General features: G+C 67.7%; 47 protein-coding genes, 1 tRNA gene, 3 pseudogenes and 1 riboswitch (2 of these 52 cut by a window edge). Of the genes and pseudogenes, 25 read left to right on the top strand and 26 right to left on the bottom strand.

The window, feature by feature from the left end:
- Positions 1-30: the 3' end of a Na+/H+ antiporter gene (locus OG405_RS15495; RefSeq protein ID WP_327147207.1), read on the top strand. It extends 1,572 nt beyond the left edge of the window; 30 of the gene's 1,602 nt are visible here — the last part of the coding sequence; its start codon lies off the left edge, out of view; it ends in the stop codon at positions 28-30.
- Positions 31-465: 435 nt separating this feature from the next.
- Here the strand turns inward: OG405_RS15495 and OG405_RS15490 are convergent, their stop codons facing one another.
- Positions 466-978, bottom strand: a complete 513-nt coding sequence (locus tag OG405_RS15490; RefSeq protein ID WP_327147206.1) for a MarR family winged helix-turn-helix transcriptional regulator — start codon at positions 976-978, stop codon at positions 466-468.
- Between the two features lie 94 nt (positions 979-1,072).
- On the opposite strand from OG405_RS15490, the gene OG405_RS15485 reads away from it, so the two are divergent.
- Complete coding sequence (locus tag OG405_RS15485) at positions 1,073-3,154, top strand: MMPL family transporter (protein ID WP_327147205.1); 2,082 nt, start codon at positions 1,073-1,075, stop codon at positions 3,152-3,154.
- 52 nt (positions 3,155-3,206) lie between these two features.
- Here OG405_RS15485 and OG405_RS15480 read toward each other — a convergent pair whose 3' ends face one another.
- Positions 3,207-3,650: a hypothetical protein gene (locus OG405_RS15480; protein ID WP_327147204.1), complete on the bottom strand. Its 444-nt coding sequence runs from the start codon at positions 3,648-3,650 to the stop codon at positions 3,207-3,209.
- 85 nt (positions 3,651-3,735) lie between these two features.
- Between OG405_RS15480 and OG405_RS15475 the strand changes: the two genes are divergently transcribed.
- From OG405_RS15475 to OG405_RS15440, 8 genes are all read left to right on the top strand, one after another.
- On the top strand, positions 3,736-4,524 hold the full coding sequence (locus OG405_RS15475; RefSeq protein ID WP_327147203.1) for a helix-turn-helix domain-containing protein: 789 nt from the start codon (positions 3,736-3,738) through the stop codon (positions 4,522-4,524).
- A gap of 155 nt (positions 4,525-4,679) precedes the next feature.
- The gene (locus tag OG405_RS15470; RefSeq protein WP_327147202.1) at positions 4,680-5,750 is read left to right on the top strand and encodes an ABC transporter substrate-binding protein; all 1,071 of its coding nucleotides are present in this window, start codon (positions 4,680-4,682) and stop codon (positions 5,748-5,750) included.
- Entirely contained in the window at positions 5,731-6,819 is a 1,089-nt protein-coding gene (locus OG405_RS15465; RefSeq protein WP_327147201.1) for a FecCD family ABC transporter permease, read from the top strand. Before OG405_RS15470 ends, OG405_RS15465 begins: the two co-directional genes overlap by 20 nt.
- Positions 6,812-7,567 carry an ABC transporter ATP-binding protein gene (locus OG405_RS15460; RefSeq protein ID WP_327147200.1) on the top strand — a complete coding sequence of 252 codons (756 nt, stop codon included), beginning with the start codon at positions 6,812-6,814 and terminating at the stop codon, positions 7,565-7,567. The genes OG405_RS15465 and OG405_RS15460 overlap by 8 nt, the downstream gene beginning before the upstream one ends.
- Positions 7,564-8,187: a hypothetical protein gene (locus tag OG405_RS15455; protein WP_327147199.1), complete on the top strand. Its 624-nt coding sequence runs from the start codon at positions 7,564-7,566 to the stop codon at positions 8,185-8,187. Before OG405_RS15460 ends, OG405_RS15455 begins: the two co-directional genes overlap by 4 nt.
- Positions 8,180-9,346 (top strand): hypothetical protein, encoded by a 1,167-nt coding sequence (locus OG405_RS15450; protein ID WP_327147198.1) that lies wholly within the window; start codon positions 8,180-8,182, stop codon positions 9,344-9,346. The genes OG405_RS15455 and OG405_RS15450 overlap by 8 nt, the downstream gene beginning before the upstream one ends.
- 117 nt (positions 9,347-9,463) lie before the next feature.
- Complete coding sequence (locus OG405_RS15445) at positions 9,464-9,835, top strand: VOC family protein (RefSeq protein WP_327147197.1); 372 nt, start codon at positions 9,464-9,466, stop codon at positions 9,833-9,835.
- Entirely contained in the window at positions 9,832-11,148 is a 1,317-nt protein-coding gene (locus OG405_RS15440) for a cryptochrome/photolyase family protein (protein ID WP_327147196.1), read from the top strand. Before OG405_RS15445 ends, OG405_RS15440 begins: the two co-directional genes overlap by 4 nt.
- Positions 11,149-11,220: 72 nt before the next feature.
- Here OG405_RS15440 and OG405_RS15435 read toward each other — a convergent pair whose 3' ends face one another.
- Entirely contained in the window at positions 11,221-12,207 is a 987-nt protein-coding gene (locus OG405_RS15435) for a DoxX family membrane protein (protein ID WP_442790757.1), read from the bottom strand.
- A 490-nt stretch (positions 12,208-12,697) separates the two neighbouring features.
- On the opposite strand from OG405_RS15435, the gene OG405_RS15430 reads away from it, so the two are divergent.
- Positions 12,698-13,666: an Acg family FMN-binding oxidoreductase gene (locus tag OG405_RS15430; RefSeq protein WP_327147194.1), complete on the top strand. Its 969-nt coding sequence runs from the start codon at positions 12,698-12,700 to the stop codon at positions 13,664-13,666.
- A gap of 29 nt (positions 13,667-13,695) precedes the next feature.
- Here the strand turns inward: OG405_RS15430 and OG405_RS15425 are convergent, their stop codons facing one another.
- Positions 13,696-14,622, bottom strand: coding sequence for a D-isomer specific 2-hydroxyacid dehydrogenase family protein (locus OG405_RS15425; protein WP_442790560.1), 927 nt, complete (start codon positions 14,620-14,622; stop codon positions 13,696-13,698).
- Between the two features lie 133 nt (positions 14,623-14,755).
- A complete protein-coding gene (locus tag OG405_RS15420; protein ID WP_327147193.1) occupies positions 14,756-15,571 on the bottom strand; it encodes an SDR family oxidoreductase in 816 nt (271 codons plus the stop codon).
- A gap of 164 nt (positions 15,572-15,735) precedes the next feature.
- On the opposite strand from OG405_RS15420, the gene OG405_RS15415 reads away from it, so the two are divergent.
- Positions 15,736-15,820 (top strand) — tRNA-Leu (locus OG405_RS15415).
- Between the two features lie 644 nt (positions 15,821-16,464).
- Here the strand turns inward: OG405_RS15415 and OG405_RS15410 are convergent.
- Positions 16,465-16,686, bottom strand: coding sequence for a hypothetical protein (locus OG405_RS15410; RefSeq protein WP_327147192.1), 222 nt, complete (start codon positions 16,684-16,686; stop codon positions 16,465-16,467).
- A 199-nt stretch (positions 16,687-16,885) separates the two neighbouring features.
- Here OG405_RS15410 and OG405_RS15405 point away from each other — a divergent pair, with 199 nt between their 5' ends.
- Positions 16,886-17,068, top strand: coding sequence for a hypothetical protein (locus OG405_RS15405; RefSeq protein ID WP_327147191.1), 183 nt, complete (start codon positions 16,886-16,888; stop codon positions 17,066-17,068).
- Positions 17,069-17,125: 57 nt separating this feature from the next.
- On the opposite strand, the gene OG405_RS15400 is transcribed toward OG405_RS15405, so the two are convergent.
- The 3 genes from OG405_RS15400 to OG405_RS15390 all read right to left on the bottom strand — a co-directional run bounded on the left by OG405_RS15400 (position 17,126) and on the right by OG405_RS15390 (position 20,827).
- On the bottom strand, positions 17,126-18,133 hold the full coding sequence (locus OG405_RS15400) for a ferric reductase-like transmembrane domain-containing protein (protein WP_327147190.1): 1,008 nt from the start codon (positions 18,131-18,133) through the stop codon (positions 17,126-17,128).
- Positions 18,134-18,800: 667 nt separating this feature from the next.
- Positions 18,801-19,406: a DUF5134 domain-containing protein gene (locus OG405_RS15395; protein ID WP_327147189.1), complete on the bottom strand. Its 606-nt coding sequence runs from the start codon at positions 19,404-19,406 to the stop codon at positions 18,801-18,803.
- Positions 19,403-20,827 carry a PepSY-associated TM helix domain-containing protein gene (locus tag OG405_RS15390; protein WP_327147188.1) on the bottom strand — a complete coding sequence of 475 codons (1,425 nt, stop codon included), beginning with the start codon at positions 20,825-20,827 and terminating at the stop codon, positions 19,403-19,405. Before OG405_RS15390 ends, OG405_RS15395 begins: the two co-directional genes overlap by 4 nt.
- Positions 20,828-21,113: 286 nt before the next feature.
- On the opposite strand from OG405_RS15390, the gene OG405_RS15385 reads away from it, so the two are divergent.
- Positions 21,114-21,635 carry a hypothetical protein gene (locus tag OG405_RS15385; protein WP_327147187.1) on the top strand — a complete coding sequence of 174 codons (522 nt, stop codon included), beginning with the start codon at positions 21,114-21,116 and terminating at the stop codon, positions 21,633-21,635.
- A 44-nt stretch (positions 21,636-21,679) separates the two neighbouring features.
- Here OG405_RS15385 and OG405_RS15380 read toward each other — a convergent pair whose 3' ends face one another.
- From OG405_RS15380 to OG405_RS15360, 5 genes are all read right to left on the bottom strand, one after another.
- Positions 21,680-22,423: a thioredoxin domain-containing protein gene (locus OG405_RS15380; RefSeq protein WP_327147186.1), complete on the bottom strand. Its 744-nt coding sequence runs from the start codon at positions 22,421-22,423 to the stop codon at positions 21,680-21,682.
- Between the two features lie 190 nt (positions 22,424-22,613).
- A complete protein-coding gene (locus OG405_RS15375; protein WP_327147185.1) occupies positions 22,614-23,234 on the bottom strand; it encodes a sigma-70 family RNA polymerase sigma factor in 621 nt (206 codons plus the stop codon).
- Between the two features lie 283 nt (positions 23,235-23,517).
- The gene (locus tag OG405_RS15370; RefSeq protein WP_327147184.1) at positions 23,518-24,129 is read right to left on the bottom strand and encodes a hypothetical protein; all 612 of its coding nucleotides are present in this window, start codon (positions 24,127-24,129) and stop codon (positions 23,518-23,520) included.
- Positions 24,130-24,137: 8 nt separating this feature from the next.
- A complete protein-coding gene (locus OG405_RS15365; RefSeq protein WP_327147183.1) occupies positions 24,138-26,366 on the bottom strand; it encodes a heavy metal translocating P-type ATPase in 2,229 nt (742 codons plus the stop codon).
- A complete protein-coding gene (locus OG405_RS15360) occupies positions 26,363-26,866 on the bottom strand; it encodes a zf-HC2 domain-containing protein (RefSeq protein ID WP_327147182.1) in 504 nt (167 codons plus the stop codon). Before OG405_RS15360 ends, OG405_RS15365 begins: the two co-directional genes overlap by 4 nt.
- A 120-nt stretch (positions 26,867-26,986) precedes the next feature.
- On the opposite strand from OG405_RS15360, the gene OG405_RS15355 reads away from it, so the two are divergent.
- The 5 genes from OG405_RS15355 to OG405_RS15335 all read left to right on the top strand — a co-directional run bounded on the left by OG405_RS15355 (position 26,987) and on the right by OG405_RS15335 (position 31,492).
- Positions 26,987-27,850, top strand: a complete 864-nt coding sequence (locus OG405_RS15355) for a hypothetical protein (protein ID WP_327147181.1) — start codon at positions 26,987-26,989, stop codon at positions 27,848-27,850.
- Positions 27,851-28,059: 209 nt separating this feature from the next.
- Positions 28,060-29,136 (top strand): ABC transporter substrate-binding protein, encoded by a 1,077-nt coding sequence (locus tag OG405_RS15350; protein WP_327147180.1) that lies wholly within the window; start codon positions 28,060-28,062, stop codon positions 29,134-29,136.
- The gene (locus tag OG405_RS15345; RefSeq protein ID WP_327147179.1) at positions 29,060-30,190 is read left to right on the top strand and encodes a FecCD family ABC transporter permease; all 1,131 of its coding nucleotides are present in this window, start codon (positions 29,060-29,062) and stop codon (positions 30,188-30,190) included. The genes OG405_RS15350 and OG405_RS15345 overlap by 77 nt, the downstream gene beginning before the upstream one ends.
- Positions 30,191-30,231: 41 nt before the next feature.
- Positions 30,232-31,035, top strand: coding sequence for an ABC transporter ATP-binding protein (locus OG405_RS15340; protein ID WP_327147178.1), 804 nt, complete (start codon positions 30,232-30,234; stop codon positions 31,033-31,035).
- 109 nt (positions 31,036-31,144) lie between these two features.
- Entirely contained in the window at positions 31,145-31,492 is a 348-nt protein-coding gene (locus OG405_RS15335; RefSeq protein ID WP_327147177.1) for a hypothetical protein, read from the top strand.
- A 57-nt stretch (positions 31,493-31,549) separates the two neighbouring features.
- Here OG405_RS15335 and OG405_RS15330 read toward each other — a convergent pair whose 3' ends face one another.
- A complete protein-coding gene (locus OG405_RS15330) occupies positions 31,550-32,254 on the bottom strand; it encodes a zf-HC2 domain-containing protein (protein ID WP_327147176.1) in 705 nt (234 codons plus the stop codon).
- A 169-nt stretch (positions 32,255-32,423) separates the two neighbouring features.
- Here OG405_RS15330 and OG405_RS15325 point away from each other — a divergent pair, with 169 nt between their 5' ends.
- Entirely contained in the window at positions 32,424-34,685 is a 2,262-nt protein-coding gene (locus OG405_RS15325) for a heavy metal translocating P-type ATPase (protein ID WP_327147175.1), read from the top strand.
- Here OG405_RS15325 and OG405_RS15320 read toward each other — a convergent pair.
- The 4 genes from OG405_RS15320 to OG405_RS15305 all read right to left on the bottom strand — a co-directional run bounded on the left by OG405_RS15320 (position 34,674) and on the right by OG405_RS15305 (position 39,655).
- Positions 34,674-36,623, bottom strand: coding sequence for a cytochrome c oxidase assembly protein (locus tag OG405_RS15320; RefSeq protein WP_327147174.1), 1,950 nt, complete (start codon positions 36,621-36,623; stop codon positions 34,674-34,676). The two genes, OG405_RS15325 and OG405_RS15320, sit on opposite strands and share 12 nt — an antisense overlap.
- Before the next feature lie 198 nt (positions 36,624-36,821).
- Positions 36,822-37,832: an ABC transporter substrate-binding protein gene (locus OG405_RS15315; protein WP_327147173.1), complete on the bottom strand. Its 1,011-nt coding sequence runs from the start codon at positions 37,830-37,832 to the stop codon at positions 36,822-36,824.
- Positions 37,833-38,603 carry an ABC transporter ATP-binding protein gene (locus OG405_RS15310; protein ID WP_327147172.1) on the bottom strand — a complete coding sequence of 257 codons (771 nt, stop codon included), beginning with the start codon at positions 38,601-38,603 and terminating at the stop codon, positions 37,833-37,835.
- A complete protein-coding gene (locus OG405_RS15305; RefSeq protein ID WP_327147171.1) occupies positions 38,603-39,655 on the bottom strand; it encodes a FecCD family ABC transporter permease in 1,053 nt (350 codons plus the stop codon). The genes OG405_RS15310 and OG405_RS15305 overlap by 1 nt, the downstream gene beginning before the upstream one ends.
- 109 nt (positions 39,656-39,764) lie before the next feature.
- Positions 39,765-39,976, bottom strand: a riboswitch (cobalamin riboswitch).
- A 51-nt stretch (positions 39,977-40,027) separates the two neighbouring features.
- Here OG405_RS15305 and OG405_RS15300 point away from each other — a divergent pair.
- The gene (locus tag OG405_RS15300) at positions 40,028-40,393 is read left to right on the top strand and encodes a hypothetical protein (protein ID WP_327147170.1); all 366 of its coding nucleotides are present in this window, start codon (positions 40,028-40,030) and stop codon (positions 40,391-40,393) included.
- Positions 40,394-40,700: 307 nt separating this feature from the next.
- Here OG405_RS15300 and OG405_RS15295 read toward each other — a convergent pair whose 3' ends face one another.
- The 3 genes from OG405_RS15295 to OG405_RS15285 are packed head-to-tail and all read right to left on the bottom strand — an operon-like array spanning position 40,701 to position 50,758.
- Positions 40,701-42,155, bottom strand: coding sequence for an MFS transporter (locus OG405_RS15295; protein WP_327147169.1), 1,455 nt, complete (start codon positions 42,153-42,155; stop codon positions 40,701-40,703).
- A 9-nt stretch (positions 42,156-42,164) separates the two neighbouring features.
- The gene (locus OG405_RS15290; protein ID WP_327147168.1) at positions 42,165-50,216 is read right to left on the bottom strand and encodes a long-chain-fatty-acid--CoA ligase; all 8,052 of its coding nucleotides are present in this window, start codon (positions 50,214-50,216) and stop codon (positions 42,165-42,167) included.
- Positions 50,216-50,758: an FcoT family thioesterase gene (locus OG405_RS15285; RefSeq protein WP_327147167.1), complete on the bottom strand. Its 543-nt coding sequence runs from the start codon at positions 50,756-50,758 to the stop codon at positions 50,216-50,218. Before OG405_RS15285 ends, OG405_RS15290 begins: the two co-directional genes overlap by 1 nt.
- Positions 50,759-50,866: 108 nt before the next feature.
- Here OG405_RS15285 and OG405_RS15280 point away from each other — a divergent pair, with 108 nt between their 5' ends.
- A complete protein-coding gene (locus OG405_RS15280) occupies positions 50,867-51,853 on the top strand; it encodes a TauD/TfdA dioxygenase family protein (protein WP_327147166.1) in 987 nt (328 codons plus the stop codon).
- A gap of 92 nt (positions 51,854-51,945) precedes the next feature.
- Here the strand turns inward: OG405_RS15280 and OG405_RS15275 are convergent, their stop codons facing one another.
- Complete coding sequence (locus tag OG405_RS15275) at positions 51,946-52,155, bottom strand: heavy-metal-associated domain-containing protein (RefSeq protein WP_327147165.1); 210 nt, start codon at positions 52,153-52,155, stop codon at positions 51,946-51,948.
- 278 nt (positions 52,156-52,433) lie between these two features.
- Complete coding sequence (locus OG405_RS29255) at positions 52,434-52,748, bottom strand: zf-HC2 domain-containing protein (RefSeq protein ID WP_442790559.1); 315 nt, start codon at positions 52,746-52,748, stop codon at positions 52,434-52,436.
- A gap of 71 nt (positions 52,749-52,819) precedes the next feature.
- On the opposite strand from OG405_RS29255, the pseudogene OG405_RS29250 reads away from it, so the two are divergent.
- The 3 pseudogenes from OG405_RS29250 to OG405_RS15265 all read left to right on the top strand — a co-directional run.
- Positions 52,820-53,023, top strand: a pseudogene (locus OG405_RS29250) (hypothetical protein); the annotation flags it as partial.
- Positions 53,024-53,117: 94 nt separating this feature from the next.
- Positions 53,118-53,303: pseudogene (locus OG405_RS15270) on the top strand (YnfA family protein); the annotation flags it as partial.
- 259 nt (positions 53,304-53,562) lie between these two features.
- Positions 53,563-54,449, top strand: a pseudogene (locus tag OG405_RS15265) (IS5 family transposase).
- Between the two features lie 368 nt (positions 54,450-54,817).
- On the opposite strand, the gene OG405_RS15260 reads toward OG405_RS15265, so the two are convergent.
- The gene (locus OG405_RS15260) at positions 54,818-56,947 is read right to left on the bottom strand and encodes a DEAD/DEAH box helicase (RefSeq protein ID WP_327147164.1); all 2,130 of its coding nucleotides are present in this window, start codon (positions 56,945-56,947) and stop codon (positions 54,818-54,820) included.
- Positions 56,948-57,014: 67 nt separating this feature from the next.
- On the bottom strand, positions 57,015-57,671 hold the 3' portion of the coding sequence (brxD, locus tag OG405_RS15255; protein WP_327147163.1) for a BREX system ATP-binding protein BrxD. The gene runs 660 nt beyond the window's last position; the window shows 657 of its 1,317 coding nt (coding positions 661-1,317); the start codon falls outside the window, past its right edge; its stop codon occupies positions 57,015-57,017.

Genomic DNA, 57,671 nt, shown 5'->3' with positions numbered 1-57,671 from the left:
CGGCGCCTCGATCTCGGGCCGGGCAGGTGAACGGTGACCCGGAAGTCCGGCCGGGCAACAGCGCCCCTCGGCCTACGACCCGCCCAGCGCCTCGGTCAGCTCTTTCTTGGACATCTTCGAGCGGCCCTTGATGTTGCGGCTCTTCGCTTCGTTGTACAGCTGGTCGCGTGTGCGGCCCTTGGGTTGGTCCGACCGGCCTGGGCGCGGTTCTTGTTGACGGTCCGCGCACCGATTTCCTTCGCTCGCTTCGTACTGGCTCCTCGATCTTTCGCCGAATCCTTGACGTGCTCGTACTGCCGTTCCTGTTTGTCGGTCCATTCCTTCGGCATGACACACCTCCTGTCTGCCCGGCCGTATACCCGCGCGCGGCCGGGGCGATCAGATGCTGGTCGACCACGGGTCGCCGGGCGTGGTACCCGGGGTCCGCGGCAATATGCACGAAAGTTCCGCGGCTCGCCCTGTCGGTTACCCATCGATCGATTGCTGGGTGAGCGCGAGATGGTGGTCGCGCATCGCGGAGACGACGGCGCCGAGCACCCGGTGGGCGGCGGCGAGATCGGTGGTCGGCAACTCGGCCAGCGCCGCGCGGGTCTGCCGGCCCAGCGGGCGGAAGAATTCGCCGGCCACCGACATACCGTGGTCGGAGTAGTGCAGTAGTACCCGCCGGCGGTCGCCGGGATCGGTTTCGCGCCGGATATGGCCGGAGGCGATCATCCGTTCCACCAGATACGTGATGGCCGCCGAGGACAGGCCCATGAGTTCGCGGAGCTGCCCGGCGGTGAGCGGCCGCCGTTCGGCTTCGGCGGTGGCGATATGCATGAGGGCCCGGAAATCGTTGCTGCGCAGGGAATGCGAATGGGCGAACAGGTGCCCGATCTGTTCGGATACCGCGGTGAGCGCGCGGATATCGGTGGCGATCTCGGTTTCGGCGTGGTCTCGGACAGCGGTGCTCTGCTCCTCCGACGGTTCGTTTGTCACCTGCGACGTCCTTTCCCTGATCCCGCTCGCAAGAGTGTAGGTGCCACGGGTGCCGGGATTGCCGATTATTTCAGTTTCTGAAATAGTCTCCGGTGTGAACGCCTGGGAACGCTTTGCCGCCGTGGTCACCGGCCGCCGCTCATGGGTACTGCTCCTCGCCGTCCTCGCCGCCGCCTGCGCGGTGATCGTGGGCGTGGGCGCGAACGACGACGCCGGACAGGCACCGACCTCGCTACCCCAGAACTCCGAAGCCGCGAAGGTCGAAGCCGCGATGGCGGAGTTCCCGGGTGGCCGCGACGCGCCGGCGATCCTGGTGATCACCCGGACCGACGGCGCCGAACTCACCGATGCCGACCGCGCCGCAGCCGAGACAACCGTTCGAGAGGTCTCCGGGACGGATGCGGACACGCTCGTGGTCGCGCCGGACGGTAAGGCGGCGCTCGGCCGCGCGGCGGTCTCGTCCGATCTGAGCGGCGAGGATCTCACCGCCGAGATCGATCGGCTGCGTGCATCGGCGGCGCAGAGCGCGCCGCCCGGGCTGACCGTGCAGATCACCGGTGGTCCGGCCTTCGGCGCCGATATCGCGAACTCATTCGCCGGCGCCGATGTGACTCTGCTCGCCGTCACCGCACTGGTGGTCGCACTGCTGCTGATCATCACCTACCGCTCGCCGGTGCTGTGGCTGGTGCCGCTGCTCGTGATCGGCCTGGCCGACCGGACAGCCACCAGCGTCGGCACGGCACTGGCCCGGATCACCGACCTTTCTTTCGACGGGTCGACCTCGGGTATCACCAGCGTGCTGGTCTTCGGCGCGGGAACCAACTACGCGCTACTGCTCGTCTCGCGCTATCGCGACGAGTTGCACGGGCACAGCGATCACCGCAGTGCCCTGCGCGAGGCTGTGCGACGCGCCGGTCCGGCGATCCTCGCCAGCAATGTGACCGTGGTGCTCGCGCTCTGCACACTGCTGCTCGCGACACTGCCCAACACTCGCTCGCTCGGGCTCATGGCCGCCGCCGGACTGCTGGTCGCGGTGGTGTTCGTTCTGCTGGCGCTCCCGCCCGCGCTGGCACTGTGCGGCCGGAAGATCTTCTGGCCCTTCGTTCCGCAGGCGAGTGCCGACGGCACCGCGGCCCACGGGGTGTGGCATCGGATCGCCACCCGCGTGGTGGCCCGGCCCGCGGTGGTCGCGGGCGCGGCGATCGCACTCCTGTTCGTCTTCGCAGCGGGCCTGACCGGCGCCGATATCGGGCTCTCGCAGACCGAGCAGTTCCGGGTGCGCGCCGAATCGGTCGACGGTCTGGACACTCTGGCCGCCCATTTCCCCTCGGGTGCCTCCGATCCGACCGTCGTACTCACCGAGCACAGCGCCGCGGCGGCGGTCCGGCCCGCGCTGGAGACCGCCCCGGGTGTCTCCGGCGTAGTGCCCAGCGGCAGTCACAACGGGGTGGACCGGTGGATGGTGACCCTCGAGGCGGCCCCCGAATCCGAGAAGGCCTACACCACGATCGAACAGTTGCGTACGACGCTGTCCGGAATTCCCGGCGCCGAGGCCATGGTGGGCGGAAGCGACGCGAAAGCACTCGATACCCGCGACGCCGCCCGCCACGATCAACTGCTGGTGATACCGCTCATCCTGGTGGTGGTGTTCACGGTGCTGCTCATCCTGCTGCGCGCGCTGCCCGCCGCGGTCCTGCTCATCGGTGTCACCGTCCTCAGCGCGCTGGCGGCACTGGGCCTGGGCAGTCTGGTGAGCACCCACCTCTTCGGTTTTCCCGCACTCGATACGACCGTACCGCTGTTCGCCTTCCTGTTCCTGGTGGCGCTGGGGATCGACTACACCATCTTCCTGGTCACCAGAGCACGTGAGGAGACGCCGGGGCACGGCACCGTCGACGGTATGGTCCGCGCGGTCTCGGCGACCGGTGCGGTGATCACCAGCGCCGGTATCGTGCTCGCCGCGGTGTTCTGTGTGCTGGGCGTCCTACCGCTGATCACGCTCACCCAGCTCGGCATCATCGTCGGTATCGGGATCGTGCTCGATACGTTCCTGGTGCGTACCGTCGTCATTCCCGCCCTGTTCGCGCTCGTCGGCCCGAAGGTGTGGTGGCCCAGCGGTCTCACCGGCAGCGCTCCCGGAACACCACCCGCCGAACTCGCGCAGCAGCGGCCGTAGCCCGGCGGGTCGCGTCGGCTGCGCCGCCGGGCCCGGCCGGGCATCCGAGACGCTACGAGACGCCGACGTACTGGTGATCCCAGCGGATCCGGCCGTCGTCGCCGACGAGCACGACATCGTATCCGCCACCTGTCACCGCCCCGTCCTTCGTGGCGACCATGCGCCAGGCGATCCCGATCAGGTTCCCGGCGAGGCGCATCGCGGGTCCGCCCGGTGCGAACTCGTTCTCGCCGGGCGCGACGAACATCTCGTACGCGGCGCGCACCCGTCCCTCCATGGCGGCGCGGCCCCGGATCTCGACGGACGGCAGCGGCACCGCGAGAGTCGCCAGTGCCTCCCGCATCCCCTGGGGCGGATTCACCAGAACCTGTACACCGTCGTCGGACCACAGCTCCCGCAGCCGTTCGCGCCTGATCTCCGGGTCGGCTTCGTTCCACAGGGCGATATAGCTGTCGGTGAGTCGGATCAGTTCGTGCTCGTTCGAGAGGTTGCTCATGGCACCGAGTCTGTGCCGGGACGGGTTCGTACGCGATTCCCTGCAGGGAATGGCAGTGGCCCCGCCGGCGTCCGATACTGCACCGATGACGAGGGCAGGGTCGCGGACCGATTTCGCCGGGCAGTTGAAGCAATGGCGGCTGCGGTGCCGGGTCAGTCAGCTCGATCTGGCGATCCGGGCCGGTACAACGCAGCGGTATCTCAGTTTCCTCGAGCAGGGGCGATCCCGGCCCGGCCGGGCCATGGTGGTGCGCCTGGCCGAATCGCTCGACCTGCCATTGCGCGACCGCAACGGGTTGCTCCTGGCAGCCGGATTCGCGCCGGTGTTCCCCGAATCCTCGTTCGACGCCGTGGAGCTGGCCCCGGCCCGCATCGCGTTGCGCGGAATTCTCGCCGGGCATATGCCCTATCCGGCGGTCGTCGTGCAGCCGTACGGCGTCCTGGTGGCCGCGAACGATGCTTTCGGTCTGCTCACCGACGGCGCGGCGCCGTGGTTGTTGCGGCCGCCGCTCAACGTCCTGCGGCTGGCGCTGCATCCGCAGGGGCTGGCTCCGCGGGTGGTCAATCTCGCGGAATGGGGGCGGCATATCACCGAGGGTCTGCGGAACAGGGCGGTGCGTCGACCGGATCCGGTGGTGGAGGATCTGATCACCGAACTCGAAAGTTATCTGCCACCACCGGATCTCGGTCCTGGTCATCTCGGATTCGCGGTACCGCTGCGCCTGCGCAGCGCGGCGGGCGAGCTGCGTCTGATCACCATGATCTCCTCGTTCGCCACCGCGATCGACGTCACGCTCGCCGAGCTGCACCTGGAAGCCTTCCTTCCCGCCGACGAGGCGACCGCCCGCATCCTGCGCGAGCGAGCCGAGAAGTGAGTCACCCCTGATTCACACCGTCTCGGTAGGTAAGGCTAACCTGAATCCGGTTTGTACGATTCAGAGGTAGGACGGTAAAGCGCATGGCATCGAATCTGCAGCGTGCACGGCGGTGGAAGCGGAGCTCGCCGCCACGGCGATGGATGGTCGCCGGCATGATCGGGGCCCTCGCGCTGACCGCCGGGTGCTCGACCCGGGAAGCGCAGACCGAGGATGCGGCCGCCACCGGCGCGCTGTCCATCGTCGATCAGCGGGGCGAAACCGTCGCACTGGCCGGGCCGGCTTCCAAGGTGGCGTTCACCGTGATGCCGGCGCCGTCGATCTTCGCCGCGGTCGACCGGAGCTACGACCGCATCGTCGGCATCAACCAGTCCACGCTGGTGGCCAACAAAGGCGGCATGTTCGCGACCATGTTCCCCGAATCGGCCGAATCGGCCGTCGTCGCGGGTAACGACTTCGTGCCGAACGTGGAGACCCTGCTGCAACTCGACCCGGACGTCGTAGTGCAGTGGGGCGACCGCGGACCCGACGTCACGGCGCCGATCGAGGCCGCGGGCTTCCCGGTCGTGGGCCTGGAGTACGGCACCCAGGACGATCTCGAACAGTGGATCACCCTGTTCGCGCAGATCGCGGGTAAACCCGAACGCGGCCGGGAGCTCGTCGACTGGCAACGCACCGAACTGTCCGAGATGCGCGCACAGGTGGCGGAGCAGCGGACCCCGCGGCCGAAGGCGATGATCTTGTCCCGGGCCGGTGATACCTACAGCACCACAAGCCCGAAGGGCTACGACGGCTTCCAGTTCGACCTCGTCGGCGCGGACCTGGTTACCGAGGGCTTCGTCTCCGATGCCGGGCAGGTGAGCCCGGAGCAGATCCTGGACTGGAACCCCGAGGTCATCATGCTCAGCGGGTTCGACGAGAGCGTTCCCGCCGATATCTATGCCGATCCGCGGCTCGCCAGTGTCAGCGCGGTACAGAACAAGCGGGTGTACAAGACGCCGCTCGGGGGCTACCGCTGGCAGGTGCCCAGCGCGGAATCGCCGATGATGTGGCAGTGGATGCACCAGATCCTCTACCCGGGTGCGCGCGGCGGGCAATTCCGCGACGAGATCCGGGCCACCTTCGACAATCTGTTCGCCTACCGGATCTCCGATGAGGAGATCGATCAGGTGCTGCGTTTCGACCTGAACAAGGACGCCGCGGGTTATGACCAGTTCCGCCGCTGATTCTGTCGCAGTCGCGGCGCCGGAAGCTCCCGCGCCGCGCCGCGCGCGCTTCGACCGGCGGATGCTGGCGATCCCGGGCTTCTTCCTCTTACTGCTCGTGGTGGCGATCGTCGCGCTCGCGGTGGGCCGTTACACCGTCCCGCCGAACGAGATCGTGCGCATTCTGCTGGGGCAGGTGTTCCCGCTGGAGCGCACCTGGTATCCGCAGGAGAGCACCGTGGTACTCGATGTGCGGTTGCCGCGGGTGCTGCTGTCGATCCTGCTCGGCGCCGGACTGGCGCTCACCGGAGCGGTGATGCAGGCCGTGTTCCGCAATCCACTGGCCAGCGCCCAGGTGCTGGGTGTTTCCTCGGGCGCGTCGTTCGGCGGTGTGCTGATCCTGCTCGCCGGGTTCGGCGGTGCCGCGCTGGTCGGCGGGGCCTTCCTCGGCGGGGTCGTGGCTTTGGTGCTGGTGGTCATGATCGCCCGGGCGGTGCCCGGTGCGCCGCTGCTGATGATCATTCTCGGCGGCACGGTGGTCGGTGCGATGTTCCAGGCGATGGTCTCGTTCATCACCTATATCGCCGACCCCTACAGCGAACTGCCCTCGATCGTCTTCTGGCTCATGGGCTCGCTGGCGACCGCGAGCTACACCAAAGTGCTGATCGCCGCGATCCCCATCGTGACAGCAGGCCTGGTGGTACTGGTACTGCGCTGGCGGCTGAACATTCTCGCCATGGGCGACGAGGACGCCACCGCCCTCGGACTGAAACCGGCACGCCTGCGCAACTTCCTGCTGCTGTGTGTCGCGATGATCACCGCGGGTTCGGTATCGGTCGCCGGGGTCATCGGCTGGGTGGGCCTGGTCGTACCACATCTGGTGCGCATGATGGTCGGCACCGACAACCGGATGGTGCTGCCCGTCAGCGCGCTACTCGGTGCTGCCTACCTCACCGTGATCGATACGCTCTCCCGCACCCTGAGCACCGCCGAGATCCCGATCGGTATCCTCACCGCCATCATCGGGGCACCCTTCTTCGTGGTGCTGTTGATCCGCAACCGTTCCCGCCTGTGGGGTGCCGATGCTTGAGGCCAGTTCGCTCTCGTTCCGCTATACCGCCAAGGGTCCGTGGATATTCCGCGAAGTCTCGGTCCGCGCCCGTGCGGGTGAAGTACTCGCCGTGCTCGGACCGAACGCGCGGGGTAAGACCACCATGCTCAAATGCCTGTCGGGTCTCATCCGGCCGGTCTCCGGATCGGTCGAGGTGTCCGGCGGGGTGGGCTATGTCCCGCAGAGCCATTCGGTCGTGTTCTCGTTCTCGGTGCTCGATATCGTCCTCATGGGCCGGGCTCGCACGGTGAAGATCTACAGCACTCCCACCGTCGCCGATCGGGCGGCGGCCCGGGAAGCGCTGCGTCGGGTGGGTGTGCCACATCTGGCCGACCGGGACTACACCGGCCTCAGCGGCGGGGAACGCCAGCTCGTACTCATCGCTCGTGCCCTGGTCTCCGAATGCGACACCATCGTCCTCGACGAGCCGGCGGCTGCCCTGGATCTGCGCAACCAGGCCCGGGTGCTGACCGTGCTGCGGGCACTGGCCGACGAGGGGATGGCGGTGGTGATGACCACCCATCACCCGGATCACGCCTTGCACGTGGCGGAGCGCTCCATGCTGATGGTCGCCCCGGACGATCAGCGCATCGGTCCGACCCGCGAGTTGCTCACCGGCGCACTGCTGTCGAAGATGTACGGCGTACCGATCGTGACCGCCGATGTCGAGACACCCAGTGCGATAAGGCGTCTGACTGTCCCCGATTTCGGGCGGGGGATCGGATGACGGTGCTGAAAGCGGTGATGGCCCCGCGCAGTGGGGAACTCGCTCACGGTTTCCGCGAGATCGACCTGTACGACCTGCCGCGCGAGTGCACCGCGGAGGTCACCGGTCTCTACCTGACCGGTGATGTGGACCAGGAATACCTGACCGAACAACGGCCGCTGCTGGACGCGTTCGTCATCCGCGGCGGGCGGGTCGTGGTGAACGGTCATGTGCAGCGACTCTTCCTCGAAGGTCTGACGAAGTGGCGCAAACTCGAGTTCCGCGATGCGAGCGATCTCGCGCTGACCCGCGTGACCGAACACCCGGTCTGGGCCGGAACCGATCCCCGATCGTTTCTCTACAACACCGGCACCCGCGGACCGGTCCCGTTCGCGGAACTGGAACGGATCGGTGTCGCCGGGTTCTACGGTCGAGGCTGCTACCCGGCCCTGCCCGCGGGCGCACAGGTCGTGCACACCATCGGCCGCACCCGCGCCCCGATCGATTACGACTATCCACTGGGCGCGGGCCGGGTGTTGGTCCACGGTGGTAACGACCTGTTGCAGTTCGCCGGCGCCGACCGCGGTACCGCCCGGCTGCGTACTCAACTCCTGCGCTGGCTGGAGGCCGACGATGAATGACCCCGCTCCGGGCGCCGGGATCGCTTTCCTGCACGGCGGCAGCCACGCGCAGCTGGCAACCCTCGCCGATCCCGCGCTGGCGCCCTACCGGATCCGCCCCGTCCACGTGCGGACCGGCGCCCTCCAGGAGATCGCGGCGGCGGGGGTGATCGTGGTCGCCGACCGGTTACGGTCGGACCTGTTGCGACGCTGGACCGAAACTGTCCTGGCCGGGCTCGAACGCGGTGCGACGGTACTGGTATTCGGTGAGAACGACTCCGGGAAGTGGCTGCCCGGAGTCCGGGAACAGGCCCGGCCCATCGTGTTCTGGTGGTGGCGCACCGGCGAGGACCACCGGCTGCGCACACTCGCCCCCGATCACCCCGCGTGGGAATTCTTCGCGGACCGGTCGGTGATCTGGCATTACCACGGTGTGCTGGAACCACCGCCGGGCGCGGTGAGTCTGGTCGACCTGCACACCGAGGCAGGCGACCGCGACGGCTCGATCCTCTACCTGGACGAGACATCCACCGCAGGACGGCTGCTCGTGACCACGATGGATCCGGTGTACCACCACGGATCCGGATTCATGCCCGGAGCCACCCAACTGCTCTATTCGGCGCTGCGCTGGGCCACCGGCAACGCTGCACCGGGCCACCATGAACAGAGAGAAGACATGCTGACAGTCCTCGAAGCCGGCACCCCTATCGCATTCTCCTTCGCCGACCTGATGAGGTATCACGGCACCGAGTTCCCCGGCGGTGTCGCGCACGCGTACTGCGCCATGCGACATGCCGTTTCGCTGCTCGGCACGGTCGAACGGCGGGAGATCACCGTCCGCACCGCCTTTCCCGGTCCGGGCGGGCGAGACGCGGTGGAGATGGTGTTGCGCGCGGTCACCGGCGACCGCTTCGTCGTGGATCCCGATCTCGCGGCCACCGCGCGCGGTCCCGTACTCGCCCGGTACGTATGGGAATTCACGCACGGCGAGCGCACCGTCCGGCTGCAATTGCGCGACGCGGGCTTCGTCATCACCGAATTCATCGAGCTGGGTGCGCGCCGCGACCGCGATGCGGCCGAGAACGCCCGGTTGACAGTGCTGAAGCGAGAGATGACCGATCGGCTGCTCGCGGGCGCCGTCGGCGAGGTCTACGAGGAAGTGCCCACACCGACGCGCTGACGTGCCCACCCTCCGGACCCGGGTCACCGCCTACACTCGGCGCGCACAGTTCGAGTTTTCCCGGTGTGCGCCCGGGTACGCGCATACCGTTGTCAGGTTCGGAAGGAGGGCCGATCAATGGTGGCCGACGGGGTAGAGGGATTGCGGACAGTCGTACTGGACTGCCCGGATCCGTGGAAGCTGTCCGAGTTCTATCTGGGATTGCTCGGCGGGGAAGTCGCGCGCGAGGAGAGCGACGACACCTGGGTGGCCATGGTCGACCCGCAGGGTCGCCGGCTCGCGTTCCAGCTGTCGCCGGAATACGAACCACCGCGGTTCCCTGACCCGGCCGGGTCCCAGCAGATCCACCTGGATGTCCTGGTCAGTGATGTGGAGGTCGCCGAACCGGCGGTCCTGGCGTTGGGCGCCACGTTCGTCCACGCGGAAGAGGCATTCCGGGTGTACACCGATCCGGTCGGACACCCCTTCTGCCTGGTCTGGTCCGCGTGACCGCGGCGGCGGTCGCTCTGTTCACCCGCGACCTGCGGGTGCGGGACAATCCGGTGCTCACCGCGGCGCACCGGGACGCCGATACGGTGGCCCCGCTCTTCGTCCTCGACGAGGCCATCCTCTCCGGTGGTACGTGCCCGCCCAATCGCGCGCATTTCCTGGCGGCCGCCCTGCGTGAACTCGACGACGAACTCCGCGAACTCGGCGGTCGTCTCATCGTCCGTGCCGGTGACCTCGCCGAGGAGGTGGCGCGGGTAGCGGCGGCCGCCGACGCGTCCGTCGTCCATATCGCTGCCGACTTCAGTGCCTACAGTCGGCGGCGTGAGCAGCGGTTGCGTGACCGCCTGGCCCGTGACGGCCGGGAACTGCGGGTACACAGTGCCTCGCTGACCGTCGTCGAGCCCGGTGATCTGCTCCCGGCCGGCCGCGACCACTTCGCGGTCTTCACGCCCTATCTACGGCAGTGGACCGGCGCGCAGCGGCGGGCACCGCTGCGCGCCCCACACCACCTCGCGTTACCGCGGATACCGGCCGGATCGCTCCCGGAGCCGGGCGATATCGGCGCCGGGAAACCGTCACCGGAGTTATCCGTCGGCGGCGAGACGACGGGTCGGAAAGTGCTGCGGGACTGGCTTTCCCGTAGCGTGGACGACTATGCGCGCGGCGGTGACGACCTGGCCGCGGACAGCACCTCGCGGCTCTCGCCGTATCTACATTTCGGTTGTCTCTCGCCCGCCGAGGTGGTCCGGCGGGCGGGCAATTCCACCGAAGGGGCCGCGGCGTTCGTGCGGCAGCTGGCATGGCGGGATTTCCACCACCAGGTCCTGGCCGCCCGCCCCGACGCGGCCTGGGCCGACTACCGCGACCGGGAGATCCGGTGGCGCGAGGACGGGCAGGCAGTCGAAGCCTGGTGCGAAGGGCGGACGGGTATCCCGATCGTCGACGCCGGAATGCGGCAGCTGCGCGCCCAGGGGTGGATGCACAACCGCGCCCGCCTGATCACCGCGAGCTTCCTCACCAAATCGCTACGCGTGGACTGGCGAATCGGCGCACGGCACTTCCGGTACTGGCTGGTGGACGCCGATGTGGCGAACAATCAGCTCAACTGGCAGTGGGTCGCCGGAACCGGAAACGACACCCGCCCGAACCGCGTACTCAATCCGCTGCGCCAAGCCGAACGCTACGACCCCGACGGCGACTATGTGCGCCGCTGGGTGCCCGAACTCGCCGGTATCGAGGGCCGGGCGATCCACCGGCCGTGGCGGACGCAGGCGGACTATCCGGCGCCGATGCTCGAATTTCCCGGTATGTGAGGCGAGACGCTGCCCGGGCGCACCGCCCGGGCAGCGTCGAATTCGCTGATCACCGCCGATTTCGCTGAGTGCTCAGCGGAATTTGGCCTTCTTACCCTTTGCCTTTGCCTTGGCGGCCTTGGCCTTGGTCTTCGCCAACTGGGCACGTTGCGCTTTTGCCGAAGCGGAGAGCTCGCCACCGCGGTGTTTGGTGTAGTCGGCGAGTTCGGCTGCCCGGTGTTTGGCTGCTTCGGCCCATTCGGGTCCGCGGTTTTGGGCGGTTCCGGCGAGTTCGCTGCCGCGGTGTTTGGTGTAGTCGGCGAGTTCGGCTGCCCGGTGTTTGGCCGCTTCGGCCCACTCCGGCCCACGGTTCTGGGCGGTCTCGGCCAGCTCCGCACTCCGGTGCTTGGCGATATCGGCCCAGTCGGAACCCCGCTGTTTGGCGGTCTCCGCCCATACCGGCCCACGCTGCTGAGCGGTTTCGGCCAGCTCCGCGCCCCGGCTCGCCGCGCTACCCGCCAGTTCGCGGCCCCGCTCGGTCGCCTGGTGCAGCTGGTGCCGTACGGCCTCGCCGGTGCCGCCCCGGCCGGTCGATCCGGCCGGGAGCACACCGCTGACCGTGGTGGCTGCCCGCCGCGCGGCCCGGCGTCCACGCCAGCCCAGCGAGGGCTTGCCCGCGGTATCGGAGGCGGCGATCATCAAACCGCCGAGCAGGCTCACATCCTTGAGGAACGCCGTCCGCTTCGCCGCTCGACGCTCGGGATCGTTCTCGGCCCAGAAATTCTGCTCGGTAACCGTCGCCGGCACCACCGTCGCGGCCAGCGCCAGCGCCGCCGGCCGCGGCGCCTTGCCCAGCGCCAGCAGCGCGCCACCGGCGATCTGCACGGCCGCGGTCACTCGTACCAGCGTGCTCGGATCCTCGGGCAGGTTACCCGCGATATCGGAGGGCAGCGTTTCCTTCCCCTTGTTCACCAGAGTCGATGCTTCCTTCACCCGGGCTTCCGGATGCATCAGTGTTTCGACTCCGTTGGCGACGAACGCACTCGCCAGTAGGGGGCGGGCAAGCCGGCGTAGCAGCATGATGTGCATCCCTTTCCTCGGTGTATCGCATCTGTGACAGCTGGTCACCAGGGGCAGTAGGCCAGAGTACTGCGGATCTACCCGGCATCCGGCGTGGGAAACAGCAACCGGCCCGTTCGTGTCCACTCGGACCGGGTCCGAGCGTGATGGCGAACCCTCGGTAACAGGTCGACTACGTGCGCAATATCATAGGTTCCCTATCGAATGTAATCACTTCAGCAGGGGTGAAGCCGGATCGTCGCGCCCAGAGTGGGATTCGGAACGAGCCGATCGGTGACTCGTGGATACCTTTCGGCAATCCCGGCTGCCGCCCGTGCCACCCGCCCGGCGAAATGTCTACCCTCGGACTCGGTGAATCCACCACCGCAGGTGTGCGGCACCCGTGCCGCGCGAGGCCGCGGTGGGGTAGTAGCCGTGCTCTGAGCGGCCCGGCGGCGGTTGTACGGCCGGGGAAATCTGCACATCACCAGTAACCGGAAGGACGCACACAATGCCCTGCGCGATCCCGGATCGTGAGACCACCGATATCGCCCTCGGCTCGGCAGTCCGAGCGCCGTCCGTCCACAACACCCAGCCCTGGCGCTGGCGGCCCACCGCCACCGGTATCCATCTCTTCGCCGATACCGGCAGGCAGCTGACGGCCACCGACCCCGATCAGCGTTACCTCATCGTCAGCTGCGGGGCCGCGCTGCACCATATGCGCGCCGCGCTGGCCGCACTCGGCTGGGCCTCCACCGTGGATTACTGCCCCGAGCCCGGCGACCCGGAGCATCTCGCCACCGTCCACACCACCCGCCGCCCACCCGGTGACGCGCAGCTCGAGATGGCCGCCGCGATCATGGTGCGCCGCACCGACCGGCGTCGCTACCTGCCCAGGGCAATCCCGGCCCGTCATCTCAGGTCGCTGGCCGCTCAGGTGTCGGCTCGCGGCGCCGCCGTCCGGCAGGTCCCGGATACGCTGCTGCCGCGCCTGGCCACGCCGATGCAACACGCGGTCGCCGCGCACGCCACCGACCGGCAGTACCAGGAGGAGATCGCCCGCTGGAGCGGACAGCACCGGATCACCGACGGTGTGCCGTCACGGAACGCACCCGCGGCGCGCCCGGTCGGCGAGATCCCGGTACGCACCTTCGCCGAACCGGCCCTGCTCGATCCGGCGGACCAGCCCGACGCCGCCCAATGGCTCGTCGTCGGCACCACCCGCGACGACCGGCGGGCGCAGTTGCGGGCAGGAGAGGCGACCAGCGCGCTCCTGCTCACCGCGACCGGTCTGGGACTGGCCACCAGCGTGCAGACCGAACCTCTCGGCGTGGCTGGTTCGCGGCACGAGATCCGGACGGGGCTTCTCCACGACTGCGCGTATCCCCAGGCCATGGTCCGCGTCGGCTGGAGTTCCCGCCGCGCCGCGCCGCTGGCCGACACCCCACGGCGGCCCATCGAAGACATCCTCGAGGCCTGAGGAACTTCCCGGTCGGCCAGCGATCCGGCTCAGTAGCCGCGTTCGATTTCGATGGGCGACAGCAGCGGTTCACCGGTAGCGAACCGCTCCACATTGGCTCGGACATGCTCGGCCAGCAGACCGGGCAGGCCGTTCGAGGGATTCGCCAGATGCGGGGTGATCACCGCATTGGGCAGCGACCACAGCGGGTGACCGTCCGGAAGTGGCTCCGGGTCGGTGACGTCCAGCGCCGCGCCCCCGATGCTCTCCTCGCTGAGCGCCCGAACCAGCGCATCGGTGTCGATCAGCGATCCGCGTGCGATGTTCACGATCCAAGCCGTCGGTTTCATCCGGGCCAACGCGTCCGCATCGACGAGCCGCGCGGTTTCGGCCGTCGCCGGTGCCGCGATCACGAAATGATCGGCACGCGACCACAGTTCGGTGTTCCGGCTCGCCGCCACCGTCTCGACGGCGCCCGGCACCGGCGTTCCGGACCGGGTGGATGCCAGCACCTCCGCACCGAACGCGGTGAACAGCGGGATCATCGCCCGCCCGATACCTCCACACCCGATGATCGCGATCGTCGCGCCGCGCAACGTACCCACCCGCGTCTCGAACTCGCCCTTGCGCCACGACGTCGCACGCGCCTGCTCACCCAGCCCCCGCACCCCCGCCAGCAACAGCGACACCGCGTGCTCGGCCACACTCGGCGCGTAAGCCCCCGCCGCCGAGGTCCAGACCCGCTCGTCGTCGACGATTCCCCCGGCGAACCACCGTTCGATCCCCGCACTCGGCAACTGCACCCACCGCACCGCGTCCGGCAGCCGGTCGGGGAACGAATCCGGCCCGCCCTTCCACACCACCGCCTCGGCATCATCCAGCGGCGCCAGGCGACCACCACCCTCCTCGATTCCCCGGGCAAGGGCGGGGTCGTGGTCCGGGCCTAGATGAATTGCGGGGATTCCGGTGGGTGGCACAGTTCACTTCCGAGACGTCGGGGCTGGTGGCCGCATCATCATCCGCGAGTACCGGCGTCGTCAACAATTGCCCTCACCCGTACCTGGACACTGGACGGGACCCGACCGGCGTGCGACCGCCTCGCCCGTGCTCTCAGCCGAAAGCCAGCGTCCGCACGCCGGCCACCGTCCCCCCGTCGACCAGCAGATCGATCCCCGCGATGAAACTCGAGGCCGGGTCCAGAAGAAAGGCCGCCGCGTGCGCGATATCGTCCGGCGTCCCCAACCGGCCGGTCGCCGACGCATCGACCATCGCCCGCATCGCCGCCCCCGATTCGCCGTCCAACTCCTCCCGTCCCATCGGCGTCGAGATCACCCCCGGACTGATCGAATTGAGCCGCGCGCCCCGCCGCCCCCACGCGACAGCCGCAGCCTGAACCCGTGCCACATTGCCCCGCTTGGCCACCGCGTAGGCAGTTCCCGGCGGGGCGTCGTGGTCGAGGAACGGCAACGCCAGGAGCTCCCCGGCCGGGGTGTGCGCGAGCGCCGCGACCTGATCGTCCGGCAGTGGTGCCATGTACGCCGACATACTCGCGATCACCACCCCGGCCCCGCCCTCGGCGACCGTCGCTTCGAACGCGTCCAGCACCAACGCCGTCCCCAGCAGATCCACCTCCAGCACTGCCCTCGTCACGGCCTGTGTAGGCGACACCCCCGCGGTATGAGCAATATGGGTGACCCGCCCCAACTCACCGGCAACTTCGGCCAACGCCGCCACCGACCGGGCATCGGACACATCCACCTGCTGTCCGACCACCTCATGCCCTTCACCGGCCAGCAACTCCACCACCGAGTCCAAATCGCGTTTGTCGAAATCCGCGATCAACAGCCGCCGCCCACCCCCGATCCGGCGCGCAATGGCCCGCCCTATACCGCCCACCCCGATAATGACCGCGACATCGTGTCCCAACTCGGAGCTCCTCACCGCGACTGCACTGCTGCGCACCAATCTACCCACGACCCGCAGCCGCCGGACCGGAATTCGTCAGCAGCTGACAATGGGGCGGATATCCCCAGGTGGGGGCCGCGATTTTGCCCGGGTGAAACGATCCGATACTCTTGCTGAGCACACCGGTCCGGGTGGCGGAATGGCAGACGCGCTAGCTTGAGGTGCTAGTGCCCTTTATCGGGCGTGGGGGTTCAAGTCCCCCTCCGGACACGCATCTCCCTCTTTCTACCTGCTGTTATTTGGTGTGAGCATCAATTGCTAGAACAATATGTGCAGGTCAGCGCCGTGGGGGTCAAGTCGGGTTAAGCTGAGACAGTCCTGCGAACCAACTCGCGGATGTGTCCTTTCGCGGCGGCCAACCCACATCGCGACGCTGCCGTTGCCGGAAGCCTGAAGCCGCGCCCCGAATGGGGACGAGTTGCGGGCCTCGCCGACTGTGAGCTATTTCGTCGGGAGGCCGGGTCGGCCGGAGTCTCGCCAGGTGAAGCGCAGTTAGTCGCCGGCGTGCCGCCGACCTCGGTGATCCCGAGTTTTTCGATCAGCAGTTGTTTCGCCAGGCTCGCCCGGTTGTTCGCATTGTCGTTGACCTGGGGTTGCCAATTACCTGATCCACATCGACACCCGAGAGTTCCAGCCGCACACCGGGGTCGGTCTCCGTGCCGACGTTCTTGATCTATGGGAACCGGCCGGCCCATTCGTCCTCGTGCCCTTGGATGATCCCGACCTCGGTGCCGGGTATCGGGTCACCACCGAGCCGTGATTCAGCGCCGCGAGCCGGGGATGGTGAGTTCGCGCAGCGCTGGGACGGTAGGGGCGAGCGCGGCGAGCAGGATGGTGCAGATCAACCGGTTCTGTCAGATGAACTGGCGGCACCGCCCGGCCAGTTGGGTGTCGGCGCTCGCGGGGCCGTTGCGGTAGGTGTGGAGATCGTCCTCGGTGAGTTCCTGTGAGTCGAGTAGATGGCCGCAACCGGGTGCGATACGACTTGTCGGCGGCCTCGAACAGGACCTCTTGTCGTCGGTGAAGGGCCGGTTGCGGCCGCGGGCGAGCTGCTCGTACCGGTCGCCCACCGGCACCAGGTCACCGAGGCGCAGACCGCGCGGTGATCGGCGAGCGACTGTTCGATGATCTTCCCGCCGGTGCGCGACCGCTGCGGGGCCGCTGAGATGTGGACAAGGGTGTCGGGGAATGCGGGGGAGAACGGATAGCTGAGCCGGATGAAGACTCGTCCGCACCGGTGGTGCCCTTATCCGACCCGAGTAACGTGTCCCGGACATGCGGCCCGAGCTCTTCTTGGTGTGCTCGAACGCCGCGGTGATCTGCGTGGCGGCGGCGCAACTGCGTGGGCGCGGGAGCTGGGCGCGGGCGATGAACGAGATGATCGGAATCGCCCGCCGGGTGTCGCCGCCCTATTTCGAGTTGGTGACCTTGTCGGCTTCGATGGAGACGAACTTCTGATCGTGGATCAGCCCCGCCGGCCAGAGGATCAGTTTGTCGAGTATATAAGGCGGAACCTCAACCCAAGCCGGTGACCGCGGTCCTGCGGAGTCGCCGTACCCGGCCCACGGACAAGGCGACCGCGGCCAGGAATGCCACCAGTCCCCACCAAACATTCGCCTTGGTGACATTGAGGCCGAGGCCCGCCACACCGGCTGTCCGGCCACCGTCGTGCCCGCTTATTACGGCGGCGCAGACCACCGTGATGAATCCGAGGACGAAAAGCCCCGCGGCCGAGCGGAACGCGATCGTCGTCCGAGTTCGTTGCCGGCTCGGTGGCAGGTTGCCGAGCCGGTAGAGGACGAGCGCGGCAATGGGGAGCTGCATCGACCACACCAGCGTGCGGAACGATCCCTCGTACCAGACGTTGGTGCCGTAGAGCAGCGTATGCCAGACGCTCAGGGCGTAGACGACGATGATGGAAGCGTGCAGAGCCCGCCACACTGCGGGGCGCAGCCAGCGGCGGGAATAGAAGGCCAAGCCGAGCGGTATCGCCAGGTACAACGCCAGCAGCCCGATGAAAATGGCAACCTTCCCCGTTCCGCTGGGATAGGCCGAGGGGACGAAGGTATCAACGAATGCGCGCCACAGCGATTCGATGATGTCCGCGGTCGCGGAGTACTCGCGGAGAAATTCGGCGAACAACCACGCGGCGTGGACGAACATCAACCCGATGGTCGTCAAACTGGTAGCGCGATGCCATTTCTCGATACTGTGCTGCGGGACCGGTAACCACCTCGGGCTGCGACTGCTGCGCAGCACACCGAGGACGACAGTGATCCACGCCCAGAGCAGCCCCGTCCAGCCGAAGGCTTGGCACATCCAGTACATCCAGTACTTTCCGGGGTCTGCCAGATCGGGCATGACCACAGTGGTCGGCGAAGTTCCGGCGGCGACGCGGTAATAGAGCCAACCGAACACCACGAGGGTGATGAGCAAGGCGATGGTGGCGTCGATGCGGGCGGTGCGCAGATCCGCGCGGAGTTCGCGCGTATCGAATTTCGTGCGTGTTCTGACAGTAGTCATCGATGACTCGTGTTCCTCGAATCGACCCCGGCTTTCAAGGAGACCAGGGACCGGTGAATCGCGAGCGGGCTCGGTTCACCGTGTGCGGAGGCGTCACAGCCGGATCGGGGGGCTGCAACATGGAGGTGTGACGCGCTCCTGGGCAACGCGATATAGGCGCGCGTCCCTGCGCGGACGGGCACCCGCCGCAACTCCGGTGGTGGAGGGACTGCGGCAGGTCGGCATGCTCGCGGAGCGGCTGCATCGAATCACCGCGCAATATCAGTGCGCGCGGCAGATTCGGCGTTCGGGCGCACCTACCCGCATTCGGGGGCGCCCGTGTTCCGCCGTTCGCTGTCCGCAATCCACGAGCAGTCACGCGGGGCAGCGTGCAGGCCGGGCAGGATCTTGTCGCTTCCGTAGGGGTCGGGGCCCGGTTGGACAACCGCGCTCGCGGGTGTCGCCCGGATATAGGCAGCAACATGCACCTCGGCGCCGGCCACATTGTCGTCCCGAACGCTTCATTGCCACTGGAAGTGCACCGGAGCCGAATGTGGGACAGAGCCGTCGTTTTCACTGTCTCGCCCGAATCCGTGCGCTGGTGAGCGGAGCGACCTCCTGGCCGAATGATGGTCGAATTCCGCGGGCGACGGGGTACGGGCAGGTCGTTCGGCATGTTCGGTGGTTGTCAACCGGTGTAGGGCAGCAACATTGCCGCGGTTGCGGCGGCCATGACGGCCTGCATCGCGCCGCCGTGGCGGTGGGCCGGGTCGGTGGCCGCGGATCCGCGGTAGCTGTGGGCGATCCATGTGGCAGCGACAGCGAGATAGAGGAGTCCGATGGTCAGGTTCAGGTAAGCGGCCCAGGGCGGTGGTTGCATGGTCATTGTTGTCGGCATCGCCATGGTGCTGCCGTGCCCGGCGTGCATGGATTCGCTGCCGCTGGGCATAGGGGTGCCGCCGATCAGCGTGGAGTCCATGACCGCGTACATCCAGACCATCGTCGCCATCATTCCCGCGTGGTAGACGTATTCGAGGTGGTGCTCGCGGTGGGCGGCGAGTAGGGCGAGGGATACCACCGCGGCACCCGCGAACACCGTCATACCGGCGACTGTGGGGATATCCGGCAACGGGGACCACACCATCGTGAGCATCGCCAGGGACATGAGGACGTGCAGTATGGCGGCGAGGCGACCCGGGATCGACTCCGCCTGTGCGGATCGCGCTGCCCAGTACACCGCGGTCACTGTGAACGCAGTGACCGCGGCCCATTTCAGGAACGGGTCGGTGATCATGACACGGCCTGCTTTCGTCGCCGGATGAGCTCTCCGGCGACGACGTCACCGAGAATAAACAAGCCCAGCGTCGCGCCGAACAGCGGAGCCATCCAGCCGACCACCGCGAGCACGGCGACGGCGATCACCGCTTCGACGGGTCGCAGGCCGGTGAGCGCGCCGCGCCGGGGCGCGGTGGGCCACCCACCGCGGGTGGGGCGTCGTTTCCACCACATCAGGTAGCCGCGGACGATGACGGTGATCAAGCCGATGACGAGCAGCGCCAGCACGATCTGGTTCGCAAGGCCGAACAACACTCCCATGTGGGCGTCGATGGCCCAGCCGGTGAGTTTGGCGGTCAAAGGCCAGTCCGCGAACCTGCTCTCGTCGGTGATCGCGCCGGTTTCGGCGTCGACGGCGACGGCGTCGAATCGTGTCGGGAAATCGCGTTTGCGTTCGTACACCTCCCATGCGTCGCCGGTCGCTGCAGGTGGTTTCATCCACATCGGTGGCTGCAGGCCGGCGGTCTGCGCGCTGCGCAGGACGGTGTCGGCACCGGCGGTGGGTTCGGCCGGTGCGCCGGTGCGGCTGTCGGTGGGCGGCAAAGTCGTGGACACCGACGGTGTGGTCCAACTGAGCTGGGCGCGTAGCTGTTCGATGTGCTCCCCGGTGAAACGCGACCAGGTGAGGCCGGTGATCGATAGTCCCAGCAGACCGACCACGATCCAGATCCCGACCGTGCCGTGCCAGCTCAGGGTTCGCTTCCGCGATCCCTCCGGGGTTCCGGTGCGGTCTGGCAGGACCAGGCTCTTTCTTCCGCGCCGGCGGGCGCGGGCGATCCACATCGCGAGGCCGCCCAGGGCGACCACCCACAGCCAGCTCGCCGCGATTTCGCTGTAGTACCGGCCGGCCACGCCCAGGTGCAGGTTGCGATGCATCTCGTCGAACCAGGATCGGATCGGCAGCCACATGCCGTAGGTGGTCAATGTCCCCTGCACCTGCGCGGTGTAGGGGTTGACGAACACGGTGCGGGTGTAGTCGGAGGGCACCTCGGTTGTCGTGAACGCGATCTGGGTCGTTTCGCTCGGCACTGTGGGCGGTTTCACGCTGGTGATCGGGGCGTCGGGGTACACGGTTCGCGCGGCCGCTATCTGGTCGGCGAGGGTGCGTGTCTGTGGTGCGTATTCGTCGACGGTCACCTCGTGCCGGAAGACGATTCCGTCCAGTTGCGGTGTCAGCGTGTACAGCAGGCCCGTGACGGCGGCGATGAGAATGAAGGGTCCGGCGAGCATGCCGCCGTAGAAATGTAGCCGCAGCAGCAGCGGCTGCCACCGCGACCATGCGCCGGGCCGTCGTTCTCGTGTCGGCTCCCCGCGGCTGGTACGGGGGTCGTCTCTTTCCGTTTCGTGCTCTTCCGGCAACTCCCATACCTGATCCGGCATCCCGCAAACCCTCACTCTCCGGACGCCCTCACTCTCCGGACGCCCTCACTCGCCGGACGCCCTCACTCGCCGGACGCCCTCACTCGCCGGACGCCCTCACTCGCCCTTACGGTGAGTAGTCGCGGCAGCGTCCCGGAAAGTTCCCCGCTCGACGCGACGAATCGGGCCCGGGGCCGGCCTGCGCGCGGTGGTGCTCCGTGAGCGAGCCGTGCCGGAGTGGAACTTTCGGCTGCCCGGCTACCGACACTCTGTGTGTGACGGTGCCAGGACAGGGACGGCGAGATCGGTGAGTGGCAGCGACGAGGTGACCGCGCGCTTGCTGTGCGATGCCGATAAAGCCCTGCGTGGCATCGAACGGTCGGTGCTGGACGAGATGTTCCTGAGCTGGCGACTGGTGCTGGTCCTGTCGGCGGCCTTCGCCGGCCTTCTCTTATCGGTCGCCGCCGCGTCACCTGCCGCGGTGACGGCGGAAACACCGCTGCTGCCGCTACTTTCGTTGCTGGCTTCAGGTGTTGTCGCCGTTTCGGCCCTCGGCGGGATCGTCGCCCGCCGTTTCTCCTGGGCTTGTTTCGCGGCATTCGCGGCGGGGATGGGCGCGGCGCTGTCGGTGCTGGCGTTCTGGATTCTGCGGACCGGTGGAGCGAACTCCGGTGCGGGGTGGTTCGGGACCACGGCGGCGTGCGAAGTGGTACTACTGTTCAGCTGGGCGGGTTCGGCGCTGACACCGCTGGCGGATTCGCAGCCGGAGTGCCGTTTGGCCTGGCGGGCGCGGACCGCCGCGACCCGGCCGCGGGCGCACGGGGGATAGTGGTCCGTGCACGATGTCCGGGCCGGGTCGTCACGGGTATCGCCTCAGGACTCGAGCGCCTCGGCCAGCCGGCCGGGCTCGATCGGGTTGCCGTCGAGGAAGACCGAGGGTGTCGACTGGATACCGCTGTCGAGCACCTCGAGTGTGCGGGCTCGGACGAACTTGGCGTAGGTGCGGTCGGTCACGCACTGCGCGAAACCCGGATCCGTGTAGCCGGCGCCTTTGGCGATCTCGACGAGAGTGCTGTCCGGGAGGCCGTCGCCGCCTTCGGCGGGCTGGTGTTCGTACATGGTCTTCAGCCAGCCGGGGTAGGCGATGGGATCGGCGGAGGCGGCGCATAAAGAGGCGTTCGCGGCGCGGGTCGAGTACTCGGAGGAGGATGCGTGATCGAGAAAGGCGATGATGTCGTATTCGGTGGCCACGGTTCCCGCGTTCACCGCGTCGGTCAGCAGTGGACCGTAGGTTGCCTCGAACTGCCGGCAGGCGGGGCATTGCAGATCCGCCACCAGCCGGACCGTTTTCGCTGCCGACGGTTGTCCGATCCTGATCGTGCCGGTGTCGGTGAGGGTCGCGGCGAGACCGTTCGGGTTCGATTCCGGCGCGGCGGAGATGGCGGGGGTGGGGCCGGGGTCGTCACGCGCGGCCTTCTTCATCGCCACATTGATGCCGATGGCGGCGATGAGTCCGATGAGGACCGCGGCGACCGCCAGTTGTACGAGGATCCGCCGGGTGCGGTCCGGTTGGTGCACCGACGACAGCGAATTCTTCCGTTTTTTCTGTGTGCTCATGACGAGCTCCTTGTCTCTGCTTCGGGTGGTGGATCTGCCGGTCGTGTTCGGTCTGGCTACGCCTGATCCGGGGGCCGGGGGAGAAGAGGTCCGGTCGGATCGCCCTGCGAAGGGCCCGGCTCGGGGCAGCCGGTGAGCGGCACCGGCCGCCCACCGGTTGCTTCGAGCCCGGCTGGGCTCGGTTCGCTGGTCAGCGTGCCCGGACGAACTGCACCGGTGGTGCTTCGGGCCGGTGGTTGCGGGGGAAGGCGTAGACCACGGTGGAATCGGTGTCTACGCCCTGCCATAGTTCGACCAGTGTTTCCCTGGCCCGCGCGACCCGGGAGCGGATGGTGCCGACCGGGCAATCGGCGGCCTGCGCGGCCTCGGCGTAGCTGAGTCCCAGGATCTGGGTCAGTACGAACGCCTCGCGGCGGTCGTCCGGGAGATGGCGCAGCAGGTCGGCTACCACCATGTCCTCGCCGATATCGCCGTCGTGGCGGTCGCGGCGCTGGTCTATGGCGGTCTCCCAGTCAGCGCCGCCGGTGGTCCGCGGACGGGCCGAGGCGTTGCGCAGCCGGTCGATCACCGCGCGCCGGGCGATCGAGAGCAGCCAGGTACGGGCCGTCGATCGTCCGGCGAAGCTCGGCAGACTGCCCAGCGCGCGCAGGAAGGTTTCCTGGGTGAGGTCGTCGGCGGATTGCACGTCGGCCAGATGGGCGACGAAGCGCCACACATCGGTCTGGGTGCAGCGGATGAACTCCGCCAGGGCGGTGCGGTCGCCCGCGCCGGCGGCCAGCGCCAGCGCGGTCAGCTCGTCATCCGAGGACATGACGGCGTACCGGGTCGGGGCCGGTGTATCGCGCGGGTCCGCAGGGTGGTCGGTAGTGCTGCCCGGGTCCCGGCAGCACTCGAGGGTGCGTATTCATGGCGACGAATTTTCTGGTCGGGACGCCGGGCGCGGTCACGCGGTCACATCGGAATCCGACCGTGTGCGCGATCGGCGCGCGGACGGAGTCGCGTGACCGCGTCACCGTCGGCGCTGCGCCGGTGACGGGACACCCGCCGTACACAGGCGAGCGTCCAGCGGAGTTCCGGAGGAATTCCCGAGCAGCTCAGCCGGTCACTGTGTTACGACGGATTCTGGATACTGGAAATCCGCCAGGTGGGCCCCGGCGGGCCATCGCGTGGCGCAGGAATTCGACGCCGGTGGCCGGCGCGTCGAGTTCGGCCGGGGGACGCGCGGCGACCGTGGCGGTCGTGGGTGGCAACGGCGGGACGAGCAGCAGCAGGGGCAGCACGATCCGGGTGTGCAGCGTCGCGGTGAGCGCGAAGGCAGTGCGCTCGCCCCACCACAGCCAGAGGCCGCACAGCAGGGCGGCGAGGCAGTGCGCTGCCAGCATGGCCGGTGTGCCGGTCTCGGTCAGACGGGTGGTGGTCGCGGCGTGGCCGGTATGGTCCCCGGCGGGGTCGGCGGTGAACCACAGGTGCAGGACACCCTGTCCGGCCAGCAGCCCCGCGGTGATCGGCAGCAGGCCGCGTTGCCGGTCGGCGACGGACCAGGCGAAGGCTGCGAGGAAGCCGACTGCGAGACCGAGCGTGGACAGGGAAATGGAATGAGCGGAAGTCAGGGCGTGGCCCGACGCCGAGAGCAGGACACAGATCAGCGCGAAGATCCACGCACGGCACGCCCGGGCGAGCGGGGAGTGGTGCGCTGGGCTGATCATGGTGATCGCTATCGTCGCACCTTTTCCGGCACAGCGGTGGGCTGGGGCGAGGGACCGGGCGGAGTGAAACGCCGCAGCCGCATACTGTTGGACACTACGAACAGCGACGACACCGCCATCGCGGCCGCGGCGGCGAGCGGGTCGAGCAGCAGCGCGGCCATCGGGACCACCACCACGTTGTAGCCGAATGCCCAGCGCAGATTGGTGCGGATGGTGGCCAGGGTCGCCCAGGCGAGACCGATAGCGGCCGGTACCCGCAGCAGATCCCGGCCGGCGAGCACAATATCGGCGGCGTCGATGGCGGCATCGGCTCCGGTGCCGAGTGCGATGCCCACATCGGCGGCCGCGAGGGCGGGCCCGTCGTTGATCCCGTCGCCGACGAACATGACATGTCTGCCCGACTCCTGGAGTCGGGTGACGACTTCGGCCTTGTCCTCCGGCAGGACACCGGCCACCACCTCACCGATACCGACCCGGTCGGCGACGGACTGGGCGGCGAACGGGTTGTCGCCGGTGAGCAGGAGGGTGCGCAGTCCGAGGCCGTGCAGCTGTACGATCGCCCGGGCCGCCGCGGGGTGGACCCGTTCGGTCACAGCGATCACGCCGACGACCCGGTCGCCGGCGCCGACGTAGACCGTGGTGTGCCCGAGTTGCTCTTGTGCGCGCCGCTGGGCGGCAAGGTCGGCGGGCACCGCGAAGCCGTGCCGGCGCAGGAACGCCGGCCGCCCCACTGCCAGCCGGCGTCCCTCGGCGATGCCGAGGACTCCTGACCCGGGATACTCGGTGACCGCGCGAGCCTCGGGAACATCGTGGTCCTCGGCCCGCGCGGCCGCGCGGACGGCCAGCGCGACGGAATGCGCGGAGCCCGATTCCGCGGCCGCCGCCCAGCACAGGACATCCCGGCGGGACACGGTCGCGGCCGGAAATACCCCGACCACCGCCGGCGCCCCGTCCGTGAGCGTCCCGGTCTTGTCGAAAACAACCACCGCGCTGCCCTCGGCCTGTTCGAGCACCCGCTGCCCTTTGACGAAGATACCGAGCTGAGCCGCGCGCCCGGCGGCTACGAGCACTGCTGTCGGGGTGGCGAGCCCGAGCGTGCAGGGACACGCGGCGAGCAGTACGGCCAGTCCGGCGCGTGCGGCACTGTCCGGTCCGGCCACGATCAGCCAGCCGGTACCGGCCAGTGCGGCGAGGGCGAAGGACGCGGGGACGAAGCGGCCGGCGATCCGGTCCGCGAGACGCTGGAAGTCGCCGCGCTCGTCGGTGGAACGCTCGACCGCGTGCAGCAGCCGCGCCAGCCGGGTGCGGTCGCCGATCGCCGCCGCTTCGATCACCAGGGTGCCGTCGAGTGCGACGCTGCCGGCGGTCACCGTGTCGCCGGTCGCGGTCGGTACCGGGGTGGTTTCGCCGGTGAGGACGCTGACATCGAGATCCGCGGCGCCGTCCACGACAAGACCATCGGCCGCGACGATATCGCCGGGACCCACCCGGAAGCGCTGTCCTTCACGCAATTCGCCTACCGGAAGCCGGGTTTCACGACCCGAGTCGTCGAGGACGGTCGCGTAACGGGCGAATCGCGCGGCGAGATCGCGCAGCGAGGCGCCGGCCCGTCGTTCGGCGCGCGTCTTCAGTCGGCGTCCGGCCAGCGCCACCATGGTTACCGCGGTGGCGACCGCGGAGTAGCGAACCCCGTCTGCCGCGCCGACCGTGGCTACGGCAGCATAGGTCAGGGTGCCCAGCAGGCCCAGTGAGGTCAGAGTGTCCATGGTGGTGTGCCCGCGCCGGGCCGCGCGCCAGGCGGCCGTGTGGATCGGCGCGGCAGCGCCGGCGACCGCGATGGCGGCGAGGGCGAAGAGTAGGAACTCCGGTGCGGTGCTCGTTCCGGAGCCGAATACGGTGGCTGCGAGCACGGTGGCCGTTGTGAGTACGGTCACGGCTACCGCGGCCCGCGGGCTCGTAGTCGTACGCGGTGTGTTGTTCGGGGGTTCGGGAGTGGGCGGGTGGGGGACGACGGTGTAACCGGCCGTTTCGACCACCTGGCGGAAGTCCTCGGCGCGGTACCACGGCAGGGTGTGCACTTCCGCCGTACCGGTGGCGATGTTCACGGTGGCCGTGGTCTGCTCGAGCTGCTCGAGACCGCGACGTACCCGATCCGCGCAGGCTGCGCAGGTCATCCCTGCGATGCGCAGGTGGACCCGTTGCCGGGCGGGTGTTTCCGGTGCCGGGGTGGCTGTCACGGGGTCTCCGTTCCGGCTGCCGCGTAAGGCCGGCGTTGTCCGGGGACCGCGCGGGGTGGAAGCAGCGGGGAGAGCTCGTCTTCGTTCGGTTGCTCGCGTCCGGTCGCGCGTCGCGTGATGGCGTGCTGGATCGCGACCGAGATGCCGACCGCAGCCGGGACCGCGACCGCGACACCGCTCGCGGGTAGGCCGCAGGCGGTGACCAGTAGGAAGACTTCCAGCGCCAGTGCCGCGTGCACAGCGGTCGCGCCGGTCTCGAAGCGCGTGGACACCGATCGGTGCCGAGATTCGGGTGGTGACTGCGCGGCGACGACCTCTATGGGCGCTCCGGTGGGCAGACAGCCGCTCAGTGTCGCGCCCATGGCACGGCCGGCCAGCGCACGCCACGTCCGGCACTGCGGGCACTGGTCCAGGTGGTCGCCCAGCCGGCGGGCCGGGACAGCGGGGGTTTCTCCGTCCATCAACGCCGATACCGCTTCGCGGGCCGTCTCGCACCTCATACCTGAGTGGTCGGGCGGCGGTGGCCGCTGGTTCCCGGAGATGTGGAACGGATTCGGGCGGGCGGCGAGCGGCGGGTATCGGAGGTTGAGCTGTCTGTACGGCCGGGCCATGCTGTGGGCGTGTCTTCGACCCATCGGTTCACGTCCGGGTGCGCCACCCTCGCCATCGCGCTGGGCGGTCTCGGCGCGGGTCCGGCGGCGGCCGGACCCGGTGATTCCGGCCTGCCGTGCTGGTCCTTGCGGGACCCGGTATTCGCGGACTCGCGAGGCGAACTGCGGCCGGGTGAACGGGCCGACGGCGTGGTCGAGATCGTGAACGACTGTGCAGCGCCTGTCGTGGTGCGCCTGTCCGCGGGCCGTACCGTCACCGGGCCCGATGGGGAGATCGCCTGGTCGGAGCGGGCTTCGCCGGGTGGGTCGCTGATCGTCTCGCGGCCGGAGATCACCGTGGCCGGTGGTGCCTCGGAGTGGGTTCCGGTCACGGTATCGGCGCCGGCCGGAGTCACTCCGGGCGATCACCCGCTAGCAGTGGGTGCGGCGGAGACGGGTGCCGGCCCGGGCTCCGGCGGGGTGGACCGGTGGCGACCGGTGCCGTTGCGGATCGCGGGCCCGCCCCGTCCGGCTGTCGAGATCACGCCGGTGACCGGGACCTACCGGCCGGTGCCGAATCCGCTCGCGCCCGGCGCGGCCGATATCACCTACACGATCACCAATACCGGGACCGTGACGGTGTCGGGCCGACTGGTGGCCAGCCTGACCGGACTGTACAGCCGGCGCGTATTCGCCGACCCCGCCGACCTTCCGGACGTGGTGCTGGTGCCCGGCGCTTCCTATCGCGGGTCGGTCCGGGTGGATCGAGTGTGGCCCGGTGTCCGGTTCGATGCCCAGGTCGGGTTCCGTCCCACGGATGTGGGCGGGGTGGTGTCCTACTCCGAGCCCGGGGTCGTGGGCGCGGAACCGATATGGGCGCTGCCCGTTCCGTAGATCCTGGTAGTGGCGCTGGGCGGTACGGCACTGTTCGTCGCGGCGATCATGCGGCGCAACCGGTATCGGCGCCGCGCCCGCACGGCCGCGAACGCGATTTCCGAGGTGTGAACCAGGCCACGGGAACCGGATACCGCTGCGCCGCGACTATTTCGGGGAGTGGGCCCGGCGGTCCGCGATCGGTGAACCACGGAGGGTGGATACGCGGCGTGCGCACACGACGACTTTCCCGGCTGGCGCTGTGCGGGGTGCTGATCGCGGGCACCGGGCTACTCGGCGGCTGCGGCGCCCCGGCGACCGAGGACCCCGCCGGCCCCGGCGACATCCCCGCGGGGTACCCGGTGACGGTGCACAATTGCGGATTCCGGCAGACCTTCGATCGACCACCGTCGCGGGTGCTGCTGTTGCAGGGGGCGTCCGTGGGGGAGGCGGAGACTTTTGTCTCGCTCGGGCTCGAAGACCGTATCGCTGCGAACACGCAGTTCTACGGCGTCTCCGATATCCCCGGAATGGCGAAGAAAGTGGAGGCCCTGCCGAAGGGTGATCTCACGCTCAACGATGCCGCCGATGTGCCGGCTGAGCAGGCGCTGGCCCTGCGCCCGGATCTGGTCGTATCCACCTGGTCCGGCGGGTTCGACGCGAAGTTCGGTTTCGCGAGCCGGGAGATGCTGGATCAGGCCGGTATCCGTACCTTGGTCAACCCGGTGAACTGCGCCTACGGCAAACCGGCGAATGTCACACCGGAAGAGGAACGGGCATACCGTAACGGTTCCACCGAATCGTCTCTCGAATTCATCGAATTGATCGGCCGGGTGTTCGGGGTGCCCGACCGCGCCGCCGATCTCACCGGTAGGCTGCGTGACCGCATCGAGACGGTGAAATCCGCTGTCGCGGGCCGGGCGCCGAAGCGAATGCTGATCGCCTTCCCGGATATGAGTGTGATGAACGCCAACGGGCTGCCGGCCGTTTTCTCCGGGACCATCTACGACTCCGTGGTGCGCGCCGCGGGCGGGGAGCCCAGCTTCCCCGACGGTGGCTGGGATCTCACCGGCAATCTCAGCGCCGAACAACTGGCGGCCGCGCCGGTGGATGTGCTGGTCGTCGGCGCCTACCGGCCCGGTGAGGACCTGGATGCGGAGGCCGCGAAACTGTTCGCCGCCTACCCGCAGTGGAACGCGTCGAAGAACAAGACCTATGTGAAGGTTTCCGATGGCATCTATCTCGGGCCCGCGAATGCCGACGCGATCGAGAAGATCGCCCACACCGCCCACCCCGGCGCCTTCTGACGACGAACCCGTCCACTGGAAGAGCTCCGGCCGGCTCGCTTTCGCGACGGTGCTGACCGGTGGCGGGATCGCACTTGTTCTGGCATCCCTTGCCGGCGTGGCGCTGGGATCGGTGACCGTCCCCGTCGCCGAGGTCTGGGCGACGCTGCGCTTCCACATCCTGGGCGTCGGGTCCGCGCCGGGTGACCTGTACGCGATGATCGTGTGGCAGCTACGGGTTCCGCGTGTCCTCGCGGCCGTCCTGGTGGGCGCGGCACTCTCGGTCGCGGGTGCGGTGTTGCAGGGCATGGTGCGCAACCCGCTGGCCGATCCGTTCGTTCTCGGGGTGTCCTCCGGTGCCTCGCTGGCCGCCGTGGCGGTGATGTCGTCGGTCTCGGCGCTGTGGATCCGCAATCTGGGTGTGCCCGTAGCGGCCTTCGCCGGGGCGATCGCGGCGCTGCTGCTCGTTCTGCTGTTCGCTGAGCATCAAGGCGAATTCACCGGTCCGCGTATCGTTCTGGCCGGTGTCGCGGTAGGGCAGGTGGCCGCGGCGGCGACCAGTTTGATCCAGCTCCGCTCCGAACCCGCGGAGATCCGGGGCATCCTGTTCTGGATGATGGGTAGCGTGGCCGGCGCCGAACTCGGTGCGCTGACCCTGCCCGCCGTGCTCGCCGTATCCTGTCTGGCCTGGCTGCTGGTGCAGGGGCGGGGACTCAACGCGTTGTCGATGGGGGATGACGACGCGGTCGCACTGGGAATCGACGTGAACCGGTTGCGGATACAGCTCATCGTGATCGTCGCGATCCTCACCGGGCTGGCGGTGAGCGTCGCGGGTGGTGTCGGCTTCGTGGGTTTGATCATTCCGCATATCGCTCGTTTCGCGGCCGGGTCGGACTACCGCCGGTTGCTGCCCGTGTCCGCGGTGCTCGGCGCGGCGTTCCTCGTCCTCATCGATCTAGCGGCCCGGGCGATCGACCCACCCAACGAATACCCCCTCACCATCTTCACCGCGGCCCTGGGCGGCCCGTTCTTCCTCTGGCTGCTCAAACGCAGCCGATCCGGGGGCGCGGTGTGAACGGCCGCGGAAACAGTGCGCGCGCGGGAGCGCGAGTCGAGGTGACCGGGCTTACCGTCGATATCGACGGCGCCACCATCATCGACGACGTGGGCTTGATCGCCGCGCCCGGACAGGTGACCGCGCTCGTCGGACCCAACGGTTCGGGCAAATCCACACTGCTGCGGGCCGTCTATCGGGCGTGCCGTCCGGCGTCCGGGGTGGCACTGATCGACGGCCGCGATGTGTGGCGCTCCTCGGCCAGGGAAATGGCCAGGATCCGTGCCGTGGTGACCCAGCACCAGGGCGCCGCAGCGGATTTCACCGTCGGTGAGATCGTGGCGATGGGCCGGTCGCCGCACAAGAAGTATCTGCAACTGGACTCCCGCCGCGACCGCGGGATCGTCCTCACGGCCATGCGCCGCGTCGGCGTGGACACTTTCGCCGACCGGCCGTTCACCGGTCTGTCGGGCGGGGAGCGCCAGCGGGTGCTGCTGGCCCGCGCGCTGGCGCAGCAGGCGCCGGTGATCCTGCTCGACGAGCCGACCAATCATCTCGATATCCATGCCCAGCTCGCCCTGCTGCGGTTGTTGCGCGAGCTGGACGCCACGATCGTGCTGGCCCTGCACGACATCGGGCAGGCACTGGCCTACGCCGATCACGTGGTGGTGCTCGCGGGCGGCCGGGTAGCAGCGGCGGGTGAACCGGCGGTGACCCTGACCCCCGGGCTGCTGCTCGAGGTCTTCGGGGTGCGCGCGCAGATCTCGGCGAATCCGCTCACCGGGCGACCGCAGGTCGCGCTCGCGCTGCCGGAGGAGATCGATTCCGGCGCAGCGGATATCGTGCGCTCGACCAGCGCCCGGTGAGCCGCGGTACAGCATTCGCCGGTGCGGACGGGAACCACAGTGCGCCACGGTCCGACTTGTCCGGTGAGTCGGTCGACAGAGGGTACCGACCCGATCTGAGGACATTCCGATGCCTACTGGCGGCCACTGGTACAGCGGACACAACCGCGGCAGGCGAACAGCGGCGGAGAGCTCCCGTGGCGGACCACGGATCTCCGTTGTCGTCGGGCCGGAACCGATCGCGATTGCCGACGTACTGGGCGCACCCACCGCAGCTTCCGCGGTGCCGCCGGCACGGTGGCGTGAGCTGGCCGCAGCCTGCGGTGAGCTCCCGCCGCCGCCCCGGGCCGCGGTCCTTCGCTGGTGTGATATCCAGTTGGCCGGTTTCGATCACGACTGGATCTCCGACCACTCGGTACCCGTACCCGCTCGTTCGGCGTCGGAGGTGGCCGGGCTGCTCGGACTCACCCTCGGATGAGTCCGGTACCGGGGCGCGGTGAACAGCCACCACTTCCCAGGTGCCCACCGGGTGTCGTCAGGCCGCAGAGTCCCGGGCCGGGCTTCCGGTGCCCGGCCGCCGCGGACCGGACACCGCGACCTCGGTGTCCAGATCGGCGGGGCGGTGCCCCCGTACAGCGTCCCGCCGCACCGCCACGGTCAGCGTCAGCAATACCACCGAACCCAGCGCCACCGGCGAATGCGAGACCAGCCGCTGCGCGGTCACCCGGTCCTGGAACCAGTCCGTGACCACGAAACCGCCGAGGACCACCACGAAAACACTCACCACCGGCAGCAGTGCCGACGCCGCGCGCGGACGCCACGCGGCGACCAGGAATCCGGTACCCGATGCCAGCGTCCAGGCCGTGCTCTCATTGAGCAGGTGCGCCGCCGGACCCACCGCGTGTCCGCCGTGTGCCACGGTCATCCCGAAATCCACGCCCCCGAGCTGCGCCGCCGCGACGGCGAGTTGCGCGGCGCCCGCGCAGGCCAGCAGCACCCGGTGTACCCGGAAACGGATATCCGGCCACCGCCGCCGTGACGCGGGCGCTGCCGCGAGGATGCGGTCGGTCAGATCGGGAAGCGGGGGTACCGGGGTGAGCCGGTTCTGCCGTGCGAGTCCGGTCGCTGCCGCCTCCCATCGTCGGCAGTCGGGGCATTGCGTGAGATGTTCGTCGAGCCGGGCAGCGGGTACCGGCCCGGCTTCGCCGTCGAGCCGAGCGGACAGCGATTCCCGTGCCACCGAGCATTCCACGCGGCGATTCTCGCACCACCGCGGCGCACACTGTCATCGGGATCACCACGACCCGCGGGAACCGGACGGCCGCTGTATCCGACTGCTCGACCGTGCCGAACCCATCGATCACCCGTGCGTTGCCCGGCTCGTGCCGACCGTGTGGAACGGTGCGGTGATGCCGGTCCGACCCGATACCGTCGCGCCCGAGCAAACCACCCGCGTCCGCCTCACTGTCGAGGGGATGAGCTGCGCGGCCTGCGCCGCCCGCGTGGAACGCCGGCTCAACAAACTCGACGGTGTCACCGCGGCCGTCAACTACGCGACCGCTACGGCGACCGTCGATGCCGATCCGACGATCACTGCGGACCGGCTGTGCGTGGAGGTCACCGCCGCCGGATACGCCGCTGAACCGGCCGCCGCGGACCGCCCTGCTCTCGCCGGAACGGGCGCCGAGGACGCGGAGGTCGGCGATCTGCGGCGCCGATTGTTCGTCGCGCTGCTGGCGTTCTTTCCGCTGGCCGACCTGTCGGTGATGTTCGCGTTCATTCCCAGTGCCCGGTTCGACGGCTGGCAGGTCCTGCTCACCGCGCTGGCGCTGCCTGTGGTGCTGTGGGCGGCGGCACCGTTTCATCGGCGCGCCCTGGTCAACGCCCGGCATCGCGCCGCCAGTATGGACACCCTCGTCTCGGTCGGGGTGCTCGCCGCGACGCTGTGGTCGCTGCACACCATGTACCTCGCGCCCGCCCGCACCGAGACTCCGGCGGGCGTCTGGGCGGCGATCTGGTCCAGTGATTCGATCTACCTCGAGGTGGCCGCCGGGATCACCACCTTCGTCCTGGCCGGACGCTATTTCGAGGCCCGGGCCAAACGCGCCGCCGGTTCGGCGCTGCGCGCCCTGGCCGCGCTCGCCGCCCACGAGGTTACCGTCCTCACTCGGGACGGTCGCGAGATCACCGTGCCCACCGGCGAACTCGCCGCGGGCCAGCGGTTCGTCGTCCGGCCCGGTGAGACGCTCGCCGCCGACGGCACCGTGGTGGGCGGCGCCACCAGTCTCGACGTGAGCGCCATGACCGGCGAATCGGTTCCGGTGGAGGTTACCTCCGGTGCCGCCGTCGTCGGCGGTACCGTCTCGCTGACCGGGCGGATCATCGTCGAGGCCACCGCCGTCGGCCCGGATAGCGCGCTGTCGGGGATGATCCGGCTGGTCGACGAGGCGCAGCAGGGCAAAGCCCGGATCCAACGTATCGCCGACCGGGTGTCCGCGGTGTTCGTCCCGGTCGTCTTCCTCACCGCCGCCACGACATTCGCCGGATGGCTGCTGGCCGGCGGGGCGGCGGACCGCGCCGGCGCCGCGGCCATCGCGGTGCTGGTGGTGGCCTGCCCGTGCGCGCTGGGACTGGCCATCCCGACCGCGCTCATGGTCGCCTCGGGCCGCGGCGCCCGGGCCGGGATCTTCATCAAGGGACACCAGGCGCTGGAAGCCACCCGGGATGTGGACGTGGTCGTGTTCGACAAGACCGGCACCCTCACCCACGGCCTGATGCGCGTGGTCGCCGTCACCGGTCACGGAATCGACGACGGGGAAGCATTGCGGCTGGCGGGTGCGCTGGAGGCGGCATCCGAACATGCCGTCGCCGAGGCGATCGCCCAGGCCGCCCGCCGTGCGGGGCCGCTTCCGGAAGCCGAAACCTTCGAGGCGCTGGCGGGCCTCGGGGCGCGGGGACGAGTGCTCGGCCGGGAAGTTCTCGTGGGGCGGCCCCGGCTGATGACCGACCAGGGCCGCCTCGCGCCTCCCGAGCTCGCCGCCGAACTCGACCGGCACGTGCACGCCGGACACACCGCGGTATACGTGGCGGTGGACGAGTCCGTGGTCGCGGTGATCGCGGTGGCCGATACCGTCAAGGATTCGGCACCTGCCGCGCTCGCCCGGCTGCACCGGCTCGGCCTGCGCACCGTGATGCTCACCGGTGACAACGCGATCGCCGCGCGGTCGGTCGCCGCGGAGATCGGCGTGTCCGAGGTGCATGCCGATCTGCTTCCCCGGGACAAGGTCGCCCGGATCGCCGAACTGCGGGCGGCGGGACACCGGGTCGCCATGGTCGGCGACGGCATCAACGACGGCGCGGCGCTGGCCACCGCCGATCTCGGGCTCGCCATCGGATCCGGGACCGATGTCGCCATCGCCGCCGCCGATATGGTTCTGGTCCGGGCCGATCTGGACACCGTGCCCGACGCCATCGAGCTGGCACACGCGACGCTACGTACCATCCGGCTGAATCTGGTGTGGGCCTTCGGCTACAACGTCGTCGCCATCCCGGTGGCCGCGATGGGCTGGCTCAACCCGCTGATCGCCGGTGCCGCGATGGCCTTCTCGTCGTTCTTCGTCGTCACCAACAGTCTGCGCTTGCGCCGGCTGCGGCTGAGCTCACCGGCGTGAGCGGGCCAGTTCGGCCAGCATCGCGTTGTAGGCCGCCAGATCGGAATCGCCGTACGTATCGTCTTTGCGGTCGGTGCGTACGGCGGTCCGCCGGTCCTGGGCGACCCACTGGGTGAGCAGCGCACCGACCACGAGCAGTACCGGCACCTCACCGGACACCCACGCGATACCGCCCCCTTGATGCTGATCCGCCGGCAGATCGATCCCCCATGGCAGTTGCAGATTGCTGTAGAAACGCTCGCCGATCACCGTCGCCGTCGACATCACCACCACCCCGAAGAACGCGTGGAACGGCATGATCGCGAAGAGCATTCCGAGGCGGCCCAGATGCGGTAGTCGCCGAGGCCCGGGATCGACACCGACGATCGCCCAGTAGAACAGGTAGCCGACGATCAGGAAGTGCACGTTCATCAGCACGTGCCCCCAGTGATAGCTGATCAGGTTCTCGAACAGCGAGGTGAAGTACAGCCCGTACAGCGTCACCACGAACACGGGGATCGAGAAACCCGGATGCGCCAGGACAGCGCTCGGCCCGGAATGCAGAACCGCCAGCACCCCTTCGCGCAGCCCGCGCAGTTCCCCCCGGCCGGCGGGCGGCACCACCCGCAACAGCAGCGTCATCGGCGCGCCGAGCACCAGCAGTACCGGTACCACCATGTTCAACGTCATATGGGTGATCATGTGCAGGCTGAACATCGCGTACCCATAGGCCCCGATACCCGACGAGGTCGCCACGAGCAGCGTCAGGCAGCCCAGCACCCACGACAGTGTGCGCAAAGGTGGCCAGTGGTCACCACGGCGGCGTAGCCGCAGAACCCCCACCGTGTAGAGCACGATCCCGGCCAGCGCGACGCCGCCGAGCACGATATCGAAACGCCAGAAGGTCAGCAGCCGCAGCGCCGTCGGCGGATGCACGATATCGAATCCGATGAACGCCTCGTGCGCGGTGAACCGGCGTCCCGCGAAGGCCGGCGCCGGCCGGACCCCCGCGGCGGCGAGCAACGCCACGGCCACCAGTGCCACCGCCGCGGCCGCCGTGAACAACGCCGCGGCTCGCTGCCGCTGCCGTCCGGCCCACCACACCAGCAGGGTCAGGACTGTGCCCGACAGCACCGCCGCGAGAACGAGACGCCCATATCCGGTGGTGACCAGCCGATCCGGCGGAAGCAGCAGCGCGATCAGCAGTGCGCCGGTGAGGCCGCCGATTCCCAGGCACATACCGGTGAGGACCCGGACCCGGCGGATCACGGTGTCCCGGTAGGCGCCGCCCCGCCGCAGATGCGCACCCGCGCACCACAACAACCCGCAGCACACCGAGAGCGCGGGCTGGAACAGCAGTACCGCCCCGGTGGCGTAGTCGTGGCCGGGGCCTTCGCCCGCATTGCCGACGACGACCGGTGGCAGCACCCCGATCACGGCGAACAGCAGCGCCACCGCCGCACCGAGCCACGACAGCGACAGCCGCGCGATCAGTGCGACCCCGGCGGCGAGGACCGCGACGACCACCCACGCCTTGGGTTTCTCGCTCGCGTCCAGCAGTGGCCCCAGAGTGCCGTCGCGCAAGAGCTCCAGGGTTGTGGAGCCGCCGATATCCGCCGCTGTCACCGGGACCAGCGCGACCGCCGCCACCGCCCACACCGTGGCGGCGCGTTCGACCATCCGCAGCCCGGCGTACCCGTCCACCCCGATACGTCCACGGTCGGTGGTCTCGGTGCAGCACACGGTGTACACCAGCGCGCCGGTGGTGACTGCGCCGGCCGCCATGGCGAGCGCTCGGAGCAGGGTGGAGCAGAGTGCCTGGACGAGTCCCGGATACGCGGTACCGGCTGCGGCGTAGGGCATCTCCCCGGCCGATATCGCGGCACCGGCCACCGCGGTCACCGCGACAGCCGTCGCGCCGACCCACACCGTCCGCGCCGAGAGCATCCCGATATCCATCCCGTTTCTCCGGAGGTCCGTCGAGCGTTCGCCCGCCGCTGATCAGTAGTCGGCGTGGCCGGGTGGGTGGTTCCGTGATCGCGCAGAAGTGAGGCAGCTCTCGTATGCGACGTCGGCTGAGGGGTGGCGCATTTCCCGGCCGGCTACCCGAGATGGTCGTGTCCGCCCTCTCGCCGCGGCCGGATTCGATCGGTGTTCTCAGTAGCCTTTGGAGCGGAGGAAGTCCGCGACTGTGACGACGGCCTGTGGGTTGCGTGGGCTTTCGACCAGTGCGGCGTAGGGCAACGCGATGATGTTGTTCTCGCGGACAGCGGTCGTACCGGCCATCAGTGGTTGTGCGCGCAAATGGTCGATCTTCGCCTGCACCGAGTTCTCCGGGCCGGCGCCGTAGTCGACGATCACGATCGCCTGTGGATCCCGCTGTGCCGCGGCTTCCCATGAGGTCGTGGTCCACGAGTCGTTGAGATCGTCGAAGATATTGGTGCCACCGGCCTCACGGATGATTTGTGACGGCGCGGCGGTACGGCCCGAGGTGAACGGTTCCGGTGTCGCGCTGTCGAACAGAAAAACGCGGGCCGGTTCCTGTCCGGCAGGTGCGCCGTCCGCGGCTGCGGCGACCTGGTCACGGTATCGGGAGATAAGTTCGTCCGCCTCGTCGCGCACGCCGAATATCTCGCCGAGGTTGGTCAGGTCCGTATACAGGGCGTCGAGCGGTTCCATCACCCCGCGGCGCTTCGTTCCGGGTTGCCGGCAGGCCTCGGTCAACTGATAGGGCACCGCGCCGATCGAGCGCACCCAGTCCGGGGTGAGACCCGTGGACTCCTTGAACCCGTAGTTCCAGCCGGCGAAGACGAAATCGGGGGCCGCGGCCTGGACGACCTCGCGGGTGAAGGCGTCACCCAGCGGTGGAACGCGTTCGAAATCGGCCCGCCACGGCGAGGTGGCGATATCGCGTTCCTTGCCGGGATAGCTGGTGTAGCCGACCAGTCGATCCGCGAGGCCGAGGGCGAGCATCATCTCGGTGATCCCGGTGTCGTTGGTGACCACGCGCTCGGGAACGCCGTCGACGGTGAGCGGAGCGCCGCAGTTGGTGACCGTCACCGACTCGCCGCTCGCGTTCTTCGGGGCCTCCTGCACCTCGGCGCCGCACGCTGTCGTACCGAGTACGCACGCGACAGCGATCGCCGTGATCAGCCGGGATGATCTCATCTATTGTTCCTTCTCATCGAAGATGATCTGCGGGACGCCCAGCCTGGGGTGCATCACGATATGGCCGCCGATCGAGAACCAACGAGTGATCACCTCCGCGGTGATCACCTCACTCGGGTGGCCCGAACATACGAGCCGGCCCTTGTGCAGGACGAAGATCCGATCACAGTGCTGGGCGGCCAGGTTCAGGTCGTGTAGCGCCGCGACCACGGTGATGCCCAGACCTCGCGCCGCGGACAGCACGCTGAATTGGTGATGAACGTCGAGGTGATTGGTCGGCTCGTCCAGGACGAGCACTCGGGGCTGCTGGGCGAGCGCACGCGCGATCAGGACTCGTTGGCGTTCACCGCCGGAGAGCGATAGGAAGCCGCGCGTCGCGAGCTGACCGATATCGGCTGATTCCATCGCCGCGGAGCAGATCTCCCGGTCGCGTCGCTGTGTGCCGCGCAGCAGTGCGGTATGTGGCAGGCGTCCGGTGGCCACGACCTCGGCGGCGGTGAAATCGAACGGGGTGTTCGTATCCTGGGTCAGCGCCGCTACCTGACGGGCGTTCTCCCGCATGCTGATCGCCGAGATATTCGTCCCGTCGACCAGGACTCGTCCCGTCGCCGGTGACAGCGCCCGGTAGAGGCAGCGCAACAGGGTGGACTTACCGCTGCCGTTCGGGCCCACGACGCCGATGAACTGTCCCGGTTCGGCAGCCAGGGTCACCGACTCGAGGACCCTCGTGCCGTCGAACTCGACCGTGACGCTTTCGTAGTCGACGCGCATCAGCCGTGCTCCACCAGTGCGCCGCGGCGTCGCATCAACAGCACGAATACGGGGACTCCCACCGCCGCGGTGATGGCGCCAAGGGGTAATTCCTGCGGTGGGATGAGTGTCCGTGCCAACAGGTCCGCGGTCACCAGGAATACCGCGCCCAGCAGCGGTGTCACGATGGTGAGTCGCCGATGGTCGGCGCCCACCAGCAGCCTGGCGATATGGGGAACCACGAGTCCGACGAAGCCGATTGCCCCGCATATCGCGACGAAGCATCCGGTCATCGCGGCGGAGGCGACGAACAGGAACAGCCGGAAGCGGGAGGCGTTCATCCCGAGTGCGGCGCCGACCTCGTCGCCCATCGACAGTGCGTTGAGGTGTCGTGCATACACGGCGATGACCGTCAGTCCGGTCGCGGCCACGGCGGCGACCAGGGGAACCATCTGCCAGGTCGCTCCGGCCAAGCTCCCGAGCAGCCAGAACATCACCGAGCGGGCGGCATCTCCGTGCGGGGCGAGGAATACCAGCACCGTCGTCGCTGCGGAGAAGCCGTAGCCGATGGCGGTGCCGGTGAGGACCAGCCGCAGCGGTACCAGCCCGGCGGCCGACCGCGCCATCAGGTACACGAGCAGCGTGGCGCCGAGTGCCCCGGCGAAGGCCGCGGTGGAGAGTGCGTAGATGCCGAGCGCGCCGAAGGCTCCGAAGAGTACGACCGCGGTGGCGCCCACCGATGCTCCTGAGGAGATTCCGAGAACGTAGGGGTCGGCGAGCGCGTTTCGCACCATGGCCTGTACCAGCAGCCCGACCCCGCCGAGACCGGCCCCGACGAGCGCCGCCAACAACACCCGGGGCAGCCGGGAGTCGACGACGATCCGATAGTTCGCCACATCGCCGGCCGTCACGGTGCCGCCGGTGAGTTCGGCCCACAGGAACCACACGGTGTCACGCCAGGGGATATGTGCCGCGCCCAGTGCCAGCGCGAGGACGGAGACCACCGCAAGCGCCGCGATCAGGACAGGTACCAGCACGGCGACCGACAGCCGCCGCCTCTTGACAGTTCTCATCGGACCGGCGCTACCTTGCCGTCCCGCTCTGGGGTGCGCGAACGCATGCACGCGCCGCGCAGCTCATATCTGGTCAACCGCTCCCTCGGAGTCGACAGGGGACCGCGCCGTCGGCTCGGTCACGCGGGCAGGTCTTCGGGCTCGTGGACACGATGCCGGACGGCGTCACCTACTGACGGTCGCTTCCCGGGTTGTGCGCCCAGTGCTCATGACCGCGGTCGTTTCCACATACCGCTGCGGGGCAGCTCCGGATTCCCACCGGATTCCCTCTTACGAACCGCCCGTCACGGACGGGCGGTAACCAGCGCGCCGTCACCCTAGCAGCCGCTGGGGCCGTTCATCCTGCTGGCGGTCACCGGTCTGGTCTGGACGGTGGGTGCGTTCGTATTCCTGGCGCGGCGGATGCTGCCCGATTTCTGGTTCGAACGTGGTGTCGCCGATGTCGGTCAGGCGATGGGTGTGACTTCCACGGGTCTGATTCTGCTGCGGGTGGTCGACCCGGATCTGAAAACCCCTGCGTATCAGGCTTTCGGCTATAAGCAGCTGATCATGGAGCCGTTCTTCGGTGGTGGACTGGTGACTGCGGGCGTTATTCCGATCATCGCCAACTTCGGCGTCGGCTGGTTGCTCGCCGGGACGGTCGCGCTGTTCGTGGGCGCACTCGCCGCCGGCCTGTTGTACTTCGGTCGCCGCCCTATCGCCACTTCTACGTCGGAGCCGGCCACCGTCTCACCGTGACATTCGCGGTAGCGGCATGTCCCGGCGCCCGAAACAGGCGCCGGGACATAGTGCTTCGGGGTTTTCCCGGCCTCGTCGGTCCGTGTGTTCAGCAACTCGACGAAGCCCGGCCGGGTAGCCGTCGGCCGCGTGAGACCTCGACGTAGTTGCCGGTTCAATATGTCGACGTGCCACAGCGCGCCGTCGTCGCCTGACCCGGCACGCCGGCCATAAAGCCGGCTTCTGGCAGGCTGTACCTACGTAGCTGCTCGACGCGGTCGACGTGCCTTCCGGTGGCGTGGCGCACATGATGAAGCGGCCGGTTTCATCAGCGGGAGGTGGGGGGTTTGATCGTGCGGATGACAACGAGTGCGATCAGGAAGGCGAGTGCGGTGAAGCCGGTTCCTGCGGCGAATGCGGTGGCGATCCCGTGTGCCTGGACGTCGGGTGGCAGGTCGTTGCCCTCGGCACCGCCCATGTCACGAATCGCTGTGCCGAATGCTGTCACCAGTACGGCGAACCCGAGTGCGCCGCCGCCGATCCACTGCATGGTCTGTAGTGCTCCGGATGCGGCGCCCGTGTCCTGTGGTGCGACCCCGGACAGGATGGTGATCGTCAGCGGGACGGTGGTGAGGCCCACTCCGATACCGGCCAACAGTAGGGGGCCGAGCACCGCTGTCAGGTAGCCGCTGTCGGTGTGGAGTTGGGTGAGCCAGAGCATCGCTGCGGTCGCCAGGGCGGCGCCCGCGACCATTACCACCTTGGTGCCGAAACGCTGCACCAATCGTGGCACGGCATACACGGTCGCGAAGACTGCGACTGTCAGTGGCAGGAATGCGAGTCCGGTGCGCACCGGACTGTAGCCGCGGATGTCCCGCAGGAACTGCGTCATGAAATAGATGATGTCGAACAGGGTGGTCGGCACCAGTAGCATGTTGATATAGGCGCCGGCCCGGTTGCGGTCGGTGAACAACCGCAGCGGCAGGATCGGTTGTGCCGCGCGCGACTCGTTGACTACGAACACAGCGACCAACACCGCACCGGTGGCGCAGAATCCGATCGTTTGCGAGTCGGACCAGCCGTGGGCGGAGGCGCGGATGAATCCGTAGACCACAGCGCCGATGCCTGTGGTGCCCAGGAGAGCGCCGGGCATGTCGAAGCGGCCGGGACGGCGTTCGGTCTCATCGATGAACAGCAGTGCGAGTACGGCTATGGCCAATCCGATGGGTACGTTGATGAAGAACACCCATCGCCAGTTCGCGTAGTGGGTGAGGATGCCGCCGAGGATCAGTCCGGTGGCGAGGCTGACGCTGAACATCGCGGAGAATAGACCGAGCGCACGGTTGCGGCGTGGGCCCTCCGCGAAGTTCGTCGCGATCAGGGCGAGCACACTCGGCGCGGCGAAGGCCCCGCCCAAACCCTGCACGACTCGTGCCGCAATGAGCCAGGCGGGGCCGGTGGCCAGGCCGCCGGCGAGCGAAGCCACGGTGAATATGAGCACTCCGCCCACGAAGCAGACACGGCGGCCGAGGATGTCGCCGGCCCGGCCACCCAGCAGTAACAGGCCGCCGAAGGCGAGCGTATAGGCGTTGAATACCCAGGCAAGATCGGTAGTGGAGCAGTTCAGGTCGGCGCGGACGTCGGGCAGCGCGATATTGACGATAGTGACATCCAGCCCGATCATCAATTGGCACAGCAGGACAATGGCCAGGATGACGTTGGGGCGGTGTTTGCGTGCAGGCAGGTGGGCCGATTGCTCGGTCCGGGCATCGGTAGTTGCCACGGGCCACTCCTAATTCTGGTCGCGAACAGGGGCGATGTCGATGGCGGCAGCGAGGGCGCCGATCGTCGGGGCGGACAGGAATTGCCGAGCCTGTACCGATGCGCCGGTCACATCACGGACTTTGCGGAGCATTGCTATCGCCGCGACGGAGGTGCCGCCCGCATGGAAGAAGTCGGTGGAGCGGTCGTAGCAGATACTTCCCATACCTGTTGTGTCACTGAGTAACTCGCTCCATACTTCCGCAACGATACGTTCGGTCGGCGTGGCGAGAGGCTCGGCGACCGGAGGGGGCTGGTGGTCGTGTATCGATTCGGGAAGCTCGCGGGTGGGCAGTGCGATTCCGGTGTCCCAGAAACCCGGGTCGGTGGCCAGCCGTTCGAGGATAGAGGTGAGGTCGTCGAATATCGCGTCCACAGTGCCGGGCGCGAACAATTCCGCAACGGCGTCGAGGCTGATGGTGACCTCGTCGTCCTTCCAGGGTGAAGGACCGACCTGCAGGTCCAGGGAGACCTGTGGGGTGCGGATGCTGCGGAAGGAGCCGAGGATCTGCACCGTTTCCGGCAGCTGGGCGGGTGGACGGAGTCCGAGCATGCTGTGGAACACCACCGGTGCCACCGGTCGTGTGTCGCGGCGGCGCCGTGCGATCTCGCGAGCGACGTCGACTCCGCTGAGTAGTGCGTGATCGAAGGTCTGGGCCGTCACCGATTGGGTGTGCCGGGCCATTTCGGTGAAGGTCGCCGCGTGGGCCAGTCGTAGTTCGACCAGCGCGGTGGTGGCGAACGGACCGATTACCTGGTCCAGGTCGGCAGAGAGCGCCATCCTGTCGAGGTAGAGCACATTGAGCAGGAAATGGCGATGGTGTGCGGCCCGGGCCAGGGCGATGGCGTAGCAGGTCGCGAAGACCGACGACGGGATGATTCCCCGCTCCCGGCACTGTTCGGTGATTTCCGTGAATCGAGTCGGGGTGAGGTGTGCTTCACGACGTTGCATGGTCTCGGATCGGATGCCTTCGGCAGGCGCTGCCGTCGGCAGAGCGGGCGCCGGCGCGAGGTCGTCGATGCGGTCCCACCACCAGTTCCGGTCGCGGGCCCACTCCGGGGTGCGGCGTCGGGCGGCCAGGGTGGCGACGTAGTCGGCGAATCGGGTGGTCTGCGGGGGCAGCATTGCGTTGGGTTCGTCGAGGTAGGTGAGCAGTTCGCTGACCAGGAGCTGTCCGGACCAGCCGTCGGCGACGAGCAGCCCGCACACCACGTGCAGGCTGATCTCGCCCGCGGGGAGTCGGATCGCGACGATGCGGAAGGACCACGGTTCGGGTCCCGGTCCGAGGAGCTGCATTTCGGATCGGACGCGTGTGATCTCCGCCGTGGCCACCGAGTGCGGTGCCGTACTCAGGTCGATCTCGTCGACGGGCAGCTCGGCGAGTCGCGGATCTGCCTCTTCGAGTACTTCCTGGGTGCCGCCATCGGAGAAAACGGTCCGCAGCATGGGGTTGCGATCCACCAATCGCCGGACGGCGCTGGTCAATTCGTCTCCGTCGATGCCGGCGAGTCGCAGATCTCCGTAGCCATGCGCGGTGCGGTAGCTCAGGGACCAGGCATCCTGCTGGCCGACCCAGTACGCCTGCTGAAGCGGCGTGAGCTCGAAAGAGACTCTGTCGGTGACAGGTTCGACCAGATCGGTCACGGGCCCGGTCCGGGCGGCGGTGCCCGTGTCCGCGTGGACGATCCGGGAAGTGAGGGAGGTGAGGGTGAATTCCGGTGCAATGATTTCGTCGATGGGAAGGTGGAAGCCGAAGGTGCTGCGCACATGCCTGGCCAGCCGCACCGCCGAGACCGAATCACCGCCAGATGCGACGAATCCGCGTGCCGCGTCGATCTCACCGATATCGATGCCGAGTAGGTCGGCCCACAGTTCGGTCAGCTGGTGCTCGAGCTCGTCGACCGATACTGGTCGAGTGTCGTCGCCGGTCCATGCGGTGGGGTCGTCGGCCAGCCGCCGCAGCGAGCGCATCAAGGCCGCGAAGGCGGTATCGGTGGCAGGCCCGTCGAGGACGGCCTCGAGGACGTCCCAGCGGATGTGCAGTTGTCCGTCTTCGACCAGCACCTGGTGGTCGAGCCAGACATCGGGTGTCTGGCTGATGCCGTACTCGAGGTGTCCCACCCAATTCAGCCGGGGTGCGCTGCCGACGAGCTCGCCGATGTCCAGTCCGCTGGTGAACACGGCGGGCAGTTGGACCCGGCGGCCGGTTCGGACGGTGAGGTCGGTGAGTACGTCGACCGCGGAGTATTCGCGGTGGTCCAGGTCGTCGAACAGGCGCTGCTGAGTTCTCCGTGCACGCTCGAGGAAACAGCCGCCGTCGCAGCGATCCACCTCGTGGGCGATCAGTGCGGTGAACTCGCCGACCACCTGATCGATTTCGGGAAGATCGAGCGGTCGGTCCATCAGGGTGAGCATGATCGAAAACCTGTCTTCACCACTCAATTCTGCGAGCGCGTCGGTGTAGACGGTGAGCAGTACAGCTGATGGTGTCAGCTTGTGCCGGGCAGCGTGGGCGCCGAGTGTTTCCCATTGTTCGGGCGACAGGCGATCGGCGCGACGGACGAAACGTCGGGCGGCGCCGGTATCCGGCCGGGTCGGCAGCGTGGGCGGCCCGGGGAGGGTAGGGATCCGTTGCTGCCAGTACTCGACCGCACGGGCGTAGGCGGCGCTGTTGCGGCGGTCGCGGGTATGCGCGACGTACGCCGCGAAACCGGTTTTCGGAGCGGGTGTCTGAGCGGCGGGCTCCGCGTATTCCTCGCGGAGATGGCGGTCGAGCAGGAAGAAGCTGCTCGCATCGCAGATCAGTGCGTCGATTCCGACGAACAGCCGCAACTCACCGTCGCCGAGGACGGCAGCGCGCACATCGAACAGTGGCCAGCGGTCGTGGCGGATGACCCGGTGGGACAACTGCTCGCGCAGCCGCAGCAGGCGTGCGTCTCGGGCTTCGCCGGTGAGCGAGGTCAGGTCGTAGCGGCGGATGCGGTAACGCGGAACGGTATCGATGACCTGGTTGAGGTAGTCGGTCGTGATCACCGTGCGCAACATCGGATGGCGTGCGATCACGGCGTTCCACGCGTGTTCGTAGCGATCGAGATCGAGCTCTGTGCAGTGGAATTCGTTGAATACGTAGCAGGCCGTCCCGCCGCTGCGACCGAGTAGATAGGCGTGTTGGACACGGGTCAGTTGGAATGGTTCGCCCGGGGTCGCACGGGTCGGTGCCGAGAGGTTACCGGAGATACTCGGTTCAGCGGTGGAGCGATGCCCGCTCAGCAATTCGGCGAATTCGGCCACTGTGGAGTGGGTGGCCACCTCTCGCAGACCGATCTCGGTGTAACCGTCGGTTCGTACGCGGAAGAGCATGCGGGTGGCCAGCACGGAATGCCCGCCGAGGGAGAAGAAGTCCGCGCCGGGGTCGGTGATCGGTACCTCCAGCAGCTCACTCCACAGTGCGGCTACCCACTGTTCGTCCTCGGTCAGCGGCCTGAGGTCGGGGCGAGGCAACGGCAGGGCGGCGGCCGGGGGTGCCGGGATTTCGGCTGTGTCGGCGCTGGATTGGCCGAAGGCTCTGTCGGAGCCGGTCACGGATTGTCCCGAGAACGGGTCGGGAAGCGCGGCGTGGTCGATCTTGCCGTTCGACGTCAGTGGCATTTCGTCCAAGACCACCCACCGCGTGGGAACCATATAGGCGGGCAGTTGTGCCCGAGCGTGGGCGGTGACCGTTTCCAGGTCCAGCGGTGCCGAGCGGCCGACGAGGTAGGCCACCAGTCGCACCTGCTGGTCCTTGCCGCGGTGTCCGACGGCCAGGCACTGCCGGATCTGCGGTAGCGCGGTCAGTACCGCTTCGACCTCGCCGGGTTCGATGCGGTGGCCGAGTACCTTCAGCTGGCGGTCGACCCGGCCGAGGAACTCGATCGCCCCGTCCGGACACCATCGCCCCAGATCGCCGGTGCGATAGAGACGTTCGCCGAGCACGGGGTGGCGGAAGAACCGGTGTGCGGTCTGTTGCCCGTCGCCCACATAGCCTCGGGCCAGGCCCGCACCGCCGATATGCAACTCGCCGGGGACGCCGATCGGGCAAGGATCCCCGTTTTCGTCGAGGACCAGGAAGAACTGATCGCGGAAGGCGCGGCCGTAGGGGATGCTTCGCCAGGCGGGGTCCACTCGGTCAATCGGGTAGTAGATGGACCAGATCGATGCTTCGGTTGCCCCGCCGAGCGAGATGACTCGTAGCTCGGGCAGCATGGTGTGCAGTCGTTGCGGCAGGGTGAGTGGAATCCAGTCACCGGACAGCAGCATCAGCCGTAGCGACGCCAGTCGGCCGAGTACGACGGGATCGTCCTCGGCGTATTCGACCAGCATCTGTGCCACCGCGGGCGCGGTATTCCACACAGTGACGCTGTGTTCGGCGATCAGCTGTGACCACTCCGCTGGATCGAGGGTGGTCGCGGGATCCGGTACCACCATGGCACCGCCCGCGCCGAGTACGCCGTACACATCGTAGATCGACAGGTCGAAGGTCGGCGAGGACAGTGCCAGGACCCGGTCGGCCGGCCCGATCCCGAAGCGGTCGTTCATATCGTCGATGGTTGTGCGGGCGGCGGCGTGTTCGATCGCCACACCCTTGGGTTCGCCGGTGGATCCGGAGGTGAAGATGATGTACGCGAGATCGTCGGGCGCCGATCGGGCCGGAACCCGAGTCGCTACAGGCGATTCGAAGGCCAGGTGCAGATCGGTCAGCGCGATCGACGGTGGTAGCGAAGCCGTGTACCGGGTCTCGGCCAGTGCGTGGCGTACGTGAGCACGCTCGCAGGCGGTGGCGATTCGAGTCGCCGGCCACTGGGGATCGAGTGGGACCAGTGTTGCCCCGGCCTCCAGCACGGCGTAGCAGGCGGCGATCTGCGCGGTCGACCTGGTCGCGACGACCGCGACCCGGTCTCCAGGTTCGACACCACTACGGACCAGGGCCGCCGCCATCGCGGAGGACCGGGCGGCCAGCTCGCCGTGGGACAATGCCCGCGTTGCACCGGTGATCGCGATCGCCATCGGATCGATGACGGCGCGCTTCCGCTGTGGATCGGCCAGCAGCGGACCGCAATCCGGGCGCGTGTCCGGGTCCAGGGTGTCGGTCGGCTGGAAGTACGGATTCGCGCCCGGATCCGGGCGTTGCCAAGTCCCGATATCGTCGGCCAACGTGGCCAGCAGACGCTGATATGCCGCGAGCATGGCCGGCACGAATCGGTCGGGAAGGGCGCGATCCACCACATCCCACACCAACCGCACACCGCCGTCGCCGTGATCCCAGACCATGAAGTCGAACACCACCTGCGGGGTCTGCGAGACCCCGTGTACTTCGGCACCGAGCCATGCGACGGGGTCGGTGGCGGGCAGGCCCGTGCAATCGGTGAACACAACCGGGTAGCGTGGCGCAGCGGCCACGCCCATCGCATGCTGGACGTCGATCCCGCTGAAACTGCGATGCGCGAGATCGTTGTCGAGTTGATCACGCACCGCCTGTGCGAGGTCGGCGAAGGTTCGCCAGGCGCTCGGAGGGGGTAACTGGGTGAGCGAGGTCGTACTGAAATCGCCCACCACCGAAGCGGGTATGTTCTCGTCGCGGTCGAAGACGACGGTGTTGATGCAGAAGGAATCACCGGCACCCCAGCGATTCAGTACCAATCCGTAGGCGGCCAGCAGTACCGCCCGTGGCGGTAGTCCCCGCGTGTGGCACGCGGTGCGCAGCCGTGACCAGCGCTCGGCTGGAACGATGGCCTCATGCCGGTGGAAACGAATGTTGCGCAAGTCGGCCAGCGGTTCGGTCCAGGGCAGCGCCGGGCCAGGCGGTAGTGTCGGGGTCCGCGCCAGCCAGTAGTCGCGATCGTGGCTCGAGCTCGAAACCGACTGTCGGGCTCGGGCGTAGGGCATCGGTGGTGGGGTGTAGTCGGCCGAGTTCACAAGATCGCGCCAATGCCGCATGAGCAGCGCCCAGCTGGGGACGTCCATGGCGATCATGTCGAACCCGAGGAAGATCCGCAGGCCGCCGTCGGGGAGTATTGCTGCGGTGATGTCGAACAGTGGCCACCGGGCCGGGTCGCGGACCTGATGCGACTTCGCCGCAGACGATTCCGCCAGGACGGTGACTGCCTGCCGGTCCGAGAATCCCCGCAGGTCAGTGTGGGTGATCTCATACTCGGGCCGCGAGGGCGGGAGATGGGCGCGCCCGTCGGCGGTGATCTCCAACCGCAGCATGTCGTGGTCGGCGATGAGCCGGTTCCAAGCCACTTGCAGTGCCTCGATCTCGGACACCGGATCGCCGGTGATCAGCTGCTGCGCGGTGCGATCGATCTCGAAATAACACCAGGGCGCGACGCCACCGAGCGCGATATCGGCGCGGCGGCCGATCCAGTACGCGGCCTGCGTCACCGTCAAGTCCACAGTGCTCGGCCGCCCGCTGCCTGCCGGGGCGGTGTCACCGGTGTCGAATGCCGATTCACTCACCTGCTCCGCTGCCGGATCTCGGCGTACGCGCTCGCGTAATCGGTGGCGTAGGATCTTGCCGCTCGCGTTGCGTGGCAGGTCGGCGACGAAATCGAAGCCGGCCGGAACCTTGTGGGCAGCAAGCCGTTGCCCGGCGAAGGTGAGCAGTTCATTGGCTGTCACGTCCGTATCGGGAGAGGCGACCACGACGGCGTGTGCCAGTTCGCCGAACTGGGTATCCGGGGCGCCGACCACGGCGACATCGCTCACCCCGGGATGCGCACGCAGCACGCGTTCGACCTCGGCGGGATATACATGTTCGCCGCCGACGATGATCAGGTCCTTGATGCGGTCGCTGAGGTAGAGATAGCCGTCGTCGTCCAGGTGGCCCGCGTCGCCGGTGTGGATCCAGCCGTCCACGAGAGTGGTGTCGGTGGCCGTCTCGTTTCCGAAGTACCCGATCATGTGTGCCGGAGTGCGCAGGCAGATCTCGCCGACTGCTCCAGTCGGCACGGGTCGGGCGTCGAGATCGATGACCTTCACATCGAACCCGGGATACGGGCGGCCCGCCGACCGCAACCGATCACCCCGGAGGCGATGATCCGCCGGCGACAGGCACACTGCGGTGTTTCCCGTTTCGGTCAGGCCGTATATCTGCGCGAAGTCGCAACCGATCACCGACTCCGCTCGCGCCAGCACATCCTCCGGCATCGGGGCACCGCCGTAGATGATCTTGCGGATAGACGCGAGAGCGGCGGCGTCGGCCGCGGGTTCGGCCAGCATCCACTGCAAGGCCGCCGGGACCGCACACAGCACGCTCACCGCCGACTCGGCCACCAACGCCACCGCCGTCGCGGCATCGAAGCGCGGCATGGTCACGGTGGTCGCACCGGCCAGCACACTCTGCAGCGCGCACCACATTCCGCCGATATGAAAACCCGGTAGACCCACCAGGGTGACATCGTCAGGGCGCCAGTCGAGCCAATCCAGGCTTGCGTCGTCCAGTGCCTCACGCACCGCGAAGAAGCTCCGATGAGCCAGGACCACGCCCTTGGGGCGACCGGTGGTGCCGCTGGTGTAGAGCTGGACCACCGCGTCCTCGGCGGAGATGACACTAGGTGGCCGATCGGCGGGGAAGTGGCCGTACCAACCGCTCGAGTCCCCGTCCGACATCGATATCACCGTGCCGACGTCGGGGGACCTGTACGAGAAGTTTGCATCCGCAAGCAGGAGAGCCGGTTCGGAATCGACCAGGATATGGGCGATTTCGTCCTGGGACAGTCGATTGTTGATCGGGACGAATACCGCCCCGGCCTTCGCGCAACCGAACAACAGCGCGTAGAAGTCAACCGACTCCAAGCCCAGATAAGCCACCCGAGCCCCCGGTCCGATCCCGGCGGCATCGAGGGCGGCGGCGATCCGGTCGCTGGTGTTATCGAGCTCGGCGAAGGTCAGGGTACGGTCGCCGCATCTCAGCGCACAGTTCCTGGACGAATCCTGGAGGTGTCGGTTCAGAAGGTCTGCGAGAGTTTGTTGCTCACTCATCATCACTGTGCCTCGTCGATGATCACCACGCGAACCTCGCCCCGGCAGCCACCGAGCGTGTCGTTGCCGAAGCCGACCGAGGTGGTCAATGCGATGCGCTCCTGCGATCCCGCACGGTAGGGCTCGATGCGGTCGAAGACCAGCTCGGCGCGGAACCGGCGGGAGTCGATCGGGCGTTTGAAGGTGAACCTGCTGTCAGCGATCACCATATGAGGCAGATGGCGGCGGCGGAATTCCGCCATCGACCACTCGCTGAAGACCGGACCGACCGAGTGCCGGATCATGGTCGCGATGGTCAGGTAGGCCATCTGGTTGTAGCCGATCAGCGCATCGACGGCGTTGAGATGTCCGGTTTCGTCGATGTAGCACGAACCCTCGATCGCGAGTTCCGCGTCGGCCCTGATCGTCTCGCCGTCGAACCGGTGCGTCATCTGCCGCAGATAGCGAGCCTCGGGTCGATAAACCTGCAACACCTCGGTGAGCAGATCGGTGTCGTGCGCTATCTCCAGGCCATCGACACTGTCCCGGCGAGCTGTTGTCGTCATATTCAACGCCTTTCGATTCACGACTCTCCAACAGGAAGTCGGACCGATTGCCGGATGAGTTCCCGCTGACCCGCGAAATATCGGCCATCACATCGAACGGACCAGGTGGTGTTCAAGACATCACATCTGCTCGGAGTCCTGGAACTCGCGACCATCGCGGCCCGACTACTCGGCAGACGTCGTGGCGTTTTCGCTCGCGCGTCGAAGGCTTCGTTCGGCAGGAGATGTTCCATGAAGTTCAGTCCGCAACCCGGGATGGGTGTTATCGCCGAGGGCTTCGACCCCGGCTCCGATGTAGATGTCCGCAGGTTGAAGCAAGCGGTCTACCGCCACCGGATCGTCATCGTGAAGGAGCAACACCTCGATTCCGCCGAGCTACTCGAGTTCGGGCGCCGACTGGGTACGCCACAGCTCTACTACGAGCCGATCTACCACCATCCCGATGTACCCGAGGTCTTCGTCTCGTCGAATATCGCCACCGCCGGGCGTCGCCTGGGCGTTCCCAAGACCGGCCAATTCTGGCACTCCGACTACCAATTCATGCCACGGCCGTTCGACCTGACGATCATCTCGCCACGCCGGGTACCCAGCGAACGGCGGGGCACGCTGTTCATCGACCTCGCCGCAGCGTATCGACAGCTCGAACCGGAACTGGCCCGCGCGGCATCCGAGACAGTCGCAATCCACACCCCGCGAAGGAAGTTCAAGATACGTCCCGGCGACGTCTATCGGCCGATCGGCGACCTCCTCGCCGAAATCGACACGCGTACACCACCGGTCCGGCGACCAACGGTGATCCGCCATCCCCACACCGGCGAGCAGGTGCTCTATGTGAGCGAGGGTGCCACCGAAACGATCGAGGACTCCGACGGACATCAGAAGTCCGACATGCTCGAGCAATTACTCTCCACCACCGGACAACTCGACCCGGACGCCGAGCATCCCGCCATCCACCTGCAAAGATTCGATGTCGGCGACCTGCTCATCTGGGACAACATCGCCCTGGCACACCGGTCACTGCACAACCCCACCGAAGAACCGGCGGAATCCTGGCGCGTCACCCTCTACGACGACGAACCCGAAGCTGCTGCCTGAGGGATAGCGAGGACGAAAGCGGCAGTCTCGCAGCCGGAAAAAGCGAGTGGTGGCCCTCCTTGAGGGCGGGCACCGCTCGCTATCCCTACCGGCTAGGCATCGACCAGCTGATACCCCGCCCCTTCGACAGCCGCACGGACTTCCGCCGCCGGCAGTGCGGCTGCGCTGCGCACGGTGACCCGGCCCTGTTCCACATCGACATCGACTCCGGTGACTCCCGGCAGTTTCTGGACCTCGGATGTCACATGCTGCGCGCAATGCCCGCACGTCATCCCCGTTACCCGATATACCTCTTCGGCCACGTCACACCCTTTTCGCATCGAACATGCGGTGACACAACCACAGTGCGTCACCTTTCGGACGTGAAGTAAGTCGGACGCGAAGCGCCTCGAGTTCCCGCCGAACCGGTTCGGCGGAAAGTCGAGCGCTATATGGCGTGATGGTGGCTCGCGGACCGCTGACGTCCGACTACCTTGCGGGCCGCTGACGTCCGACTACAAGGTCATGGGATACCGGCCGTGCGATGGTGACGATGTCCCGACGCCGATCGCGACATTCCACGCGGCGCTCCCGCGGCCCATTATGTCCGCGTCCTGCGCGTGTCCGATGGCTGTGAACAGCTGGGCCGAGGCGAGCGCGGTCCGAGTGATGACCACGACGCCGAGGGCCGCTCGCTCATGGCGCGGTGGCAGCTGCGCCATGATGGTGCCGGTGCGGTCCGGGGCCAGGGCGTGGTGTGCAGGATCATTGCGTGATGCAGGGCTTCGGCGCGCTGGTACCAGTCGTCGCAAGCCGGACATACGGACAGATGGCGATCAGTGATATCGACGCTGATCAGCTCGTCTTCGCCGTCGATGCGTGCCGAGAGTGCCTCACGGACCGTTTCGCACTTCATACCCCGAATAGCCGCGCACAACTGTCTCCCGGTTCCCAGGAGCGGATACCTTCCCGCGTCGTGCTGACGGTGTGAGTGTGATCATCGCGGCGTCCGAAGCGGCACTGGCGTCTTGCCGGCCGGTTCCGGACTCACGCCGCTGGGATTCGGCGCCCGCCGCGATCGCCCGGCTGCACCGGCTCGGCTTGCGCACAGTGATACTCACCGGAGACAACGCTGTCGCTGCGCGGTCGGTCGACGAGAAGGTCGGTGTCACCGAGGTGTTCGCCGATCTGCTCCCACAGGACAAGGTCACCAAGATCGCAGAATTGCGGTCGGCGGGGCATCGAGTCGCCATCGCCGCCGCCGACCTGATCATGGTGCCCGGCGGGGGTTACGGCGAAGCTTCTCCCGTTCAAGAGCATCCTCGCCGCCTACGGCGGAGTCTTCGTCGCCGGATCCCTACTCTGGGGCATGGCCCTGGACGGATTCCGGCCCGACCGCTGGGACATCACCGGCGCGATCATCTGCCTGGCCGGCGTCGCGGTCATCATGTATGCCCCCCGGGGCGCCTGACTCTGCACCCAGCTCGCCGATTTTTGGGGCCACACATCGTGCGCAGCAACGCTCGACCATTCGTTCCGCGTATCGGGCGCATCCTGGAAGAGAGCGATTGACGTGCGAAAATGCGTCAGTACTAGAACTGGGGTCAAGTGATCGTAGGTTCAAATCCTCTCAGCCCGATCCGGTGATCCCTGCCGACCTATGCGGCGCAGAGTCTGCTAGAGAGTGTCCTCAAAGCTTGTGCGGTTGAGGTGTCGGTTTGATTTGATGTGTGGTCGTGGCGCGTAGGCATCAGTTGACCGAGGAGCAGTGGCGCACGATCGAGCCGTTGTTGCCGGTCTCGGGAGCAAAAGGCCGCCCACGGGTGGATGACCGTCGGATCCTGAACGCGATGCTCTACAAGGCCAAGACCGGAGTGGCGTGGCGGGACCTGCCCGAACGATACGGGCCCTGGAAAACGGTTTACAACCGGTTCTGGCGGTGGTCCCGCAACGGCACCCTGGCGATGCTCGTGGCGCAGGTGCAGGTGATCGCCGAAGCGATCGATGAACTCGATCGTGAGGTGTCGGTGGATTCCTCGCTCGTACGCGTGCATCAGCACGCGGCCGGCGCTCGAGCGCGTGTGGTTCACACAGGGGGACAACGGATCCGGGTGCGGGCACAGCGAGCCAGTTGATCATGCCATCGGACGTTCGCGCGGTGGCCCGACTACGAAAATCCATTTGGCGTGTGACGGTCACGGTCGACCGTTGACACTGCTGCTGACCGCGGGCAACATCAACGACTGCACCATGTTCACCCAGGTCTTGGCCGGGATCTGGATGCCGAAACCAGGACGAGGCCAGTCGTGGAAGCGTCCGCGGCGGGTCCTGGCCGACAAGGGATACTCCACCCGCGCGATCCGCGCTCACCTGCGCGCTCGTGGTATTGCCGCCACGATTCGGCGAACGCGTCGATCAGCAGGCCAACCGGCGTCGCCGGGGCAGTGCCGGTGGCCGTCCGCCGGTGTTCGATCCCGTGGCCTGTCGGCGCCGTAACGTGGTCGAACGCTGCTTCAACCGGCTCAAACAGTATCGAGCGATCGCCACCCGCTACGACAAGACCGCCACTTCCTATCGCGGGATGCTCGACCTGGCCAGCCTGCTCATGTGGCTTTGAGGACACTGCCTAGTGAGCGATGGGGTTGGCGTGAACCTCCACATGGCGAACCAGTGCCACGAACAACCACTCTCAGATGCGTCAGTGTTTCCGCAGTTCGATCTCTGTGGATAGCCGCTGTGTCCCCCTCCGGACACCATCACTACGCCCACGGGCGGCTGGGGTCAGCTCCAGGCTTCCATCGTTCATGTGGCTGAAAGTTGGTTTCAAGCCGCAGTGTCGATAAAACTTCCTGCTTGTTGGCCGGTTCAGCTAGGCGGATCGTGAGATAGACGCTCGGGACTGGCCGGAGCGCCCAGTCAGCGGTCACGCGGACGGCTTCTCGGAATGGATGCGGGTAGAAGCGAGTCGCCTCCGTGTGTGAACGCTCAAGCGATGCGGAGGAACCGTACATTCTCACTGAGTACTCGGCGTGCGCCGTCGAGATCGGCGAGTCGAGCGGAGGCGGTCGCTCCGGCGAGATCAGGTGGGAGCACATCGGAGAACTTCAGTCCGTCCACAGCCCGCCTATCAACGGTGGGCAGTTCGAGATCGGGGAGTGCGGCGCGTGCTGTCGTGAGGACAATCAGCCATTCCTCGGCTGTGAGGTCGGGCCGAAGCGTAATACCGAAATCATCCGGTCGGCGCCCCGTGGCAGCCGTCGGCAGCCCGGCGGCCAGTGTGGCATTGGCCCGATATCCAGCCCATGTCCACCACCGCGTTGCGGCGGGCCCGGAGTGTACGACTGTCGTCCCGTCATCGATCGTGCTGCTGGCCCGGGCGGCACGCAGTTCCGCGAGTCTGGCTGTTGCTCGCCGTGTGAGGTCGACAGGAGGATCAGCTCCGCGCAGTACAGCGCGGATCGCACGGGTGAATTCGAACGAGAGTCCGCGGATTCCTCGATCGGACCATTTCGCGACACCCCCGCCGTCCGCGGGCTCGACGAACACCCGACGTCGCTTCCAATCGATGTAGCCCACCTGCCAACTGCGCCCGGCGAGCAGCAGACGTCGGGCGCCCGCCCGGTCGTCGGTGAGCGCGCTGAGATCCGCTTGTCCGATCTCCTGACGGCCGGCGAGCACAGTGAACTGGGGTGGGGCGGTGAACGCGGCGGTGAGCTCCAGGAAGTGCCGGGTGCCGAAGCGTTTCTCGGCGGCAGGCCCGATATGTAGTAGCCCGCCGTCCTCGTCGAGGTAACCGTTGGCGAGGAGATGTCGCAGGATGGGGGCAGCGGATGCGTCGAATGGAGCTAGTCCGTTCCATTCTTCGGTCCATATCCGGTCGCCGAGGGTGCCGTGTTGGAGTGTGACTGCTAGTAATTGCTGCGCGACGAGGTGGCGGGGTTGTGCGGGGGGTGTGATCGGCTCGACCCATCCGCGCGCCCACAGCAGTAGTAGACCGGCGGCTTGAAGTAGCGCGTCCTCGGTAGTGGCGAGGAACAGACAGTTGCGGGTGGTCCCGGTCCGGCGGCCGGTGCGTCCGATACGCTGCAGGAATGAGGCGACGGTGGCGGGCGCGTCGATCTGGATCACCCGGTCGAGATCGCCGACGTCGATGCCGAGCTCCAGTGTCGAGGTGGCAACGATGACACAATCACGGGCTTCGGCGAAGGCGAGTTCGGCGCGGGTCCGTTCGTCGATCGACAGCGACGCGTGTGACAGAAACACCGTTACCCCGCGTTCCCGCAGGGCGGCGCCGAGTTCTTCCACCTGGCGTCGGGAATCGCAGAAGACCAGGCGTTTTTCGCCCAGGTGCAGAACTGCGATCACCTTCGCGGCGTTTTCCAGCGAACCGACATAGTCGAGCTCCACCTCCCCGGTCGGAGCGGACGATGCGGGAATTTCCGATACAGGCAGGACATCCGGCGCGACGACCTGCCCGGGTCGGCTACCCGCTCCCGACCCCTGTAGCCAGGTGAGCAGTTCATCGGGGTTTCCGACAGTAGCGGACAACCCGATGCGCTGGATCGGCCGCCCGGTGAGACGTTGCAGCCGCTCCAGTACCGCCAGCAGATGCCAGCCGCGATCGTCTCCGGCGAAGGCGTGCACCTCGTCGACTACGACCGCACGGACTGTACCGAGCAGGATATCGTGCTCGGTTTTCGTACCGATCAGCATTGCTTCCAGCGATTCCGGTGTGGTGAGCAGGATATCGGGTGGATCGCGCCGGATTCGATTACGCCGGGAAGGTGTGACGTCGCCGTGCCAGAGCGCTGCGTGCCGGCCGATCCACTGCGCGTAGCTGTCGAGCCGGTGCTCGAGGTTGTTCAGCAGTGCCTTGAGCGGACAGAGGTACAGCACCGATATTCCGGTCCACTCCTGGTTTGTCATTGCGGTGAGTAGCGGAAAACAGGCGGCTTCGGTTTTCCCGCCGGCGGTGGGCGCCAGCAGGATCGCGTCCGCGCCGTCGAGTATCGGTGCGATGGCGTCCTGCTGGAGCGGGCGTAGTCCCGGCCAGCCGAGGGTGTTCACGATGTGGTGCATTACGACCGCGTCCAGCCGGTCCCAAGGCCCGGTCATGGGATGTCCATCGGCATGGGCGAGGGCAGTGCGTGGTCGCGGTCTGCCGCCGTTACGCCCGACTCGCTCATACGTCGAGGTCGATATCTTCGGCGCGGACGAGATTCCGTTCGGTCTCGGTGAGTTCGGCAGTGTCCATCGTGAGCCGGTAGTGTTCGCGGGGGTCGAAATCCGGGAATTGGTCGATGCGGTCCAGTACATCGCCGACGAGCTTCTTCAGGAAAAGTCTAGGTGCCACGCCCACCTTGCCGCCGAGGTTTCCCGTAACCGCTCGGGCCAGGTCGGCGATGTAGGCGTCGTCGGCTACCCGGCCGATCCGGTCGGCGTTGCTGCTGCCCTCGGCGTACAGGTTCCGGATCCGCTTACCCAATGCCGTCAGTGATTCCTTGGTGAACCCGGGCAGCCGTAGCTGTACCGCACGGGGGTTGTCGAAGCGGGCATCGGTGGTGAAATCGGTGGCGACGCGCTGCGCCAGCGGAGCGAGCCGCTGGACCCCCTGCTGACCGTCGAAGAAGGCGGGCGTCCCGGTGATCAGTAGATACAAGCCGGGAAACCGGCCGGAGTGCACTTCGTCGATCAGTTGACGCAGCGCATTGAGAGCCTTGTCCCGAGCATCGGAACGTACCCGCTGCAGGGTCTCCACTTCATCGAGCACCAGCAGCAGTCCACAATGGCCGCTGTCCCGTAGGACAGTGAGCAGACCCTGTAGGAAGCCGAAGGCGCC

It is taken from the genome of Nocardia sp. NBC_01329 (assembly GCF_035956715.1).
Lineage (GTDB): Bacteria > Actinomycetota > Actinomycetes > Mycobacteriales > Mycobacteriaceae > Nocardia.
Note: the sequence above shows the minus strand (reverse complement) of the source record. Positions and strands in the feature narration are given on the sequence as shown.

What these genes read in the sequence shown, in the direction of transcription:
- OG405_RS15465 (WP_327147201.1), top strand. Translation starts at nt 5,731, where the DNA reads ATGACCAGTTCCGCCGCTGATTCTGTCGCAGTCGCGGCGCCGGAAGCT.
- OG405_RS15395 (WP_327147189.1), bottom strand. Translation starts at nt 19,406, where the DNA reads ATGATCACCGACCCGTTCCTGAAATGGGCCGCGGTCACTGCGTTCACA.
- OG405_RS15310 (WP_327147172.1), bottom strand. Translation starts at nt 38,603, where the DNA reads ATGCGCGTCGACTACGAAAGCGTCACGGTCGAGTTCGACGGCACGAGG.
- OG405_RS15335 (WP_327147177.1), top strand. Translation starts at nt 31,145, where the DNA reads ATGCCTACTGGCGGCCACTGGTACAGCGGACACAACCGCGGCAGGCGA.
- OG405_RS15370 (WP_327147184.1), bottom strand. Translation starts at nt 24,129, where the DNA reads ATGATCAGCCCAGCGCACCACTCCCCGCTCGCCCGGGCGTGCCGTGCG.
- OG405_RS15480 (WP_327147204.1), bottom strand. Translation starts at nt 3,650, where the DNA reads ATGAGCAACCTCTCGAACGAGCACGAACTGATCCGACTCACCGACAGC.
- OG405_RS15390 (WP_327147188.1), bottom strand. Translation starts at nt 20,827, where the DNA reads ATGCCGGATCAGGTATGGGAGTTGCCGGAAGAGCACGAAACGGAAAGA.
- OG405_RS15400 (WP_327147190.1), bottom strand. Translation starts at nt 18,133, where the DNA reads ATGACTACTGTCAGAACACGCACGAAATTCGATACGCGCGAACTCCGC.
- OG405_RS15305 (WP_327147171.1), bottom strand. Translation starts at nt 39,655, where the DNA reads ATGAGAACTGTCAAGAGGCGGCGGCTGTCGGTCGCCGTGCTGGTACCT.
- OG405_RS15450 (WP_327147198.1), top strand. Translation starts at nt 8,180, where the DNA reads ATGAATGACCCCGCTCCGGGCGCCGGGATCGCTTTCCTGCACGGCGGC.
- OG405_RS15475 (WP_327147203.1), top strand. Translation starts at nt 3,736, where the DNA reads ATGACGAGGGCAGGGTCGCGGACCGATTTCGCCGGGCAGTTGAAGCAA.
- OG405_RS15375 (WP_327147185.1), bottom strand. Translation starts at nt 23,234, where the DNA reads ATGTCCTCGGATGACGAGCTGACCGCGCTGGCGCTGGCCGCCGGCGCG.
- OG405_RS15360 (WP_327147182.1), bottom strand. Translation starts at nt 26,866, where the DNA reads ATGAGGTGCGAGACGGCCCGCGAAGCGGTATCGGCGTTGATGGACGGA.
- OG405_RS15435 (WP_442790757.1), bottom strand. Translation starts at nt 12,207, where the DNA reads ATGCTGCTACGCCGGCTTGCCCGCCCCCTACTGGCGAGTGCGTTCGTC.
- OG405_RS15285 (WP_327147167.1), bottom strand. Translation starts at nt 50,758, where the DNA reads ATGACGACAACAGCTCGCCGGGACAGTGTCGATGGCCTGGAGATAGCG.
- OG405_RS15315 (WP_327147173.1), bottom strand. Translation starts at nt 37,832, where the DNA reads ATGAGATCATCCCGGCTGATCACGGCGATCGCTGTCGCGTGCGTACTC.
- OG405_RS15405 (WP_327147191.1), top strand. Translation starts at nt 16,886, where the DNA reads ATGCGGCCCGAGCTCTTCTTGGTGTGCTCGAACGCCGCGGTGATCTGC.
- OG405_RS15460 (WP_327147200.1), top strand. Translation starts at nt 6,812, where the DNA reads ATGCTTGAGGCCAGTTCGCTCTCGTTCCGCTATACCGCCAAGGGTCCG.
- OG405_RS15290 (WP_327147168.1), bottom strand. Translation starts at nt 50,216, where the DNA reads ATGATGAGTGAGCAACAAACTCTCGCAGACCTTCTGAACCGACACCTC.
- OG405_RS15320 (WP_327147174.1), bottom strand. Translation starts at nt 36,623, where the DNA reads ATGGATATCGGGATGCTCTCGGCGCGGACGGTGTGGGTCGGCGCGACG.
- OG405_RS15260 (WP_327147164.1), bottom strand. Translation starts at nt 56,947, where the DNA reads ATGACCGGGCCTTGGGACCGGCTGGACGCGGTCGTAATGCACCACATC.
- OG405_RS15445 (WP_327147197.1), top strand. Translation starts at nt 9,464, where the DNA reads ATGGTGGCCGACGGGGTAGAGGGATTGCGGACAGTCGTACTGGACTGC.
- OG405_RS15380 (WP_327147186.1), bottom strand. Translation starts at nt 22,423, where the DNA reads ATGAGCACACAGAAAAAACGGAAGAATTCGCTGTCGTCGGTGCACCAA.
- OG405_RS15345 (WP_327147179.1), top strand. Translation starts at nt 29,060, where the DNA reads ATGGCATCTATCTCGGGCCCGCGAATGCCGACGCGATCGAGAAGATCG.
- OG405_RS29255 (WP_442790559.1), bottom strand. Translation starts at nt 52,748, where the DNA reads ATGAAGTGCGAAACGGTCCGTGAGGCACTCTCGGCACGCATCGACGGC.
- OG405_RS15430 (WP_327147194.1), top strand. Translation starts at nt 12,698, where the DNA reads ATGCCCTGCGCGATCCCGGATCGTGAGACCACCGATATCGCCCTCGGC.
- OG405_RS15325 (WP_327147175.1), top strand. Translation starts at nt 32,424, where the DNA reads ATGCCGGTCCGACCCGATACCGTCGCGCCCGAGCAAACCACCCGCGTC.
- OG405_RS15455 (WP_327147199.1), top strand. Translation starts at nt 7,564, where the DNA reads ATGACGGTGCTGAAAGCGGTGATGGCCCCGCGCAGTGGGGAACTCGCT.
- OG405_RS15470 (WP_327147202.1), top strand. Translation starts at nt 4,680, where the DNA reads ATGATCGGGGCCCTCGCGCTGACCGCCGGGTGCTCGACCCGGGAAGCG.